The following is a 40,495-nucleotide window of genomic DNA, read 5'->3' as shown; positions in this document are numbered from 1 at the left end:
GTGGTTCGATCTTCTCCCACTGCTCATCAGTGAAGACTCGGTGTCGTTGCTGTGTAGTCACGTCTCCACCGTGCCAGTCCTGGAATGGTCAATAAAGGAGACACGCCCTAGTCGAGCAGTCTTGCAGGAGTCTCTACAGTGCGTCTCACAACCTACCCGCCTCAAAAGTCATGGCATGGGAGACTCCTTGCGGCTAGAACTCGAACACGTAGGCAATGAGGTTAGCACCGCCACTGAGTGTTGTCAGAAGACCGCCATTTACTGCTGAAGCTCACACGCAAAATTTGCCACGGCCAAACCGATCGGCAGTCTTACTAAACTATAGATTTCCGAGACACCCTGAGCCGCGGTGTGTCTCTCAGGCTGTGGTACTGGACCTTAAGTAAGTCGTGTGCGGAGGATGCGGAGGAACTCGTCGGCACGCTCTATCTGCCGGGCGAGTTTGTTTCGCTTGGTGGTGGCATCGTCGATTAGCGCGAGCAATTGTAGGCGTGCTTGGCTTCGCTGGTCCTCGGCTGCGTCGCTGTCGACAGTATCGAGGAGAGTGAGCATTTCGCCCATCTCGACGGTCGAGTAATTCAAGGCCTTCATTTGCCGGACTGTCATCAGGCGTCGCAAATCGTCGTCGGTATAGACCCGAAATCCGCCCTCGGTTCTAACGGTCGGTGGGAGCAGGCCCATGTCTTCGTAGCGTCGCAGGGTTTGTGAGGATAGCCCTGACTTCTCTGCCATCTCACCGATGTGCACGTTAGCCTCCGTCTCTGTGCTCGCGATTTGCATCAACCCTACCGTGACGTCATTGTTGGTAGTGTATTTGGCCATGCCGAAGGTGCTCTGCGCGTTGCCCCTCGCTTCTTTAGAGCCCCATGTGGCTACAACCGCGACTCCCGCCGGCGAGAGGACTTCATGCCCGGAAACACCCCGCCCCCGCGAGCACTATGGATCGATGGCCTGAGGGGGGTCGCCATCCTCCTCGTCATGGTCTGGCATGCCCTAGTCATCGGCGACGATCAGCGCGTGCAACACGGACCGATCTGGGAGACTTCCGTCGCCTTGCAAGGCCTGCGCATGCCGACACTCTTCTTCCTCTCTGGCCTGCTCCTTCCCCGCGCCCTGGAAAAGCCGGTCGGGTCCTACATCTGGGGCAAGTGGACGAATCTCGTTTGGCCATATCTCGTGTGGCAGCTCATCGCCCTAGTGCAAGCCCCCGACCTTAGCGTGCTCAGACTCACTGACTGGGGACCGCACAACTATCTGTGGTTCATGTTCTACCTCATGGTGTACTTCGCAGTGGCCCTAGTACTGCGATGGATGCCTCCGATAGCGATGCTCGCTGTTGCCCTGGTGGCATTCATCGTCCTCGGAATCGTCGCCGAGGAGGGCAGTCAGCCAATGCGACTGGGCATCTACGCCGTATGGTTCTTCGCCGGCGCCGCCACCGGCCGAGCCTTTGCCGAGGAGAAGCCGGGATTTTCGTGGGACCGCGCTATTGTCCTCTTCTGCTTCCTGGCAGCGGGATGGGTCAACCGGAACATCGCTGGCTTGTCCACGAACCCGGAGGCCAATCCGTTCGTCTTCGTCTATGTCTCCGTCCCGACGGTCGGTGCGGCCGTGGCCGCAGCGCTTATGTTCGCCGGCCACCGGGTCTTCCTGCCGGTGCAGTGGGTCGGCCGCCATAGCGTGATCTTCTACACGGCACACTTCGCCGTCCAGGTCTTCGTCATCGTGGCCTTGGTCGATACGCAACTTGGCGGGCCCGATGCGGCGGTGCTCGGCTTCCTGGCATCGGTCGCAGTTTGCTCGCTCCTCGCTGCCTTGCGCGGTGTCATGGTCGTCAGCGTTCTCTTCAGCTTCCCGGCGCGGTTAATGCCACGAGCCGTGCGGCCCGTCTCCAATATGACGTCACTATCTGCGCCCTAGGGTGGGCGTGGGTCATAACTCTGGGTTCACAGATGGTGACGTCTACGGTCGAGTCTCTTAGCTCCCGGGGCACGCAAGATGAGACCATTCGGGTGCCACGACAGCTGCCAGATCGGACTATTTCGTGAGGGCCGCTTCTTCAGCAGCAACCCGTCCAGCACTTCCACGCTCAGCAAGTTTGCCGATCACGCTAGCCCGCAAGCGAGCTTGCTAACGTTCGGCGTCTGGCATCGTTAAATGCCCCGTCGACGAAATTCTTCCGAGCTTCTCACCATCCTTGCCTTTCCTTTCAGGATCAGTTCTAGGTGCATCAATGATGCATTGAATGCAATACTGGTGACGTGAGTTCTGGACATGGCGGCGTGACCGCTCTGCGGCTGCTTGGGAACGTGCGCCCGCTGGATGAGAAGCAGTTTGTCTACGATGCGATGCTGGCGGGCTGGAGTGATCAGCAGTCCAGTCGAGGGCTCGCCGGCTCGACGATTTACAGCAGAGTGCTCGTGATCCGCCGATTCGAAGCATTCACAGGGCGCTATCCGTGGGAGTGGTCGGCTGGTGATGTTGAGGACTATACGACGAATGCGAAGTCGGGAACGCGCCCTGCGGCGCGGTCGACCATTCGTGCGTTCCAGGCAATCATTCGTCTCTTCTGCGACTATCTGTGTGATGGACGTTACGAGTGGACGTCCGAGTGCGAGCGTCGGTTCAGTCAGGCGCCTCAGCAGATCTGCTACGAGTGGAATACCGCCGCGCATCTGGTCGACTATGAAGGGCGTGCGCAACGTCGAGCGCTCACTTACAACGAGCTCGAACAGTTCTTCGACGCCGCGGACGCCCGAGTCGAGACCATCCTCACGCAGGGGCGCAAGGGTGCGCTTGCTGCACTGCGGGACGCTCAGATTTTCAAGACCATCTACGCCTACGGGCTGCGCCGTGCCGAGGCCGCCGGGCTCGATGTCGCGGACCTGCGCCCCAATGGTGCAACTCCTCGGTTCGGCCGATTCGGTGCCGTCGAAGTTCGTTGGGGCAAGGGCTCGCGTGGCTCAGGGCCGCGCCGGCGATCGGTCCTGACCGTCCCGGAGCTAGGCTGGGTGACCGAGGGGCTCGCGCAATGGGTCGATCACGCACGGCCCCGGTTCTCCGACGAACCAGGCATGCTCTGGCCGACGGAGCGCAGAAGCCGAGTCAGTGTCCGCTATATCAACTCGAGGTTCGCTGACCTCCGCGACCAGCTGGGCCTTCCACCGGAGCTTAGCGTGCATGTGTCAACGGTCAGTAGGAACTGCCCATAGACGGCCACGAGAATTGCCCACTGGTGGCCAATAAAACTGCCCGATGGTGGCCACGATTTCTGCCCATCGACTCGTTGTGTCCAGTCGTGACCACCCGGGGCGTCGATATCAGCTCAAAGCAACCACCCCTGCCCCAGAAACGGCCTGGCTGAGTCGAATCGATTCCCCACTGGTCTGGACCAAATGAGCATGATGAAGGAGCCGATCAACCGTCGCCGTAGCCACGGTCTTGGGCATCAACTGGTCGAAAGCAGAAGGATGGAGATTCGACGAAATCGCGACGGATCTCTTCTCATAAGCAGCATCGACAAGCCGATACAGACCTTCGGCAGCATCATCACTGACGGGCAGCAGCCCGATGTCGTCAACGATCACGAGATCGGCTCGCAACAGCCGCTGAACAGTCTTCGTCACCTGGTTATCAGGACGATGAGCACGAATGAGTCCGCCCAGATCTTCCAGCTTCAGCCAGGACACGCGTCCACCGCCGTCGATGACTTTCTGTCCCAGCGCTTCCAGGAAGAACGATTTGCCGGTTCCCGCGGGCCCACAGATGGCCAGGTTCTCCTTCCGCCCCACCCACTCCAGCGTCGACAGCGCCTGCTGCGTGGGTACAGGAATCGATGACACTTCCTCATCCCAGGACTCGAACGTCTTGCCCGTGGGAAACCCGGCCTGCTTCCGCCGGGTCGCTAACATCGCCGCCGATCGGCCACGAGATTCCTCGACTAACAGTGCCCGCACGACCTCGACCGGCTCCCACCGTTGCGCTTTCGCCGTGGCCAACAACTCGGGGGCAAGACTGCGCGCATACGGCATCTTCAACCGTCGCATCAGCGCCTCGACCTCGGTATCAAGGACTGGCGCCTGGGCAGAGACAACCATCACAGCTCACCCCCGTCGGTGGTCATCGACGGTGTGCTCATCGCCTGCCATCCCGCAGTCCCCTGTGCCAGGGACGCATCCTCACCCGCACTGCGACTGCCTTGATCAGCAACCCGGTGGGCCAGCAGCGATGCCACATCACCAGTGCCGAAGCGACCATAGGCAGCCGCCGTACCCAGGACCTCATCGACACGTTCTCGACCATGCAACCGCGACAGCGCCACGGCCTGGCCCATCTTCTGTCGCATCCTCGACGTCCCTGCCGCGGCCGCCTCACGTAACCACTCGTGAGCACCATGCCCAATCGTCAGGAACGCTTCCTCATCAGGACTGTTCGCTGTGACCGCATACACTCCGGGCACCTTCTGTGTGGCATCAGTCGGGAAATGCTCGTCATCGATCTTCGGCGATCCGGGCCGGGCTCGACCGTGTCGGGCGACTTCCCGAACCCCATCACGACCGGCAGCTACGATGATGATCTGTTCTGCCTCGGCGACACCGTGGACGCGGACGAAGACCTCGGACCCCAGGAGTGCATGCGGTACCGAATACTGCCCGGACTCGAAGGCGACCATCGGCGTATTGACCGGAACCTTCCTCGACAGGCCGAACGCGATCGTATGCGCCCGATCCGGGACCGGATGCATCCTCTCCTGCTCCTGACCGATCAAGTCGATCGGACGTCGTTTCGTCACCCGATGCTCTTTCTCGTTGATCTCGGACATAAAGGCTTGGCACGCGGCCTCGAGGTCAGCAAACGAAGCGTACTCATTGCGCAGGTTCGTGGCTGTGGGCACCAGATCAGCCTTCGCGATCTGGACGGACCGCTCCACCCCGCCCTTCGACGCCGGATCGGCCGGCTGACACGTCAGGACCGTCGTTCCGTAGTACTTCGCGAATGAGACTGTGTCGCGATTGCGTACCGGAACCCCGGCGATATGCATCGTCGTGACGGTCTTCTCGTTATCAGTCAACACATAGGTCGGGATGCCGCCGATGAGTCGAAACGTGCGGTCTAAGACCATGAACACCGACGCCAGCGTCTTATCCCGAAGCGGAATGACGATGCGAAACCGCGAGAACGCTAACCACGCGATGAACAACACCGTCTTCACGCCACCGACGACGGGCCCGTCACCGTAGTCGTATTGAAGCCACAGTCCCGGCTCTGCCACCCAGGGACGATGCACACGACGACCTGCTCTTTCATGGATCGCTTTGGCGTGGGCGACGGCACGGCGAGTTGATCTCTCCGAACCTTCATAGCCGAGTCCAAGAAGGCGTTCGTGGACCTTATCGGCACGGATCCTGCCCCCTGAACGGGCTACCAGCTCCGTGATTTTGTCCATGAACTCGTCCGTGACCCGATCACGGCGGATGGGGGCGCCCACCGGGCGGCCTTGAGCGCGGGCGGTGACGTGGGCCTTGACTGTGTGGTGTGAACACCCTGCCAACTCGGCTGCGGCTCGGTAGGACCCTGTGGAGTCATACGCTTCTAGAATTTCCATGATTTCTCCGTCAGACTTCATACGCGGCCCCGAACCCTCTCGTGGTGGATGTTGATCGATTAGACACCGTCATCATCTCCCGGAAGTGGTTCGGGGTCGTCTCTCAATGAGAGGTTCTACATGCTCGGATGGGCAGAAATCGTGGCCGCCGCTGGGCAGTTCTTGTGGCCAGGAACGGGCATTTCTACTGTCCGCCTATGGGCAGTTTTCCATGGCCGCCAACATGCATGCGCTTCGTCATACCTACGTTACCAACCTGATCGAGTGGGGATACTCGGAGAAGTTCGTCCAAGATCAGGTAGGCCACGCCTACGCGTCCACCACCGCGATCTACACCTCGCTCGGTGATGACTACAAGACCCGCATGGTGACCCGAGCACTGGCCCGAATCTACGGAGGAAATGATGCCGACAACCGCTGATCAAAATCCGATCGCCTGGCAGCTGCGGCAGGTGATGGCCGCCGCTGGGATGTTCCAGACGACCGACCTCATTGAACCGCTTCGCGAGCAGGGCGTGCAGCTGTCTCGCGAGCAGATCTACCGTCTCGTTTCGAAGACGCCGGAGCGCCTCAACATCGAAGTCCTCGCCGCGCTGTGCCGCATTCTCGATTGCACACCCAACGACCTCATCGAGGTCGCACCGGTTGCTACAGCTCATGTGCCTCGAGCCGTAGGTGAGCCGCGCAGCTCTGGGCCTTCCATTGGCACGCTGCGGCCGATCCCTGCGAAACTCCGCCGCCCCCCAGAGTGAGCGAGGTGCCGGCATGAGCCCTGGATCGAAGCGTAGATGCGACTCGTGTGGCCGCGACGTCAAGGCCAGGTACGAGATCCTCGAACAGCGCATCTGCAACGCCTGCTACTCCCGCTTGCGCCGGAACGCAGCACCTTGCCCGATGTGCGCCCAGATGAAGGTTCTGGCCTTCCGCTCAGGTGACAGCCAGATTGTGTGTGCCGCGTGCGCGGGTGTTCCGTCGCGTTTCGGATGCGACCGCTGCGGGAGCGAGGAACACCTGGCCGGGTCGCACTGCGGGCGCTGTCGCCTCGAGGACCGGCTCGACGACGTCCTCGCTGACGCCAACGGCCGTGTGCATCCGCTACTCGTGCCATTGCGCACTCACCTTCTCAGCGCCAGGGACCCACGTACGGCAGTCCGGTGGCTCCGCCACGAACCGATTGATCGCACGCTTCGAGCCATGGCGAGGGGCGCGAAATCCATTAGCCACGACACTCTCAACGAGCTAGGGCAGTCGACTCGTATCCGCTACTTCCGTCGAACGCTGATCGCTGCCGGTTCCTTGCCTGCGATCGACGTCCGACTCAACGATCTGGAGCTACGAAGTAGGGCGCTCATCGAAGCTCTCCCGGCTGAACACGTCGTCATCATCACCAGGTTCTTTAACTGGGAGACACTGCGGAAGCTGCGCCGCAGGCCGCTCGATCGCCCCATCAGCGTGGGAGTGGCCAACGCCCGAACCACCGAGCTTCGCAAGATTGCCGCCTTCCTTGCTTGGCTCGGTGAGAACAACTTGAAACTCTCCACGCTCAACCAGGTGGCCGTCGATCGTTATCTCGCTCACCACGACCCGAATCTGATCATCGGAAGATTTCTTGCCTGGGTGGTCCGACACCGGATTACGCAACACCTTGACGTGCCTCGTGCCCAGTCGACAGCATCGTCGGCGACCATCGCCGAGGACGCCATCTGGGAGAAGGTCGATGTTCTCCTCCAAGCTGAGTCCACCCCGATGTCGAGTCGGATCATCGGGCTGTTCTTACTGGTGTTCGCCCAGCCGATCAGGGATTCCGTGCGGCTGAGACGCGACGATGTCCAGTTCACCGGAGAGAACGTCAAGGTCCAGTTCGGCAGCACCCCGGTCGTGTTGCCTCCGCCGGTTGCCGAGCTCCTTGTGCGCTACCTCGACGACACGTCCGACTGCCTGCCTTATGCCGGGTCACCACCTGGCTGGCTGTTCGAGGGCGTTATGCCCCAACAGCACCTAAGCGATGCCAGCGTCAGGTTCAATCTGGCCAAGCACGGGCTTCACGCTCGAGAGATCAAACGCGCCCGACTCGATCACCTCGTACAGGTGCTGCCAGCGAGCATCGTCGCGGACATCACCGGAGTCACTGTCAACACTGCGCTACGTCACTCATCGAACACGCGAGCCGACTGGGGAATATACCCGGAGTTGAGAACCCGGGAGTGCAAGGAACTCGACCTAAGCGAATAATGCCGACTACCGGCACCTCAGCCGAGCTTGGAAAGATGCTCGAAGGCGATATGACGGTGGAATGGACCCCGTCGTGGAACATCAAGCCGACTCAACGAGTGCCGGTCTTTCGCGAAACAGTATCGGACGACGGTGAGGTCCTGCGCGTCGGTGATCTCGCGCGCTGGTCGCTTCTTCCTCCCTGGGCGACTGAACCAAAGCTGAAATTTCCCACGTTCAACGCCCGCAGCGAAGGATTGGCCGCGAAAGCGACATGGCGCGGCCCTATCAAACGATCAAGGGCGATTCTCCCCGCAAGCGGATACTACGAGTGGAAAACGGACGGGAAGGTCAAGACGCCGCACTACATTCACCTCCCCGAGGGAGAGCCCCTGCTCTTCGCCGGCTTGTACTCATGGTGGAGGCCGAAGGGCTCGGATGACGAGTGGATGCTCACGGCTACGATCATCACTCGCCCTTCGGCCGGCGCGGCTGCGCAGTTGCATGATCGTGCTCCGGTCGTGCTTCCCGCGGACTTCGTCGACGAATGGCTCGATCCCGCGACAGAAGGCGATCAGAGCCTCGTCGATGCGGCAGTATCGGCGAGTTCGCCACAGATCGAATCCCTCCAGTTCCATGAGGTGGGCAAGATCAGTGGGGACATACCAGAACTCACGAATCCGGTAGCCACCTCCTGACTACCGGTCTTCCGCCGGTGGTGCAACGACGCGATCAACAACCTGGGCGCCGAAGTAGAGTCCGATCCCCATGAGGACGACGAGGCCGCGCTCCAGGGTCAGGTGTTCAACGCCGAGTCCGTCGGGGCGCAGCACCGGGGTGCCGACGATGCTTGCCGTGACCACGGCGGAGACGAGTCCGCCGACGAGCGTGGCGAAGAGCTGCACGAGAAATGAGAGCAGATGCCGGCTCACCTGGCCGAAGCTCTTTCGGAATGCCCACACCAGGGCAGCGAAGATCAGCGCAATGGCGAGGAACCACCAGTCGAGGGACTTCTCTGCCAGAAGCACACCGGCCAAGATGCCGATGATGAGGACCACGGTGCTCGACGTAGGTCCCTTCCAGTTGACGTGTGTCATGGTCTTCCTCCTCAAGGGTTCTTGTCACCATACCGAGCTTCTCACCGTGGCACTGAAAGGGTTGCGCTCCGCGCCTTATGCATTTAGACTCTAAATACACAAATCATCGAATGAAGGAGTCGAAATGAGTACCGCAGCAGAGGTGATCCGTTCGCAGGTCAATCCCATGGTTCTGATGAGCCTCGGTGCGAGTGAGTTCGTGGCCACTGAGGCGAATGAGGGCAGGCCGGCGCTGGCCTTCTGGGCACGGATCCTGCCATTCAACGCGAAAGGCAAGCGGCTGAGCCGCCCAGCGAAAATGAGAGTCTGCATCGAACTGACACCCGCGGATCTCTATGACATCACAGTGGTGCACTCGAAGGCCGGCGAGTACGGGGTTCACTTCGAGATGGAAGGTGTGGGTGCCGAGGACCTCAATCGAGTTTTGCTCTCGCTCGACTCGGATGGAGATCGGGAGTAAGGGCGAAGCGAAGCGGCACCCTGGGGAGGGTGCCGCTTCTACACAAATCATCGCTATGAGGGCGATGTTGCTGGGTATCACTCCAGCAGAACCAGACTACCGAATGACCTGGCTGAAGGGGAACGTCATGGCAAGAGTTCAGGCCTCGGAGGAAATGCTCTCCCGGCGTGTGAGGAAAGGTATTCGAGTGGATCTCGAAGCAATGGATCTGGCCAAGGGTGCCTGGCTATGGGCTTACGAGAACAGGGTCACCGATGCTCCCTCGTTCGGCGACTGGGTGAACGAGGCGATCGCGAAGCATCACGACGCCGATCCGGTCGAAGGGAAGAGCTCGAGCGAATGGATGAGCGCGCGCATGTATTGGATCGACAAGGACAAGCTCGATCTCCTCGGGGATAACGCCGGTCGAGTATTCCGTGGTGCCGTCGCCGCGGCCGCCGAGGAGATCGTCACCGAGGCGCGGACTCGGGGTGTGGAGATCCAGCCGCTCGAGGGACGGCTGCCATCGAAGGTGTGGCGGAAATCGTGATGAGTGCGCGATGAGGGGTTGCACTCCACGCGCTATGCATTTAGACTCTAAATACACAAATCATTGAATGCAGGAGGGACATACCATGACCGGACGCAAGGCACCTGAAGACATGACCCTGGCCGAGCTCGAAGCAGAGCTGGCTGGCCCGATCGAGCGTGACCGAGAAGAAGCGGTCTCGGCCTCCTACTATGCGCGGATGGATGACCTGCGGGCGCTGACAGTTCGTGCTGTTACAGAGTTCCTGGAGGGCTTGTCGCAGGATGACTTCGACACGATCGTCCGCCCGGTCCTCGACGAGGATGAGTACGGCACTGAAGACCGCGCAGTGATGCGGGAATACGCCTCACAGGCCACTGTGACAGTCCTCGATGCCGACGAACTCCTTGCCGAGCGCAAGCGCCAGGAGCGCGATCGGGTTTTCGCAGAAGAGCGTCGCGCGCGGGCGGAACGTGATCGTGAGATCATGCGCAAGGTGGACGAGCTTCGCGCTGAGCATGCCAGGCGGGAGGGTGAGTCGCGCCACGGGCAGGGCGAGTGAGGTTTCGAAATATCTCTGGTGGCCCGGGTGAAGCTACGGCTTTGCCTGGGCCACAAACCATTTATCGGCCCTCTTGGACGCATGGTGAGATCTCGTTTGCACCCAATCGGCCATGGCTCCGGCTCCCTCGCGTCCTTCAGAGATGCCCCGCAGATCGCCGAGGTCCGCAGCGTGCGTAATGAGCCCGTGTGAAGCCCCGGCAAGAAGCTTTCCGGTATAGCCGATAATCAGGCAGCCAGGCGGTGCTGCGTGCTCCCAGCGGCCAGCTTCTTGCCAGCATGAACCGACGACGAGGATCTCAAGAGCAGATTCCCTCAGCCCCAGGTCGATCGGATCGAGGAGAGTTTCAGTTGATCCGAGGCAGAGACTCCCTCGTGAGCCATGGGCGTCGATCAAGGCCGCAGAGCACTTCTTAATCGCAGATAAGGCAGGAGCGAGTTGATCGAGGGAGTCGATATCGAATGATGCGAGTTCGGTGCCGAGCCTCTTTGCATGCTGCTGTGCTGCGCAGTGGATGTGGTTGCCGGGCGCTTCGAGATCGTAAGTCGACGATTCCCTGTCTTCGCTGAAAGGCAGAGAGAGCAGTCCATGGGTGCACATGGTGGGAGGCTACCTCAGGGGGCCACCGGCTGCGTATCAGCAGGGCTGGGATGGGGACATACCAGGCCGGTCGCAGGGCCCGTCGAGGCCGGGGTGCCATCCGCCTGCAATCTGATCAGGGGTCGGCACAGTGGGAATCATGGATACCAAACCACTGACACAGGACCAGTTCACCTGGCTCGGCTTCATCATCGTGGCACTCACGCCAGCGTTCCCCGCTGAAGTGCAGCCGGCGATTGGCAGCGTGGGGCAATTCTTTGCGGCAGTTTCGATCATCAGGCTCCACCTCGGAGACGAGGCGGCGGCCAGGGTGGGGCACGATTACATTAAAGGTTGTCAGCGACAATAATTAACGGTAGAGTGGGGATCAAAGTTCATAGAGGAAGGGGGTGATCCCCATCGATAAGCGAGTGAAATCGCTCATCAAAGCCCTGGAAGGACAAGGGTGGCGGTGCAAGGAATCCCGCAAAGGCTTCATGTGCTATCCACCCGATGTGAATCAGACACCAGTCGCGATCCACAAGACACCTTCCGACTCCCGCTGGTACAAGAACACCTTGAGCCAGCTGAGACGCAGGGGCTTCACGGAGTGAATCCGGCGGGGTGTTGGTCCGAGAATCAGGCCGGCGCCCCGGCCGGTGACCTCTCGCATATCGATCGGAATTGCCCATGACACAAGGAAGGAGCAGCAATGACTAGATGGCATGCAGCAGTCACGTTCACCACGGCCGGAGGATTCGGTGAGGACGAGGCGCTCGAGGCCCTCGACGCGCTCGTCGAACACGGTGCTGCGGTTTCGCCGGCAGCTGATGCTCGAGGCGGAGAAATCGCATTGAGCATCACGGCCGAGTCGGCGGGCGCCGCCGCCGTGGAGGCCGAGCGGGTCGTGACCGGCGCGGTAGGTCCCCTGGCGGGCGCGGTTGAAGTGGTGGCGATAGAGGCCTCCACAGAGGAGGCCATGGACCAGCGGCTGGCAGAGCCGATCTTTCCCGATGTGGTTGGCTTCGCGGAGATCGCGGACATGGCAGGGGTCACCCGGCAGCGCGCTCGCGCATTCACGAAGATCGACGGGTTCCCTGCCCCGGTGATCACCACGGCGCAGGGAGCCCTCATGACTCGGGCGGCGGTTGCCAGATGGTTGGAAACGCGGTCGACGAGGCCCGGGCGGCCTCGGAAAGCAGCGGCCGGGAGCGGGGATGCCTCGCCGTCAGAATGAGAGTAGAATTGCATATACGCAAACGTTAGGAGGTGGCTGATATGGAAGCAGCAGCGATCATCAAGAAGATCCGCGCCATGAGCGGGATCACCAGGAAAGAACTGGCGCAGCTCGCTGATGTGTCGCCATCGACGATCAGCCGCATCGAACGCGGCGAGATGGATCCCACCTGGTCCACGATGCAGAAGATCTTCTCCGCCACGGGATACCAGCTCAACGGGACCTCCGTGGTCTCCAGCGGGGACACCTCGGCGATCCAGGCCGCGAACATCTACCTCGAGCCACTCCTCAGGCAGGCTCTCGCACCGATGGCTGAAACCGTCCGGGCAGCGGCAGCATCCTCGGGGAACGTTCTGACTGAGGCGGCTCGCACGGCAATAGGATCCGCCGCGGGGAAAGCAAGCACTGCCGCAGCGGCAGCGGTTGCAGAGGCCGCGAGGGAACCCATGCGGGCAGCAACGGCGCCGGCGGTCCAGGAGCTCCTGTCGAATGTGAAGATCCCTACCGGTGAGTGGGCTGATCGGTGGAAGAGAACCGGTTGGCTGAAAGACTCGGCTGGAGTCGATGACCTGGTGGCGATCGCTGTGACTGCCGGCAACGCTGGGAAGGTTGCCAGGCGCCGCGGTGCCAGGGTCCCCGTCGAGATCCCGAAAGGATGGCGTGACCTCGTCGACCGGTTAGAGGAAGCGGGCGTGGACTATGCCGTGTCCGGGATCGTCGCCACATGGGAGGACCGATCTGATGCTCAGGCAGGTGCCCCGCTGATCTATGTGAGCGATCCCCGCGGCGTGGCTGAGCAGCTCGGATTGGAACGGGCCCGCCCGGGGCGGGGAGTCCTGCTCCTGGAGGCCATGAGCGGTGAACTCGACGATGTCGAGAGCGAAGGCGGAATCCGGTTCGTCCCACGGTCGAGGGCCCTGCTCGATGCCTTCTCCGGCCCCGGACGGGACCCGGACAAGGCAGAGGACATGCTCCGAACGATCTGGCAGGACGCATCATGAGCGGCGATTTCGACCTGATCGATCCGGGTACAGTGCTCTCCCGACGAGCGCTCATCGATGTCATTGTCGGTTTGTCTGAGCACCTGGAGGCACTGACAGTATTGGGTGGTCACGCGGTGATTGAAATGACCTGGCACCTTGATGCTCTGCCGGTGCCGGACACGACCCAGGACGGGGACCTCGGTGTGGCTCCGCAGCTCCTCGCCGACAGTCCCCTGCTGTTTGAGAAGATGACTGAGCTCGGTTTCGAAGCTGCCCGACCCGATCGTCCGGGGATCTGGTCTCCGATCGAGCAGAGGGACCTACCACCGCATGAGCGGGCGAGTGTGGACCTCATCGCCCCGCGGGCTGTGGCGGCAGAGAACATCAAGCGGCCGATTCGAGCGGCCAGGGTTGGTGCCCACGGTAAGCATTCGGTGTCGGCCACTGAGGGGACCGAGCTCAGTCTCCTCGATCGCAGTTCGAGGGTGCTGCGTTCCTTCGATACGGGCCCGAGCGTGGAGGCCTATGTAGCAGGGCCCACGGCACTGCTGTGTGCGAAGGCGTACAAGCTCCACGACCGAATGGAGCCCAGCGAGTTGCGCCGGAACCGTGAGCGACTGCGCCCCAAGGACTTCGCGGATGTCTACCGGCTGTTACATGCCATATCCGGCGAGGAAGCAGCGAGAGTGTTCGAACTGGGGGCGGCTGACGAGCGCATCGGAACGGCAGTGGACCTTGGCCGCGACCACCTCATTGAATTGCTGCGGGATCCTTCAGCTGTGGCAGGGCCCGTCGCTGAGTCGTGGGCTGCGCCCGAACTCGAGGACGAAATGACCGACCGCATTCGCTTCTGGCTGGAGCGTTTCCTGGGGTAGTTGGCTGCTCCCTGGTCAGGAAGCGTGCTCGCCCTTGGCCAGAGCCTCGCGGGTGCGCTTGATCCTCACGGAGATCACGCCCTGCTTGGTGTCAAGAACGTCAGCGATCTCCGTCTGCAGATGCTCCTTCTCGTACTTGAGGATCTTCAGATCGTGCTGCCACTTGGCCTCCTTGATCTGGGCGTCGAGCTCCTCTATACGTGCCTTCGAAGACTTCAGGTCTTCCACCCAGTCTTCGGCGTCGACTGCGGTCATGCGGCCTCCTTCCTGACGAGCAAGTATATCGGCATATATATCTCATCGTAGCCCTTGCTGCACTGCGACGCACACGATTCAGGGACATACCATTTTCCTGCCATGAATGGCACAGGCGGTCAGGGTCCACTGGCCGCCTGTGCGTGGTAGGTCCCCGGCTCGAGAGTCGCTGCAGTCGCTGGGCCCGAGGAGGGGACTTACCATCAATTGACGACGACGGTCTGTGCCTCGGTCACGTGCATCGTCTCCGGATCCGAGGTCAGAGGCAGCGTGATCGTGCCTCGCATTCCCCCGCCTTCCCATTCGACCTTCCAGGTCGTTGTTGCGGTGACCTCGTACTTGCCCGACTTCATGTAGTTGTATCCGCAGCCGGACGGTGAGTCACCGGTCATGCCCTTCTTCCATGGGGTTCCCTTGCCGTTACAGCGCACTGCTTTCCCATCGCCCATGGACCACTTGTAGGACCCGACTTTGGCCTTCAGCCGTACGGTGATGCCCTGGTCGGAGGCGCTGGCCTCGGCGGGGCCTGTGGTGTTGTCGGCAGGGTTGGATGCCCAGAGCCAGATCGGCATTCCGACGATTCCCTGGTCCTCAGGGACGTCACTGGTCTTGGGGGCGATGCCAACGTCGATCGGGGAGAGCTTGAGCTTTGCCAGGGCCTCACGTGCGAGGTCTTCTGGGTTCACCGGAGGGTACGAGGAATTGATGACTTCGTCAGGATCCTCGTTGAACGTAGTGGTTCCTCCACCGGGCTTAGTGCAGCTGTACTCTTTCAATCCGTTGTTCTTCGCCTGCCACTTGGCCTTCTCTTCGGGGGTCATGTCATCCCAGTTATCGGGCTTGGCAATATCCCCGGTTTCCTTCACGTAGCACTGGCGCTTGTAGGACCAGCGGCCATCTCCGTTAGCGCAGGGAATGTCTTTGCCGTTGTAGACGCAGGTCGACGAGCTGGAGCCGCCGGCATTGCCGTCGTCGTCACCTCCTCCGCCGCCCCCGCCGTCACCATCGCCGACAGAGCAGTTTCCATAACCATCACATTTGCCGGGGTCGGCTGAAGCGGGAGTCGGGCCGTAGGCCACTCCAATGGTGAGGAGCAGGACGGTGAGAGCAAGGAGCGCCGTGAGTTTGCGTGTCAGCATGGCTCATCCCCTGCGCTGTCGTATTTGACGACCATCCACTTGTCCTTGACCTGGTCGAATTCGACGGTGTAAGTCTTGACCGCCTTCAGCGGGATCTGCGGCTTCAATTTCACCTCGGAGCCGTCAGAATTGTGCAGCTTCCTCTGAGTGGTGTCGACACAGACCTTGGCGTCGACGCTCTTCTCCGTCACGTCGACATCCGTGGCCTTGTAGTCGCTGAGAACCGTCTCCCCCGTCCCAAATTGGCCCTTCTCCTTGTACTGAGTGCCGAACTCCTTCTCAGCGTCAGCGACATCACCCTTGGCATAGTCATCGAGCGGGCCGAGATCCTTCCAGCCATCCTTCGCGACATCATCGAAGGACTTGTGCATGCCCTGGATCGCCTCAAAAGCCTCGTCCTGGGCCTCCTGGGCCGGATCGGCTGTCGGAGTAGGCGTAGAGGCTTCTGTCGGCTTCTCGGTGCTGTCTCCGCCGTTGCAGCCGGATAGGACGAGCGCGGCCGCGACGGTGATGCCTGCGAAAATTCGTGTAGGGGTGCGCATATTTCTCTCCTTCAGCCGGCTTTCCGGATCTGGTCGATGAGTTCCTCGGTCTCGTCGGTGAGGTCGACGTCGACGTCGGAGTCTTCGTTGGTCAATGACTTGATGATCTCAGCCACCTTTTCACGGTTGCCCGCTGCGTGTTCAATCAGCAAGGTGTCTCGCCACAAGAACTCGTGTTCAGGTCCGACCATGCGTGCGGTCGCGAGGGCAACACGAGCGGTGGCGTAGTCCTTGGTCCGCAGACATCTGGCAGCGATTTCATGGGCAACGTCGGTGAGGGTCTGGATGATCTCTTCGCGTAGAGGTTCCGCCCAGGCCCATGATGAGCCGAACTTCCGTGCAGGGGGTAGTCCACTGATGGGTGGTCCTTCGACGAGGCGCAGGGCCTGTGACAGGCGTGCTGTCGGTGTGTCTGCGATCGATTCTCCGATGAGGCCCTGGACGACCTGCCAGTCGGTCTGTACGTCCGGGTGGAGCCGGTACATATCGGTGGGGTTGTAGCGGGGGAAGTTCGGGGTTGCGTCGTCGGCCTCGGCGAGCCACTTCCGCAGTTTTGAGGATGGGTCGTTGAAGCGGGCGTATTTGCCGTCCTGGGGGTCGGCTTTCGGCCACAGGGCGGTGTGGATGTTCTCCCGTGACGCTCCTGGATGGGTGGCGAGGTAAGCGGCCATCGCGGTGCAGATGCCGATGCGCGAAGTGCCCGCGGAGACCGGCTCCGGGCCCTTTGCGCCGATGATGCGGACTTGGCCGAGAATCCTGACGACAGGCATTTTGGGATGGACCCGGATGATATCGGCTGCGAGGGAGTCTTCGGGCACCTCCTCGGTGATCTCCTCCGGTGGGGCCGGCATCTCCACAACGGTGATGTCCCCGCTATCTCCGGTGTCACTGGTAGCTGATATGGGCTGTGCAGTGGAGTCCGCTGGGGCGACTTCAGTAGGAGCTTCGGGAAAGGCGATGGGGGCGAAGATATCCGGGGTCACGGACATCGTTGTGGTCCAAGTCGGTCCGGGCTCTTCGGTGAAATCGTCGGCGGTGATGTAGAGGTCCCGGAGAGCGTCGTACTGGTCGGGGCTGATCCTCTGCGGATTGACGCTGATCCCGGCTGGGTCGAGGCTGGCGGTCTCTTCTGTGACAGTCAGAGTCCATCCCACGCCGAGAGGCGTTGTCGACGCGATCGCGAGTCCTGTCCGCGGCAGCTGGCCGACGAGGCCGGCAAGCTGCTCGGTCTGAGCTGACGATAGCTCGGCGGCGATGAAGACAATCTCTGGAGACCAGGTGTCGGGGGCCACTCCGCGAGTACGGGCATCGGCAACGTCGGTGGCCTCGTCCTCGGCCAGTGCAGCTTCGGCATCGGCTTTGCGGTTGGTGAGGATCTTGATGAGCTGGTCGACGTCGGAGAGGGTCCGGCACTTGTCGGGTCCGATGATCTGGGGGAGGTCGGCGTCCATGCCGACGAGGGTGATCTGGAGGTCATCAGCCCAGGGGCTAACCCCGAGCTCGAGGCACAGTGCCAGGAGCACGTTGGAAGCGTCCGGGCCGACGATGTTGAGAGCTCCGGTGGATTCGAGGTCGACGAGGACCTGGCCGCCTGCTTCGTCGATGCCGATGGTGGACATGGTTGGCCAGGGAGCAGGGATCTCGGCGTCCTCGGCGAGGGTCGGGGTGTCGTCGGTGGAGACCACCCACGCTGTGCCGTCCTCGGCGGTCTTGCGCATCGGTGAGGGGAAGTCCGCGGGATCGGTGAGGTAGAGCTCAACACCATCGGTGGACAGACGGCCAGCGAAGGGCGCCGGCATTGTCTTCCCTGCCGACCGGCAGTAGTCGGCCAGCCAGCGCAGGGTGGTGTCGATGTGGGCAATGGTGGCGGGATCTTCGACTTCCCGCAGTTCACGTTCCACGGTTGATGCTTCCAGCGCCGGCTGCGCGACGCGCGTGCCGGGAGTCCTCTTCGCCCGCTGTCTGCGGCGCTTGGCGGCGAGCACGCCGATGAGGCCCGCGGCGAGGAGAGTCCCCACACCGGCGGTGGTGACAAGCGACGGTGACAGTGGGGCATCATCGGCCGCGGTGGCCTCCTCGGCTTCTTCGGCCGCCGGAGCTTCCTCAGCGGCATCGTCGACCGTTGACGGATGCGGGATGGCATCTGCTCCTGGCTGCGCATCAGGGGTAGAGTCCGGTGCCGGTGCCTCGGTGACAGGTGCCTCGACTTCGACGTCGGGCACGGTGAGGATCTCCCCGGTGTGGATGATGTCCGGGTCGGCGAGATCGTTCGCCTCCGCAATCTCGGGGTACCGGTCAGGATCCCCATATTTGCTGTCGGCGATCTTCCACAAGGAATCACCGTGCTCGATCGTGTACTTCTGGTCCTTCATGACCTTCTCTGTCTGAGATCCGGTATCGGAGTCGGTATGAGCGGTTGCGGTCACTGAAACCGGTGCGACGTCGACCGGGGCCGGCTCGGCGGCCATGGCTGCTCCCCCACCGAAGAGCGCAGTGATGCCGATGGTGATGGCGCTGAGAAGAGACGCAGCAGCCTTTCGCTGCACCTGCAGACCCGGGATGGTGGGGATCTTGATCTTGGTGAATGCTGAGGGGATCTCGATGAGGATGGCCAGCGCGAAGGTTGCCCAGGCGATCCACCCGATGGCGGGCAGAATCGTATGGATGAGCAGCCCGCCGGTGTAGTCCGGATGGATGATCGCGGAAACAAGACCCCCGGCCGGAACGATGTTCGAGGAGAAGAAGGCCAGGAGGATCGGCGCTCCGATGAGGATGAGGAGCGTGGTGATCAGCGCGGCAAGGCCGCGGGCGATGAGTCCGAGGCGTTTCATCAGTCTTCTCCTGGTGCGACGAGGCGGGCAGTGGCGTGACCATCGACGGGTAGTGCTTTGATGCCGATGGCAGTGAGGAATACGGGTTTGTAGGTGCCGGTGGTGGTGACGGTGACCTCACGGCCGGTGACGGTGACTTCGCCTTGATAGCCGGCCACCGAGATGTATTTTTCGGCGGCGTTCTGGGCGCGGGCGAAACCGAGATGGATGTCTCCGATTTTGGATGGGGAGTAGTCGAGCGCATTCGCTCCGGCCCGGGCGGCTTCTCCCGCCACGGCCTCGGCACGGTTGGCGGCTTGGAGCTTCCCTCCCGTGTCGACGCTGACGCCGACGAAGAGGAACGCCGCCATGACGATCATGAGGAACCAGGGTGTTGCACTCCCCCGGTCCGTCTCCTGCTTCCGAAGTCGATGTGCTCCGCTCATCGTCGTTGCCTCCACGGATCAATCGGGCTCAGCCCTGTGCGGGTGAGGGTGTGTGATCCGGGCAGCGCCGGGATGCCTGTGAGATCGGCGAGCTTCACACTGCACGAGACTGTGGCTTCGACGGATCCTGTGGCGCCCAGGGTTGTGGTGAACCCTTCAACGTCGACGGATACTGACATGGACTCGCAGACCAAGGAGGTGTTGTTGAGGGCGATACGGGCTTCGTTCTCAGCGGCGATCTTCGCTTGTTGCGGGGTCCGTTCGAGGGAGGCGGTACGTGCGGCGGCATCGGCGATGTCCGTGACCGAATTCCCGGCTTGAGCGTTTCGTGCCGCGAAGAACAGGATCCCGATCACCGCGATGATCACAGGTGCGAGAATGACGAGCTCGAGGGATACCGAACCACGGTCAGCTGGCTGTCTTCTCACGGTGCCGTCGTCCTCTCCTTCGGGCCGCGGACTTCGCTGGTCACCGTCGACATCTTTCCTGGGACGAACGAGGTCGACCTGCCGGTGATGCGCACTGTCACAGTTTCACCGGTGACGTTGACGGAGACGTTTGAGTCTTTGAGCATCGTGGAGTTGTCCTGCAGGATCTTCTGGGCTGCCGCGGTGCCTGAAGCTTCGGACCCTTCAAGTCTGCGGGCATCGGTGAGTGCAGCCGATGATGCTGCGTGGGCGATGGATGATGCCTGGCTCCATACGGCGATGTGGAAGATGATGAGCAGGCACAGCATGATCAGAGGTGCAATGATCGCCATCTCCATGGTGATCGACCCCTTGTCTCTGGTCTGCCTGCTCGTCACGGTCTGAATCACTTCGGGATCTTGGCGACCCATCCGTCGATGATCGCTTTGACCAGAGCGATGACCGCGATTGCGATGACGGCGATACCGCCAATCCACATGATCGCTTCGAGAGTGGTGAACCCTCCCTGGGGAGCAGCCTTCATCCTCTGACGAGCGAGAGCTGTTCGCTTGACCACTCGGTCGAGTGCGTTTCGGACCATGCCGGTGGGGTCGGCGATGAGGGCCAGGAGGAAGGTGCCGAATGGGCTCCTGGTGTGCTTCTTCACGGGATTCTCCTTGTGTGTGGTGACAATCACGGCTGTCTTAGTGTCTCATCTAGTGGGCCTACAGGGCTGTCTATGTATATAAGCGAAGGGAGGGCGGGGGATCTGACATCGTTACCCAGATTCTTTCTGCTCAGGTGGTCAGGAGGTTCATGAGCGATGGTCCGACGAGGATGAGAACGAAGACGATTCCGAGGAGTGTCATGGGGATCGTCATTCGCTCGGTGGCTTCGTTCGCAGTGATCGATTCGCGGTTGAGGATCCCGAGGCGTTGTGTTCGCCCCTTGGCTCGAAGCGACTCGTAGACGACTGACCCTTGCTCGGCGCCGACTCGCATGATGTCGGCGAGCTCGGTCAGCTCGGGAACGTCAGAGTCCTTGGCGAGGCGGGTGAGCCCCACCCATGGCTGTTCCGATGCGAAGCGTGAGCGGAAGTTCGCGTTCTGAAGGCGCTCGAAGACCCAGGAGTTGCCGCTTTCGGCTGCAACTTCAAGGGCCTGTGAGGGGCTGAGCCCTGCCTTGGCTGCCATTCCGGTGAGCTCGATGTAGGTCGCGACGGTGAGGTGGAACTCTTCTCGAGCATTGGCCGCTTGCTTGGTGAGGTCGAAGTCGGGGAGAAACCATCCGAGGAGTGCCAGTGGCAGGGACAGCAAGGTGATCTGAGGAATGGGTACCCCGATGACCCAGAGTGCCGCACTGACGAAGACTGGGGCGATCAGAAGGGCACCGGCAACGGTGACCTTCTTGGTCAGGTGAGCAGCGTAGCTGGTGCCGACGATGTCGAGATTGCGGGTGGGCATGTGGGCCAGCAGAAACGATGGAACGTGAGTGTAGAGCCACGACTCGATCTGGGCCTGCTGGCCGGTGGCCTTGGTGTCGGAGTGACGGCGGTCGGTGCCGCTGAAGTTCTTCATTGCTGCGCCGAGATCGGGAGTCGTCGGCAGCAGTCGCCAGAGGAGGACTACGACCCCCAGAGCAATGCAGGCGCCTGAGGCGAGGATGAGTGGTGTGCTCATGATGCTGGTCCTTCCAAAATTCTGGGGGCCGGCTTGTCCTTGGCGATGTTCTTCATCCAGAGGAGCAGGAGGATGAAGCAGCCGATGAGGACAGCGAGGATGGCCTGTCCGGAGGCTGTTTCGGCGTAGGGGGCGAGGTATCCGGTGAGAGTGAAGCCGGCGAGCCCGGTTGCAACGATGATGGTGACCCAGCGAGCAGTGGACCGTGGTTTGGCCCTGTCGGCTTCGATCGTGCGGCGTGCCTGCGCCTCTTGCGCGACAATGCTGGCAAGGTCCTCAAGAGCGTCTGCCAGGCCGGGGCCGCGCATCGTAGTCGACATAGTCAGTACAGCCACGATGAAGTCGGCGGTGGGGTCGTCGAGTTCTTCCGCGAAGGCGGTCAGTGCCTGTGGAGTCGACCATCCCGCATCCATTCGTTGAATGAGGTGTTGCAGCTCGCTCTTGATCTCGTTCGGCGCGGTGGAATAGCTGGCGGATAGTGCTTGCTCGATGGTCGCACCAGTGATGGTCAGGCCGGTGAGGGTGCGGGTCCAGGCCTCGAGGGCTTCCAAGCGCTGGATCCGGTACTTTCCATTTCCCCCACCGAGGAGATAGGGCACGCCCACAAAGGCCAGTGGAGTGATGATGACAGCGAGGACGAGGCCGGTGATCATGGCGATGATAATCCCGATGATGAGCCCAGCCCCGATCAGGACCAGCGTCTTCTTGCGCGCACCCGGAAGCGTGGATCGGACTGTCTTCTTCCGGAGTGGGGAGACTCGGGTCGAGAGGACTGCCAGCAAGATTCCCGTGAGAATTGCCGCAGTGGACAGGGAGGCGATGAGGGCTGTCATCATGCGCTCCTGGTGAAGAAGTTCTCGGGTAGGCCAGCCCAGCCCAACTCCTGCTTGACGGAGTCTGAGGGTGGGTGTGTGAGCTCTGCCGTGTAGGTGCGGCCGATGGTTTCGAAGATCGGATTGATCGTGGCACGGACCGGATCCGCGGAGGTCGGTACGACTTCGACGATGTCGGACAGCCACCTGTGGAGGACGTTCTTGTCGTCGATGACTTTGCGGACGTAGACGATGAAGTCGATGTGTGCTGCGATCTCGGAGTGCACCCATTCAGGGTTCACGTTGCCGGATTTGAGGGCCAGCCCTGCCATACGAGAGATGGCATCCCCGGCGCTGCGAGAGTGGATAGTGGACAGGGAGCCGGCGCCGGCCTGCATGACCTGGAACATGGCGTTAATCTCGCTTCCCAGGACTTCACCGACGATGACGCGCTGCGCACCAAGACGCATGGAGTCTTCGACGAGATCGTCGGCAACGATCTCACCGGTACGTCGGCCTGTGACGTCGACCAGACCCGCTCCAGGTTGGGCTTCGAGGCTCGTGGCGATCTGGTGGTGTCCGGTGAGGTCGAGGTGCAACTCCCTCTCCCCCTCGATGGTGACGAGGGGCTCGGCAGGGTCGAGGGCGTTGGCCAGCGCGCGCAGGAGCGTGGTTTTGCCGACGCCTCGGTCGCCGGCGACAACGATGTTCTTGTGAGCTCGAATGGCTGCACGGAGGAAGTCAGCGGCGCTGTGGGTGAGCATCCCCGTGCTGGCGAGAGACTCGAGGGTGGCGCCGACCGTGCGGTGCATTCTCAGTTTGACGCTGACTCTGCGTGCAATGGGTGGGTGTTCAGCGGTGAGGCGAACATGGGTACCCAGAGCCAGGCGGAGCCGGGGGTTGGCGCGGTCAAAAGCTCGCCCCTCTTTCGTGGCGAAGTATTGGACGAGGGCGATGAGGTCGGTGTCGGATTCGGCCAGGGGCTCGAGCCACCGTTCGGGAGTGCCGTCCCCGCGGATGATCCACACGTTGTCGATCCCGTCGATATGGACATCGGTGATCGTCTCGTCATCGACGAACCGCTGGAACTGGGCGAGGCCGAAGATCGCATCGAACACGGCCTGGTGCAATCTGAAGGTGAATCCGTCTGACCAGTTCTCGCCGCGGCTGATGGTGTCTCGGCGGCGGCTTTGGACGGCGTCCTTGATGATGTCTTTTGCCGCGTGCTCGAGCTCGGCCCGGTTGGTCTCTGCGAAGACTTCCCCGAGGCTGGCATTGGTATGTCCGAAGCGGGCGGCGAGGGTTTCAGAAGCGCTGATGCGCAGCTCGGTGACGAGTTTCCAGTCGATGGGTGTGGAGTCGGTGTAAGCCGATTCCGATTCGCGAGTAGCGACGACCGGGACTGCACGGGCCGGCGCTGCGGGCGGGCGTGCGGCTGCAGCAAAGTGAGGGTTCGGTACAGTCGCCGACGCAGGCGCCCGGCGGGTGGTGAAATCGGGGATGCTGTCGAGAGTCGGTGCAGCGGGATCTTCGTTGCGGGGAGTCACAGGGCATCGGCTCCTTCCGGTGTGACGATCTGGGCATCGCGTTCGTCGCGGGCCTTGATCGATGCGTGCAGGGACTGAGCCGACCGCAGGAGCGGTGATTTGCGGATGGCCTTGCGCCGGTCTGCTCGGCTCTCGGCGAGGTCGCGGGTGTGATGGGAGAACGCCATCGCTGTCTTCAGATCGTGCTTGACCCTCCCCCACACGGGCACCCCGATGCGGTGAGCAATCTCCCGGTCGGAGTAGTTCACGATTCCCGGTTGCTCTACGAGGATCAATCCCAGCCGGCTGTCGATCATGTCGGGGGGAAGGAGTTCGTCTAGGAAGGCGAGGGCTCCTTGGAGCGCGAGAACGTTGGGTAAGGTCGCCTGGCAGACGATCGCGAGATGAGAGACAGAGGTCAGGAGCCCCTGCCTGCGGTCCTGAGGGGAGAGTCGACCGAAGTCAATGATCGGAGTGACTCCCCCAGACATGGACCGTGTCCAATCACCGAGAGTGGACCACACGGTGTGGTCGATTCCTTTCGCCGCGGTGGGGTCGTAGAGGCCGGGCATCAGGTACTGGCGACCATCGGAATCGATCTGCAGGACCTCTTCCCACAGGTCCTTGGGTTCGAGGCGATGAGTGCTTGATTTCATTGCGAGCTCGAGGATCCCGCGGTCGGGGGCGACTGTGCCTTGGAAGTAGCCCGAGAGGATCGCTGAGGACCGCGACGTGTCTGCTTCGACGATCAGAGTGCTGGTCGTTGCGGTGTATGACATCGCGAGTGCGAGTGTGGTGACACCGGGGGCGCCTGCGATGCTGCTGAGTCCGATACTAGGCATCGTCAGAGCCTCCGCTCTCTTCACCGGGCGCATCGAGGATCAGCGCAATCGTTTCGGTTGACGCTCGGGCCGCCAGTTGGGGTGCGTCATCTGTGGAGACGAGCACGTCGACAAGCACCTTGCCGGACTGGTCGATGGTGCCGGTGGAGAGCACCTGCGCTGTCGTGGCCAGGGGCTTTCCTTCTGGCAGATCTCCTTGGGCGCCCGGGGTATCGACGATGCGAACAGCGTCACCGGCTGTGAGATCAGTGCTGGGGAGCTGTCCAGGTGCCAAGGACAAACCGACGACGGTATATCCCTTGGGAGGCGTGACGTTCGCACCGATTGACTCTGGGGTGATCAGTGAGCCCTTGGGTATGTCGACGACTGCCTTCTGGCCGACGAGGTCCTGGATGGATTCAGCGGAGACGAATCCTCCGGCTTGGTCTTCGGGGATGTCGAATGCTGTGACGTCTCCGCCTTCGATGGTGTCTCCACGCTTGAGGGTGTCGGTGACTGCGACGACCTGCGTGGCGTTCGTGAATTGATTGGTCACGAAGTACACGCCGAGAGCACCGAGGATGATGAGCACCACGGCGCCGGCGACGTAGGTGAGATTCACTCTCTTCTTCGCCTTCCGAGCTGGGACCTCGGGGTTGGGGTTGGGTGCCTCGGTAGGACGGGGAGGCGCTTCGGTGGTCATGCAGGGTCCTTACTCTTCATCGGTGATTGGGTAGTTGAGGTAGTGGCGTATTGCGGTGGTGATGAGCACGTTGCGTGATGGTGCGTTGAACTCTTCGACCAGACCGTCGAGGATGGCTGCGTTCGTCTTGGTGATTCGGAACTGGAGGTCGCCGTAGTCCTTCTTGTGGGTGGTGCGGGCGCGAGCCTGCGTCCCTGCGCGTTGGAACAGTGAAACCGTGGGGGTTTCCACGGGACGGGAGACGATCTGCCCCAGGATTTCGTCGAGGACGGGGTAGGCGACTTCGACCGCGGTGAAGGCCAGGCCCGGGTGGGTGGCACCTTCGGCCTTGGCGCGGCGTTTGAACTCGGCACGCAGATCGAGCGGCATGTAGAGAGTCACCAGCTCGGTGACGCGCTCTTTGCTATCCGACTGCGGCACCTCGGTCTCGTCATGAGTGGGCGTGGGCTCAGGCGGCTCCACTCCCCCGGTGTTTTCGGCCTTGCGAGGTCGGCTTTCTGTTGCTCTCTTCGTTTTCGCCTTCGTCGGTGTCTTCGGTTTGTTCTTGGGCGTGGTTTCCTCACCTGCAGATTCGGGTTTCGGCGCAGGAGTGGCTGCCGGGGCGGGCTGTTCGTCTTGTGCCGTTTTCTTCAGCATGGCGAAGGCGTTGGTCTGGTGTGTAGCTGGTGACCGATCTCGGCCGAGTCCCTCGGTGCTCATGCCTGGACTCCTTCAGCTCGAGCAGCTTCTTCTTCTGCGTTGGCCAGGGCCCGCACGATCTCCTCGGCGAGCCGCTTGTAGTCGTCTGCGAGCCCGATGACGCTCTTGGTGAGGTCAGAGGCGTCATGCTTTTCGATCAGAGCTTGTGCGAGTTCGGCAACGAGCTGTCCGCGTTCGCGGCTGGCTCGGGCTGGCGACTCTGCGTATCGAATGAAGGTGTCGAAGACCGGGGCGACGTCGCCGAGGACTCCTTCGAGGTCCTTCCTCGCGTTGCCGACAATGCCGGATGCTGTCGATCGTCCGGAAGTGCCGAAGATGAGTGCTCCGAGCACGGTGAGGTTGGGGTTGTGCTCAGCGATCCGACCGATTCGTTGTGCGAGTCGCGTGAGACCGTCGATGGATTCGGAATCTGTGCGGGTTGGAATGAGGAGCCAGCGGGCGGCGAGAAGAGCCTGGTCCATGAGGACTGGTGAGTTCGGTGGCGTGTCGATGAGGACCACATCGTACCGAGGGGCCAGGGGGGCGAGAGTCTCGGCGAGCTGAGTGCCTACAGAATTACGATTCCGGGACTGGAAGAAGTCCGCAAGGTCTCCAGTGTGGTCTCCGGCGGGGATGACATCCAGGTTCGGTCGAACGTTCTTCAATGGCTGCAGTTCTTCACCGAACGAAACTGCCTTGTAGAGGGTTGCGCCGTTATCGCCGAGTCCGGCTGATTTGAAGCCAAGGTCAGCTCCGACGCTGCCCTGGGAGTCGAGATCGATGAGGCAGACCTTGAAGCCGTTCGAGGCAAGAGCGCCGGCGGTATTCGTCGATGTGGAGGTCTTACCCACTCCCCCCTTCTGATTCATGATCGTGACGACGCGCCTGAGTGCGTTGGTCTGTGCCGCGGTGAGCATTGGTGTCCTCCCAGGATCTAAGGCTGTTTTGCGGTGATGTGGGTGTATATCACCACATATATTAATACATGTTGGTGATGATTGAAAGCATCACCAGAAACATGGCGTGTAAGCCAAACCAAGGGCTATGCATGCAGACGTATGGGGGCCTTGCCAGAGAACTGAGGGACATACCAGACGTCTGGCAGGACAACCATGTAACGGCCGACGTGACCATGCATAGCCAGATATATTGCGAGATCGCCAGGGTAAGCAAGATATAACAAGATATCGCTCGGCGCGGCCGGAGGTGGCCAGTGCAAGCAAGAGGTCGGTGGGCATAGCCAGAGACCGCCAGAGTACGCAGGAGGCGGCCACATGCGGGCAGGTGTCAGGAGATGTTGTCCTGCTTGATGTGGTTGGCGAGGGCGGACTGGAGGCGGGAGAGCAGCCGGTGAACCCGCTGGTACAGGGCATCACGACTGATTCCGAGGCGAGCCGCGAGTTCGATGCGAGCTTCATGGCCAGTGTGGGTGAGGTAGTAGGCCCGGACAAGCTCAATGTTCGCTGGGGTGAGGACGTCCTTCTCCTCAGCCCAGGCGAGGATGACGTCGACCTGTGAGGCAGCGGAGCGCGAATCGGCGTGCGGGGAGTCCTCAAAGGCTCTGTAGGTGTGGATTTCGTCGGGGGAGAGGCAGCACGTTTCGTGCCTGGCGACCTTGCCGACGGTGTAGGGGACCGCGTGCTTGAGCATTCCCATCGCGAAGTTCGCGACGACCTTGGTGGAGAGGGCGAGATTGTAAGTGCCGATCGTCTCCCAGGTGGCTGCGATGACATGCGCGTACATGTCGTTGCGATCGGTGTACTGGGCCTTCACCGAGGGGTGGTCGACCAGGCGGATGATGCGCGGGGCGAAGGCGGTCAGGATGCAACGGCCGGCAAGGGAATGCCCCGCCTGGGCGAGTGAGATGAGGCTGTGGAGGATGGCGTCGGCTTCGTTGCGGGGGAGTGTCGAGATCCGGAAGGGGATCTCTGCGAGCTCGAAGCCCCGCAGCGCCGGGTACTGAGCGGTCCATTCGTCGAAACGGTGTCGAGCTGCGTCGGAGTAGCGCCGTTCATTCCACTCTTCAGTGAGTTGGCGCAGAGAGTGCGGGGTGGTGGAGATCGTGCGTGACATGGGTGGCTCCTTGTACGTGATGTGGTGCCACCCACGCTCCTCAGCCGCTCTCGGCTGGATTCTCGATTGTCGCGAAGTGTTCAAGGGACATACCGCGCGGCCCGCTCTCGCTTACCGGCATCGTTCCTGGTCAGAGGGGCTGCAATCTGAGGAAAAAATTCTGGAGAAAGTTCTGCCACTGGTGTCAGATCTGGCCAATTCTGAGGGCTTATATCGGTAAAGGCCCGCCAGAGGAGGACTGATGACATCCGCGAATATCCCGGATATGGCGCTCACCGTGACCGCAGAGCAGAGGCTCAAGGAACTCGCTCAGGCGGTTGTGGAGCGCCCCTGGTCCTTCGCGTGTCAGGACGCTCTGTCGAACTTTCTGCAAGAGGATCTCCCGTGCGCTCGAGAAGCGGCTCATCGCATTCTGGCCGCGGAAGGGATCCCAGCAGTGACCAAGACCAGCAGGATCGACGAGGTCTCCTGCACAAGACCAGCCAGTGGAGGCGGGACTCAAGGTGATGTGGCTCCTTCCGGGCCCGCCTCCACTGTGCTGCACAACGAGGAGGGAACATCATGCTCGGACTGCTGACTAAGACGAAAACGACCGGGGACACGGTCGATGATGCTGATGGTGTTGAGGCCGGGGAGGAACAGCGTCGACCGCGGCGCTCCCGAAAGCAGCCGTTGCAGTTCCCGCGGTTCTTCGCGAAGAAGGCCGCTGAGAGCGATGAAGAGGAATCACCGGCTGGCCGGGTGATGGTCTCCACCCAACACAATGCGTGGATCCGCAAAGCAGTTGGGTACACAGTCATTGCAGCCATCGCTTGCGGGCCAGTCGCCCTCGTTCAGGTTCTTCAAGACGAGCCGGCCCCGCCTCCTCCGGCGGTAGAAGCGGGAACTGATGCCGCTGCACTGACTGAGCACGACCGCGCTGGCGCCTTCGGTGTCATGGTGGTCTCCAAGTGGCTGACCGCCACCCGCGCAGACTCCGACTCACTTGGACAGTACTTCGCGGATGCCTCGACTCGAGGTTTTGAGACCAAGGCGATGGAAATTGCTCGTCCGTCTGTCGTCAGCGCCACGAAAAGCGACTCCGGTCTGTGGTCGGTCGTCGTCGCCGTCGACACAAAGTCCACCGAGAAGGCCAAGGGCCAAGACGACAAAGTCACATGGACCACACGCCACTTCGAAATTCCCGTCCGCGTCGAGTCCAGTGGTGAGGCGATTGCGCAACGGGCGCCGTCGATGGTGTCCCTTCCATCCCCAGCACCCGGCACAGCACTTGCCTACGGTGAGGACCTCAACGCCACGGGCGCCATCGCAGTGATGAGCGGGGAATTCCTCAACGCACTCTTGGCCGGCAACGGAGACGTGTCCCGACTGACAACCCCAGGCAGTGACATCGCTCCGGTCGACCCAGCCGCGTTCACCTCGGTGACCGTCTCCAAGGTGCAAGCCACTGCCGTGGAGGTCGACGAACCGACCGCAGGTGATGCCAACGACATCCTGGTCACCGCCGTGGGCAAGACCGCTGCCGGGGAAAGCATCCCGCTGCAGTACTCGATGAGCATCCTCAGCCGAGACGGCCGCTGGGAAGTCAAAGCACTGACTCAGCCGCCCGCTACGGAATCACCCGATGAGGCTGACGCCTCACCCTCAGAGCCCCCGTCGACCCAGACAGGGTCGCCGGAACCCACCCCCACCAATTGAAAGGGATGAACCACTATGTACACCGATATCGCGAACCTCGCATATACGGCACCAACCGTTGTAGCAAGCGGTGGAGTCACTGGCTGGATCAATGATCAAACGTCACAGTTCACAGAAGCCTTCAACGGGGTCCTGCTGCTCATTGCTTCGATCATTGCAGTGGTCATTGCGTTCTCAGGCCGCACCGTGCTCAGTGCCCTGACAGGCTTCGTCGTGGGCGTGTTGATCTACTGGGGCGGCACCAACATCGACTTCGGCAAGGACAAGGTCGAGGAACAGGTCATGGGCACCCCCTCGGAAGCGGTGCTGACGATCGATGCCGCTGGGGATCTGCCAACGGTGGTTGATGTGGGATGAGCACCACGGACCGCCAGCAGACACCCGAGGTTGCGAAGTTCTTCAGTCAAGCTCGTCGAATTCCGATGCTCATCGGAAAGATGCCCGACGGGTCGAAGATCTGGGGCGGACCCTATACCGTCTACCAGCTCATCGCGCTCCTCGTCACCGGCGCCGGGCTGTATCTCTTCCACGGTATGTGGTCGACGGGAGCGATCCTTGCCGATCTGGTGGTTGCAGCAGTCATAGCAATGTCTGCGGCACTGCTGGCCGGCCAAATCCCTCTCGACGCACGCAATCCGACCGCCTTGGTGTCGAGCTTCGTTAACGCTCTGCAGTCACCGCGGACGGGGACATACCACGGGAAAGCGCCGCGGCTACGTCGACCTCACCGAGCGAACGTTGCGATCTCCGCGCAGCCTCTCTTCCTCGAGGCCGAAGCACTAGCTGAGAAGGACCCCATCACCGAAGCCCCTGCGGAGGTAGACGCAGCAGTCGAACCAGACCCGGAACCCACAACACAGGACGAGCCTGTATCACCTGAACCGCAGTCCGTGACAGAGCTCCCACGGACGGGTCTCGAGAGGCTTATCGCCCAATCACAGAAAGTGAGCTGACATGTTTACCGGCACCTCAACCCTCTACGACACCTACGCTCATCTCCAAGGAAATCTGCTCTGGACTCACAACGGCTCTGTCTGGGCCATGTGGCGCATGCGGGGCGTTGCCTACGGCCTGAGGAGCAAACGCGACCGAAAGACCGTCAGGGATCTGCACAAAGTCATGATGCAGCAGCTGCGCGGTGAAGTTCTGCTCCTCGGGCTGACTACAGCAGAAGGGCCCGCGGGGGTTGTGCGCCGGATGATTGAAGGCATCGATCTGAACGAAGCTCCGGAATGGGCAGCGGAGGTCGAGGCCACCTGGGATGTGCTCGAGGACGTCCCAATGGGATCACGAGCCTTCTGGATGGCCGTGCCCCTGTCCAACCCCGGGTTGAAGATGATCACCGAACCGCTCAAGGCGGGAGTGAGGCAAGCTACGCGAGCCGCAGATCTCGGTTCTGGCCTGCCGCCGCAGGAGGACATCGCATTCCGCATGGGGCAGATGCGGGAAATCGAGGACTTCCTCCCGAAAGCATTCCATCCCCGCCGTGCCACGGTCTCGGACTATGTCTGGATCGCCCACCACTCTCAGTCCCGGGGTCTGTCGGTTGACTTCGCGGTACCCGGGTCGCGGATGGGGATCAACGAGAGAACGGACGAGGAGACCATCCTCCACGCACAGCAGGGGTCGGTGATTCCGACTCCTGTGATCGATGAAGGAGCTCAGTCAGACGAGACCGCTCGGACGGTGCACATTGCGAAGACCCGGCCAGTACTGAAAGTTACCCAACCCGGTTCAGACGAGTCCTCCTACCAGACGCTGCTGGCCTTGTCAGGGGTTCCCGCTGGAGGCGTCGAATTTCCTGGATCTGAGTATCTGAACAGGCTGGATGAAACGGGCCTCGAGGTCGATTTCGTCGACCGCTGGAAGATCTCAAGCAAGGAGAACGCGGCACGGAAGAACCGTTCGGCATCGAAGAAGGTCTTCGAGCAGGCCGACCAGCGGGAAGGCGACCAGGCAGCTCTCGGCCGGACCGACCTCGATCGCTCGATGGCCGAGCAACGAGCATATGTGGCTGAGCTCGACTCGACTGAAAACGAAGTCGAGGTCGAGGTGACCTCAATCTTCGCTGTATCTGGTCCCGACGTCGCCAGCAGCAAAGCCAACGCCAAGGCCTTGTCGCAGTGGTTCAAGAATGTCTTCGAGTACAAGCTACATATGCCCATCGGCGGCCAAGAAGAGCTGTGGGACGCGATGCAGCCAGGCTCCGTCAGATCTCGGCTCGTCCGTGACTACGCACAGCTGACGACCTCCCGAAATGCTGCCAGCAGCGTCCCGATGGCCATGAACGCGCTCGGAGACGATATTGGGATGTGCTTCGCCCTCAACCGCAGCGGCGGGCGCAACAACATCGTCATCCTCGACCTGGAGGGTGCTTCGACCACTCTCGAAGTGTCAGCCTCGATCGGTATCGCTGGCGAGCTCGGCGCCGGCAAATCATTCTGCATGAAGAAGATCGTGGGAGGCGTCGTCGACCGCGGCGGCTCGGCCTTCATGATCGACCACTCAGACTCGGCGGAATGGGCGATCTATCTCAAGTCGGTAGTCGGGTCCGAAATCGTCGACTTCAAGGAACCGGAACGATCGATCGACCCGTTGCGGATCCTGGGTCAAGAAGAAGGGGGAGAGGCGCTCCAGTCCTTCCTCGCGCCCCTGCTGAGCCTGGACCTACGATCGACGGACGGCACAGCCTTGTCCGAACTCCTCGACCCGGAATACCTTACCGAGTTCGGGATCGACTCCACGACGACGCTTCTCGAGCACATGCTCAGCGATGCGTGCGAAGTCGAGAACGCGAAGGCCATCGGCAGGAAGCTGCGCAACTTCGCTCAGAAGAAGTTCGCCCGGGCCATGTTTGATGACTCGCTCCCACCGTTGGACATCAGAGCGCGTGCCGTCGTCGCGGCCACCCGCGGCGTGAACTTGCCGACCAAGGACGAGCTCCAGAGCCCGCACCTGTTCAAACAGATGCGGCTGGACAAGATCTTCGGCCGCGCGGTCTACGCCCTGCTGGCTGCGCTGGGACGGCAGTACTGCTTCGCCGATCGCAGCAGACTGGCAATCTTTGGAGTCGACGAGACACATCACGTGACAGGCTCGCCTGAGGGTGAGGCCGAGATCATGACGTTCATCCGTGAGGGGCGCAAGGCTCTCGCGAGCGTTCTTCTCGGTTCACATGATCCTGAGGCCGACTTCGGCTCCGACACCCTGCGTGGGCTGATACCCACACGGATTGTGATGCGCCATCGCGACGACAATCTGGCGAGGAAATCCCTCAAGTGGTTGGGCTTCAACGAAACGGACGACACCTTCGAGGACTTCGTCAAAGAGCTGACAGAGGATACCTCGCCAGTCACCGTGCTGGAAAACGGTGAAGACGGAGTCGACGAAAACCGCCGTGGTGAAGGATTCATGCGCGATTCTCGAGGCCGTCCCGGTCGAATCCAAGTGCTCCCACCAGCCCGAAAAATCCGGCACATCGCGGCAAAAGCCTCCCCTGGCGAAGCCGCTCTGCGGGAGCAGCAAGAGATGCTCGCGGAGGTGTGATCATGAATGCAATCAGCTACAAGCTGCGCCAGCTCCGAAAAGTCCGCAGCACGCTCTCAAGATTCAGCAGGTGGCTGCGGACCACGCGGAAGGGCAGAATCCTCCTCGGCATCGGTCTGCTTCAGATACTCCTCTGGACGGCCGGCCCAGCCGTGGCAGATGGGCTCGTCGACTCCCGTTCTCCCGCAGCGTTCCTTCCCGGCTTCAACATGGAAGACTCCCACGGAGTGAAGATGGGCTGGTTCCTCGACCTCGACATCGACGAGGGAGGGATGACCAACTGGACCGGGTTCTTAGCCTTCACCATCACCAACCTGCTCTGGGTCTGCTACTGCTACATCATCAGCCTGCTGCTCTACTTCGCCAAGACGATCTTCAACATGGAGTGGCTGGACTGGATCACACCACCGATTCAAGACGTGGCTGACGCTCTGGAGAAGTTCATCGGCTCGATCGGTTGGGTCGGTCTGTTCGGTGTGATCGCCGGACTGATCGCCGGCGTCATGGCGCTGAAAGGTGCTTCCGTCCGCGCCCTGGGCCAGATCTTCATCGCGATGATCGTCGCAGGTCTGGCCACAGGAGTCCTCTCCAACCCGGTCTCGTTGTTGACAGGCGATGACGGGGCTCTGATGAATGCCCAGAAGTACGGATCCGAGGCCGCTGTGGTCCTGGTCGACCCGGAGGCAGCCACCGGCGACAGTGACCTCAACGTCGACAACGCCATCATCGCCCCGCTGATCGACATCTTCGTTCGCCAACCACACCAGGTGCTCTCATTCGGTCAGATCGTCGACGGGACGGACTGCGAGGAGACCTACACCGAAGCAGTCCAGGGGGATAAAGCGAAGATGGGCATCAAGGACGGTGCTGATCCTCGTGGAGCAATGGGCGACTGCCACAAGCCGCTGAAGGAATGGGCCGATAACACGTCGATGCTGTCCGCCGGCCTCGCTGTGATGGTGCTGCTGAGCAACAGTGTGCTCAACTTCTTCCTTGGGGGACTCCTGGCACTGCTCGTTTGGTCGGCGATCATGGCGATGTGGGAAGCCATCAAATTCATGTTCACAGCTCCCGGCGGAGTGATCTCAGGCGGGATCCGCGGCCTCGCATGGCGCAACATCTCGCACGCAGGCCTCGAATGCCTCTACGTGGTGCTCTTCCTCGTCTTCATCGCCGTCTACATCAATCTGACCCGAGACTTCCTCGAAACGATCCCGACCCAGGTCTACGTGATCAGGCAGATCATGGTGAACGTTTTGCTCATCTTCGGGTTGATCATCGCGTTCGTGATGCGCAGGAAGTTGAAGAAGCAAGGAAATCGTCTCGGCGATGCGCTCAACCAGATGACAGGCGGAGGTGCGATGCCGGCACCGGTCCAGGCCAGCCCGTTCAAGGCCATGGCCGCGGTCGAGGCGGTCAAAGGTGCAGCGAGCCTGATGGCCAAGTTCAAGGGCTCCGGTTCGGGATCGTCGGCACCAACCACCGCGCCCCGTCCGGTTTCGGCACCTGCCGGCAAGACCCCGGTCGCTCCCAGTGGAGGGCGGTCAGGGCCCAGCGCACCTCCCGCGCCGACGCCTTCTGTGCCCAGTAATCCGTCCAACTCCCCGGTGACGCCAACAGCGGGAGCTGCGGAAAAGCAGGTGATTCCGTCTCCACAGCCGACCGAGCTCACGTCGACACCGCAGCCCAGCTCTCAGCCCAAGGTCGAGGAGAAGCCGAAGACCAAGGCAGGAGCGAAGGTCGCTCGCGGTGTTCTCAAGGGTGCGGAGGTTGCCGGCCAGGTCATGACCTACATTCCACCGACTGCGGCAGTGGGCAAGGCCGTCACCATCGGCACCACGACGATTGGCGCCGCAGATCGTGTGAACCAGCGCCTGAAGCAGTCCAAGGGAGACTCCTGGCCCCACGGATCCTCGAGCAGGAGGGCCGGCCCATCAGTGGTCAACCCCCGCAACCACAATTTGCCCGGCGGCAAGCCGAAGCAGATGGATGCGATGGACAAGGAGCTGCAGAAGATGATCGCGGATGCAGCGAACGCGAAGAAGTCCACACCTCCAGTGAGCCCGAGCGCCAGCAAGGGCAAGGCTATGGCTTCGGTGTAAGCGATGGCCAAGTTGCTGTGGACCATTGCCGGGTCAATCTTCGCCATCGTCGTCATCGTCGGAACTGGCGGTCTGATCATGTTTGTGCCGCTGATGGCTGGCTCCGGCGAAGACTCGGGTGGCGGTGATTGCTCCGCGGTGGTCGAGGGCGATGACGTAGTCAAAGACGTCACCGCGCCGATGCGCAAGAACGCCGAAGCGATCATCGTGGTTGCCGAGGAGGAGAAGATGCCCGAGGAGGCCGCGGTCGTGGCAATCATGGTGGCGATGCAGGAATCTCAGCTGGGCGCGGCTCCGGGGATTGACCAGCCCAACGGGGACGGCGATGCAGGGGTCTTCCAACAGCGTCAGAAGCCAGGCTGGTACGGCACACTCGAACAGGTCACCGACATCGACTACGCAGCGAAGATCTTCTACAAAGGTGTCGACATCACTCTGGAGGGGTTGAGCGAAGCTGAGAAGTCCGCGGCCGCCGGACCCGAGGGCTATCACATCCCAGGCCTGACCAACATCGATGGGTGGGAAGAGATGAAGCCAGGCACTGCTGCCCAGAAGGTGCAGCGATCTGCGTTCCCCGATGCCTATGACAAACACGAAAGCGTAGCTCGTGCCTTGGTCGGAGGCACCACGGTGGAGTGCGACGACGGTGGCGGTGGAGGGTCCGGTGACTGGGACGACCGCGACGGGAAGACCAAACCCGGCAAATGGGGAGGCTATGACAACGGCACAATCCCGCTCGAGGAACTCGACGAGATCCCATGGGCGAAAGGCGAGTATCTACGACCCGATGCGGCCGCTGACTTCAACAAACTCAATGCTGCGTTCAAAGCCAAGTTCGGATACAACATCGGCGTCACCGACTCCTATCGGACCTACGCCGAACAGGTGGAGCTGAAGAAGCGCAAAGGGAAGTGGGCAGCGACTCCAGGCACCTCAAATCACGGGTGGGCAATGGCCGTGGACTTGGGCACCGGCATCAACAATTTTGGTTCGAAGGAATACAACTGGATGAAAGACAACGCCACGAAATATGGATGGAAGCATCCGGATTGGGCCGAGCCGGGCGGGTCCCTGCCTGAGCCCTGGCACTGGGAGTACTGGGGCTACCCGAAGTGAGCAGCCAGACACTCATGGCCAGCGATAGGAAGTGATGACAGTGAAACCATGGTCCTGGAAACAGTGGACAGCATTGGGAGTCTTCGTCGTGCTCGTCGGGGTTCTCATCTTCAACGGGATACGCAATCGAGACGAGACTCGAGCCGCTCAGGAAGTAGAAGAGGCTCCTTCGGCGACTGCGACTCCGTCCGAGGAGCCCGAGCTTGATCCGGATGAGATTGACCGGCTGACAGAGGAGCAGGGTGAGAGCGGAGAACCGGAATCGGGCCCGGGCGACCTTCCCGTCGACGAGCCATGGTTCAAGACCTGGAAGCAGGCAGCCGAGCAGCTGGCGATTGCGTTCGTCGACACGAGCGGGGGACAAGAAGAGTGGACCGACACCATGAGCGAGATGATGACCGATCGTCTCGCTGAATCATATGAGTCGGTCGACATCCGCAACGTTCCACAGGGGACATACCAAAGCGTGGAGCTCGACGAACAGGCCTCCACTGCAGACGCCGTGTGGGTGACCATCACCTATGACACCTTCACGATGAAGGTGCGATTGCGGCACCACAATGAGCGGTGGTTGGCCGAGGAGATCGAACCCGTGTAGCAGTCCATCTGGCAGACGCACAGAGAGGGCCGGCACCCAGTCATCGGAGGTGCCGGCCCTCTCTGTGCTCTCGTGCGAAAGTGCTTTGAATCGTCATGCTTCGCCAGGGAGAAGCCTGGTGATGTCTGGGGATGAAGGGGAGGGAAATACTTACACATCTGGTAGATCTAATTTTGGCCTCTGCCCCCCGGAGCAAGCTCCGTTTGACCGAGTCAAAATCGAGTCTAGCAGGTGGTGTCAAGTGTGCGGCCGGATATCGTCCTGACATCACAAGAGTTCACCAGACGTCACCATGCAAGGGGACATACCAAAAAATCGTGTTGGCAGATGTCAGATCCGGTTCCTCGAAGTGGCCTATATCGGTAAAGAGCAACTCGAGGAGATGGCATGAAACAGAACCCATTCGAGCCATGGAAGAGACGCGGATTGGAGGATCTCGGATTCAGCGAAGGATCTTCGGTCGGTCTGACGCCGCGAACGGTGATGTGGCCATACGGTATGGTCCTCGCCGGGGGAGCGGCAGTCGCTTGCGCGATCGCCGCCATGATCCGAGGGTGGCCGCTCTGGAGTTTGGTAGCCATCCTGATTCTGGGGTTTGTGGCTGCCGGACTCGTGTCGATCTTCGGGTGGCGCAAGCAACGCAGAGACGAGCTCGCAGATCGCATCATCGAATCACTGGCCGTGCTGATCTCCGACACTAAGAGGCCATCACGACGGGACTACCAATTCCGTTCTTGGGTACCCGGAGACTTCAAACGACCGCTCGATCGATTCATCGGGGCGCCCGCCGACATCCGGATTCGGTTCGAAGCTCGCTTGGACGAAGAGAGCATCGACTGGCGTATGGCGGTGGCAGACAAGGTGTCTCAACGCTCCGGAATGGACTACGACATCACCCGGTATGACTCTCGAGCATGCGTGCTCGCTCTCGGGTTCGCGGCCCCGGTTGAGGAACCCGAACCAGACCCGGTCTTCAAAACCAAAACCACTGCATTGGCCAAACAGGTCTTCGGAGATTCGGCAGCAGTATCGGTGGCCCTCAACGGGGATGACGAGCCGTTGCCGACACAGCTCTCTGTCGAATATGACACCGACCGAAAGTGGGCAAAGGCTTCAGTACGTCGTGATATCGAAATGACAGTGAACGCTCTCCTGCCGGGACGGTGGCGCCCGGATTGGAACCTCACCGATGACACCGTCCAGTTCGAGCTCCGCCCGACAATGCCGCTGTCGATCCCGCACCCTCGCCCAGACACATTTGGCCAGGTTGAAGATACGATCCTGCCCTACGCCGAAGACGAAGACGGCCGCATCGTGGCGTGGGATCTCAAAGCAGCCGGACCGCACATGATCGTGGTCGGCCGGACGGGCACAGGCAAGACCGTGCTCATCATCGGGATCCTCATCGAAGCGGCAGCGCGCGGTTGGAAGATCTGGGTCTCTGACCCTAAGAGAGTCGAGTTCCTGGGTCTGCGCGGCTGGCCCAATATTCAGATCGTGGCCACGCAAGTTTCGGAGCAGGTCGCGATGATCTATAAGGCGTGGGAACTGATGGAGTATCGCTACTCCCTCATCGAAGCCGGCGAAGCTGACGAGGACGACTTCGAACCTCTCATCGTGTGCCTCGACGAGTACCGTGACTTCGTCGCCATGGTGACCGGCTGGTACCAGTCAGTCAAGGAAAAGGGGATGCCGACCAAATGCCCCGTGTTCGAGTGGATCGGCAGCCTTGCCCGTAAGGGACGCACCGCGCGCATTCATCTACTCATGGGCACCCAGCGCCCCGATGCTGACTTCCTCGGCGGCGAGATGCGAGACAACTTCCCGGCCAGAGCAGCATTGGGCAGCCTCTCGCCACAAGGTGCACAGATGATGTGGAACTCTCCATCGACAGGGATCGCGCTGCCGAAGGGAGTCAAGGGCCGAGCCACCGCGGTGACCGTCGACGGTGCACCGGGGGAGGTCCAAGTGTATTGGACCCCGGACCCTCGGAGAGCTAAGAAATCGGGCAACGAGGCCGATATGGCAATCCTGGAGAGTCTGCGACCGCCGGAGGCTGTGCACCCGCCATTGAGGATCGACATCGCCGACGAGCCATTCGATGGAGATGACTACAGCGAATGGCAGGAAGTTCTGGCTGCAGAGCTCGTCGAGATCTCCGTGGAAGAAGCGATGAAGCCTCGCGCGGTGTCGACCAAGACGGTCGTCAACGCTGTGATCGAGGACAAGCGAGTCGCGGATTCCGAGGACGGATATATGCCAACAGAGGACCTCCAGGCTTGTGAAGTCGAAGCCGGTGATCTTGTCAGGGTGGACGGACAGTGGGTTGCTGTCGAGGGCTCGATCGAAGATCCAGGAGAAGAGGATCTGTGGTGCATCGACTACCGCACCGACGATGACGAATCCGAGATGCTCGCAATCGACGCGAGCGAAGTGCTGCCCGTGAGGAAACCAGACAACTCCGAAACTGAGGCTACTGGCCTCCTGGACGAACAGTGAGGACCGTCTGATGAGCACAGGGGGACATACCATCAGCGCTGAGTTGGAGCGGGTCATCGATGCCTGGCTTCTCATGGAGCTCAGGCACGAAGGCCAGGTCGACGTCGACGACACGATATCGATTGAGATCTCCGAGTCCTGCGCTGCCGAGATAGCCCAACACCCATTGGCGTACTACCTGGAATCCCTCCCGCGGTTTGGGCCGGAGGTCGGGATCGAAGTCTCTGTCAACACAGGAAAGGACCAATCATGAACTGGAGCAAAGAAGAAGAGCAGATCATCACCATTCTGTTGCTCGCCTGCGGTGGCATCGGGTCCATCGTGCTTGGCGTCGCCGTGCCGGCGTTTCGTCAGGCACTCGTCGACTTCCACATTCTCGCGGCAGAGGGCGTCGTTGTGCCCTTGTTCGGAGACGATATCGGCCTTGACTGGGCACGAATCATCATCGGAGGGGCAGTTGTTCTCCTCGTCGTCGGGTTGCTCATTCTCAATGCGGTGGTGAGGCTGCGCCGCCGGCGCCGGCTGATGCGTATCACGGATGCCTTGTGAGCGGGCAGCCCACCGAATCCGAATCAGCAATCAAACAAAGGGGACATACCATGACAAGTCATCCAACCGTGTACACCAGCGATGAATGCAACAAGTGCACTCGAACTAAAGGCGAGTTCGAGCGCCGAGGAGTGGCCATCACCGAGATCAATGTCAAGGAGACACCAGGTGCCGTGCCAGCGTTGAAAGCGATTGGGTTTGGAGAACTGCCGGTTGTCGTCACAGACGATGACCGCTGGTCCGGGCACCGGCTCGACAAGATTCTCTGGGGTGTGACACTTCTCGTAGACAGTCGTTACCAGGAAGGCACGACAGGGAATCATGTCTACGAATCGCAGGACGTTCACGCCGGAGTTCAAAGCCGACGCGGTCCAGTTGG

General features: G+C 61.3%; 45 protein-coding genes. 24 read left to right on the top strand and 21 right to left on the bottom strand.

Going from position 1 to position 40,495, the window contains the following annotated elements:
• Positions 1–378: 378 nt before the first annotated feature.
• Positions 379–822: a MerR family DNA-binding transcriptional regulator gene (locus FFS20_RS11685; protein ID WP_249356821.1), complete on the bottom strand. Its 444-nt coding sequence runs from the start codon at positions 820–822 to the stop codon at positions 379–381.
• A gap of 84 nt (positions 823–906) precedes the next feature.
• Between FFS20_RS11685 and FFS20_RS11680 the strand changes: the two genes are divergently transcribed.
• Entirely contained in the window at positions 907–1,920 is a 1,014-nt protein-coding gene (locus tag FFS20_RS11680) for an acyltransferase (RefSeq protein WP_137826018.1), read from the top strand.
• Between the two features lie 341 nt (positions 1,921–2,261).
• Positions 2,262–3,212: a site-specific integrase gene (locus FFS20_RS11675; RefSeq protein WP_212743333.1), complete on the top strand. Its 951-nt coding sequence runs from the start codon at positions 2,262–2,264 to the stop codon at positions 3,210–3,212.
• 108 nt (positions 3,213–3,320) lie between these two features.
• On the opposite strand, the gene istB is transcribed toward FFS20_RS11675, so the two are convergent.
• Together istB and istA are read right to left on the bottom strand one after the other, a co-directional pair.
• The gene (istB, locus tag FFS20_RS11670) at positions 3,321–4,097 is read right to left on the bottom strand and encodes an IS21-like element helper ATPase IstB (protein ID WP_137826017.1); all 777 of its coding nucleotides are present in this window, start codon (positions 4,095–4,097) and stop codon (positions 3,321–3,323) included.
• On the bottom strand, positions 4,097–5,626 hold the full coding sequence (gene istA, locus FFS20_RS11665; RefSeq protein ID WP_137826016.1) for an IS21 family transposase: 1,530 nt from the start codon (positions 5,624–5,626) through the stop codon (positions 4,097–4,099). The genes istB and istA overlap by 1 nt, the downstream gene beginning before the upstream one ends.
• A gap of 190 nt (positions 5,627–5,816) precedes the next feature.
• Here istA and FFS20_RS11660 point away from each other — a divergent pair, with 190 nt between their 5' ends.
• From FFS20_RS11660 to FFS20_RS11645, 4 genes are all read left to right on the top strand, one after another.
• Positions 5,817–6,026, top strand: coding sequence for a tyrosine-type recombinase/integrase (locus FFS20_RS11660; RefSeq protein ID WP_249356820.1), 210 nt, complete (start codon positions 5,817–5,819; stop codon positions 6,024–6,026).
• Positions 6,007–6,357, top strand: coding sequence for a helix-turn-helix transcriptional regulator (locus FFS20_RS11655; RefSeq protein ID WP_249356819.1), 351 nt, complete (start codon positions 6,007–6,009; stop codon positions 6,355–6,357). Before FFS20_RS11660 ends, FFS20_RS11655 begins: the two co-directional genes overlap by 20 nt.
• 442 nt (positions 6,358–6,799) lie before the next feature.
• Positions 6,800–7,837, top strand: a complete 1,038-nt coding sequence (locus FFS20_RS11650; RefSeq protein WP_137826015.1) for a hypothetical protein — start codon at positions 6,800–6,802, stop codon at positions 7,835–7,837.
• A 35-nt stretch (positions 7,838–7,872) separates the two neighbouring features.
• A complete protein-coding gene (locus tag FFS20_RS11645; protein WP_171007069.1) occupies positions 7,873–8,514 on the top strand; it encodes an SOS response-associated peptidase in 642 nt (213 codons plus the stop codon).
• Here FFS20_RS11645 and FFS20_RS11640 read toward each other — a convergent pair whose 3' ends face one another.
• On the bottom strand, positions 8,515–8,913 hold the full coding sequence (locus FFS20_RS11640; protein WP_137826013.1) for a hypothetical protein: 399 nt from the start codon (positions 8,911–8,913) through the stop codon (positions 8,515–8,517).
• A 124-nt stretch (positions 8,914–9,037) separates the two neighbouring features.
• On the opposite strand from FFS20_RS11640, the gene FFS20_RS11635 reads away from it, so the two are divergent.
• The 3 genes from FFS20_RS11635 (at position 9,038) to FFS20_RS11625 (ending at position 10,443) form a co-directional block, all read left to right on the top strand.
• Positions 9,038–9,373, top strand: coding sequence for a hypothetical protein (locus FFS20_RS11635; protein ID WP_137826012.1), 336 nt, complete (start codon positions 9,038–9,040; stop codon positions 9,371–9,373).
• 103 nt (positions 9,374–9,476) lie between these two features.
• On the top strand, positions 9,477–9,902 hold the full coding sequence (locus FFS20_RS11630; protein WP_137826011.1) for a hypothetical protein: 426 nt from the start codon (positions 9,477–9,479) through the stop codon (positions 9,900–9,902).
• A gap of 85 nt (positions 9,903–9,987) precedes the next feature.
• Complete coding sequence (locus tag FFS20_RS11625; protein ID WP_137826010.1) at positions 9,988–10,443, top strand: hypothetical protein; 456 nt, start codon at positions 9,988–9,990, stop codon at positions 10,441–10,443.
• A gap of 33 nt (positions 10,444–10,476) precedes the next feature.
• On the opposite strand, the gene FFS20_RS11620 is transcribed toward FFS20_RS11625, so the two are convergent.
• Positions 10,477–11,043, bottom strand: a complete 567-nt coding sequence (locus FFS20_RS11620; protein WP_137826009.1) for a hypothetical protein — start codon at positions 11,041–11,043, stop codon at positions 10,477–10,479.
• 139 nt (positions 11,044–11,182) lie between these two features.
• Between FFS20_RS11620 and FFS20_RS11615 the strand changes: the two genes are divergently transcribed.
• The 4 genes from FFS20_RS11615 to FFS20_RS11595 all read left to right on the top strand — a co-directional run bounded on the left by FFS20_RS11615 (position 11,183) and on the right by FFS20_RS11595 (position 14,117).
• On the top strand, positions 11,183–11,392 hold the full coding sequence (locus FFS20_RS11615) for a hypothetical protein (RefSeq protein ID WP_137826008.1): 210 nt from the start codon (positions 11,183–11,185) through the stop codon (positions 11,390–11,392).
• 342 nt (positions 11,393–11,734) lie between these two features.
• Complete coding sequence (locus tag FFS20_RS11605) at positions 11,735–12,259, top strand: hypothetical protein (RefSeq protein ID WP_137826007.1); 525 nt, start codon at positions 11,735–11,737, stop codon at positions 12,257–12,259.
• 41 nt (positions 12,260–12,300) lie between these two features.
• Positions 12,301–13,260, top strand: a complete 960-nt coding sequence (locus tag FFS20_RS11600; RefSeq protein ID WP_137826006.1) for a helix-turn-helix domain-containing protein — start codon at positions 12,301–12,303, stop codon at positions 13,258–13,260.
• Entirely contained in the window at positions 13,257–14,117 is an 861-nt protein-coding gene (locus FFS20_RS11595; protein ID WP_137826005.1) for a hypothetical protein, read from the top strand. Before FFS20_RS11600 ends, FFS20_RS11595 begins: the two co-directional genes overlap by 4 nt.
• Positions 14,118–14,132: 15 nt before the next feature.
• Here the strand turns inward: FFS20_RS11595 and FFS20_RS11590 are convergent, their stop codons facing one another.
• The 16 genes from FFS20_RS11590 to FFS20_RS11520 form a co-directional block, all read right to left on the bottom strand.
• On the bottom strand, positions 14,133–14,372 hold the full coding sequence (locus FFS20_RS11590) for a hypothetical protein (protein WP_023164800.1): 240 nt from the start codon (positions 14,370–14,372) through the stop codon (positions 14,133–14,135).
• Positions 14,373–14,575: 203 nt separating this feature from the next.
• Positions 14,576–15,511, bottom strand: a complete 936-nt coding sequence (locus FFS20_RS11585) for a hypothetical protein (protein WP_137826004.1) — start codon at positions 15,509–15,511, stop codon at positions 14,576–14,578.
• Positions 15,505–16,053, bottom strand: a complete 549-nt coding sequence (locus FFS20_RS11580; protein ID WP_137826003.1) for a hypothetical protein — start codon at positions 16,051–16,053, stop codon at positions 15,505–15,507. The genes FFS20_RS11585 and FFS20_RS11580 overlap by 7 nt, the downstream gene beginning before the upstream one ends.
• An 11-nt stretch (positions 16,054–16,064) precedes the next feature.
• The gene (locus FFS20_RS11575; RefSeq protein WP_137826002.1) at positions 16,065–18,884 is read right to left on the bottom strand and encodes a LysM peptidoglycan-binding domain-containing protein; all 2,820 of its coding nucleotides are present in this window, start codon (positions 18,882–18,884) and stop codon (positions 16,065–16,067) included.
• Entirely contained in the window at positions 18,884–19,309 is a 426-nt protein-coding gene (locus FFS20_RS11570) for a pilus assembly protein TadG-related protein (RefSeq protein WP_137826001.1), read from the bottom strand. Before FFS20_RS11570 ends, FFS20_RS11575 begins: the two co-directional genes overlap by 1 nt.
• A complete protein-coding gene (locus FFS20_RS11565; protein WP_283202130.1) occupies positions 19,306–19,737 on the bottom strand; it encodes a TadE/TadG family type IV pilus assembly protein in 432 nt (143 codons plus the stop codon). Before FFS20_RS11565 ends, FFS20_RS11570 begins: the two co-directional genes overlap by 4 nt.
• Positions 19,734–20,126 carry a TadE family protein gene (locus FFS20_RS11560; protein ID WP_171007067.1) on the bottom strand — a complete coding sequence of 131 codons (393 nt, stop codon included), beginning with the start codon at positions 20,124–20,126 and terminating at the stop codon, positions 19,734–19,736. The genes FFS20_RS11565 and FFS20_RS11560 overlap by 4 nt, the downstream gene beginning before the upstream one ends.
• On the bottom strand, positions 20,123–20,383 hold the full coding sequence (locus tag FFS20_RS11555; protein WP_137825998.1) for a hypothetical protein: 261 nt from the start codon (positions 20,381–20,383) through the stop codon (positions 20,123–20,125). The genes FFS20_RS11560 and FFS20_RS11555 overlap by 4 nt, the downstream gene beginning before the upstream one ends.
• Before the next feature lie 130 nt (positions 20,384–20,513).
• Positions 20,514–21,293, bottom strand: coding sequence for a type II secretion system F family protein (locus tag FFS20_RS11550; RefSeq protein ID WP_171007066.1), 780 nt, complete (start codon positions 21,291–21,293; stop codon positions 20,514–20,516).
• 98 nt (positions 21,294–21,391) lie between these two features.
• On the bottom strand, positions 21,392–22,231 hold the full coding sequence (locus tag FFS20_RS11545; protein WP_171007065.1) for a type II secretion system F family protein: 840 nt from the start codon (positions 22,229–22,231) through the stop codon (positions 21,392–21,394).
• Entirely contained in the window at positions 22,228–23,754 is a 1,527-nt protein-coding gene (locus tag FFS20_RS11540; RefSeq protein WP_171007064.1) for an ATPase, T2SS/T4P/T4SS family, read from the bottom strand. Before FFS20_RS11540 ends, FFS20_RS11545 begins: the two co-directional genes overlap by 4 nt.
• Positions 23,751–24,512, bottom strand: coding sequence for a hypothetical protein (locus FFS20_RS17960; RefSeq protein WP_137210799.1), 762 nt, complete (start codon positions 24,510–24,512; stop codon positions 23,751–23,753). Before FFS20_RS17960 ends, FFS20_RS11540 begins: the two co-directional genes overlap by 4 nt.
• A 55-nt stretch (positions 24,513–24,567) precedes the next feature.
• Complete coding sequence (locus FFS20_RS11535) at positions 24,568–25,257, bottom strand: SAF domain-containing protein (protein WP_137825994.1); 690 nt, start codon at positions 25,255–25,257, stop codon at positions 24,568–24,570.
• Positions 25,258–25,266: 9 nt separating this feature from the next.
• Complete coding sequence (locus tag FFS20_RS11530) at positions 25,267–25,956, bottom strand: hypothetical protein (RefSeq protein WP_137825993.1); 690 nt, start codon at positions 25,954–25,956, stop codon at positions 25,267–25,269.
• A complete protein-coding gene (locus FFS20_RS11525; protein ID WP_137825992.1) occupies positions 25,953–26,852 on the bottom strand; it encodes a ParA family protein in 900 nt (299 codons plus the stop codon). Before FFS20_RS11525 ends, FFS20_RS11530 begins: the two co-directional genes overlap by 4 nt.
• A 370-nt stretch (positions 26,853–27,222) precedes the next feature.
• Positions 27,223–28,008, bottom strand: coding sequence for a hypothetical protein (locus FFS20_RS11520; protein WP_137825991.1), 786 nt, complete (start codon positions 28,006–28,008; stop codon positions 27,223–27,225).
• A 561-nt stretch (positions 28,009–28,569) separates the two neighbouring features.
• On the opposite strand from FFS20_RS11520, the gene FFS20_RS11515 reads away from it, so the two are divergent.
• The 11 genes from FFS20_RS11515 to FFS20_RS11465 all read left to right on the top strand — a co-directional run.
• Positions 28,570–29,706 carry a conjugal transfer protein gene (locus FFS20_RS11515; protein ID WP_137825990.1) on the top strand — a complete coding sequence of 379 codons (1,137 nt, stop codon included), beginning with the start codon at positions 28,570–28,572 and terminating at the stop codon, positions 29,704–29,706.
• A 15-nt stretch (positions 29,707–29,721) separates the two neighbouring features.
• Positions 29,722–30,063 (top strand): hypothetical protein, encoded by a 342-nt coding sequence (locus FFS20_RS11510; RefSeq protein WP_137825989.1) that lies wholly within the window; start codon positions 29,722–29,724, stop codon positions 30,061–30,063.
• Positions 30,060–30,659 carry a hypothetical protein gene (locus tag FFS20_RS11505; RefSeq protein WP_023164820.1) on the top strand — a complete coding sequence of 200 codons (600 nt, stop codon included), beginning with the start codon at positions 30,060–30,062 and terminating at the stop codon, positions 30,657–30,659. The genes FFS20_RS11510 and FFS20_RS11505 overlap by 4 nt, the downstream gene beginning before the upstream one ends.
• 1 nt (position 30,660) lies before the next feature.
• Positions 30,661–33,252: an ATP-binding protein gene (locus FFS20_RS11500; RefSeq protein WP_137825988.1), complete on the top strand. Its 2,592-nt coding sequence runs from the start codon at positions 30,661–30,663 to the stop codon at positions 33,250–33,252.
• A 2-nt stretch (positions 33,253–33,254) separates the two neighbouring features.
• Positions 33,255–35,354, top strand: coding sequence for a hypothetical protein (locus tag FFS20_RS11495; protein ID WP_137825987.1), 2,100 nt, complete (start codon positions 33,255–33,257; stop codon positions 35,352–35,354).
• Between the two features lie 3 nt (positions 35,355–35,357).
• Positions 35,358–36,470 carry a M15 family metallopeptidase gene (locus FFS20_RS11490; RefSeq protein ID WP_249356818.1) on the top strand — a complete coding sequence of 371 codons (1,113 nt, stop codon included), beginning with the start codon at positions 35,358–35,360 and terminating at the stop codon, positions 36,468–36,470.
• Between the two features lie 34 nt (positions 36,471–36,504).
• On the top strand, positions 36,505–37,068 hold the full coding sequence (locus tag FFS20_RS11485; RefSeq protein WP_137825986.1) for a hypothetical protein: 564 nt from the start codon (positions 36,505–36,507) through the stop codon (positions 37,066–37,068).
• Between the two features lie 387 nt (positions 37,069–37,455).
• On the top strand, positions 37,456–39,567 hold the full coding sequence (locus FFS20_RS11480) for an FtsK/SpoIIIE domain-containing protein (RefSeq protein WP_137825985.1): 2,112 nt from the start codon (positions 37,456–37,458) through the stop codon (positions 39,565–39,567).
• 10 nt (positions 39,568–39,577) lie between these two features.
• Positions 39,578–39,820 (top strand): hypothetical protein, encoded by a 243-nt coding sequence (locus FFS20_RS11475; RefSeq protein WP_137825984.1) that lies wholly within the window; start codon positions 39,578–39,580, stop codon positions 39,818–39,820.
• Complete coding sequence (locus FFS20_RS11470; RefSeq protein WP_023164827.1) at positions 39,817–40,116, top strand: hypothetical protein; 300 nt, start codon at positions 39,817–39,819, stop codon at positions 40,114–40,116. Before FFS20_RS11475 ends, FFS20_RS11470 begins: the two co-directional genes overlap by 4 nt.
• Positions 40,117–40,166: 50 nt before the next feature.
• Positions 40,167–40,495, top strand: a 329-nt coding sequence (locus FFS20_RS11465; RefSeq protein ID WP_137825983.1) for a glutaredoxin domain-containing protein, incomplete at its 3' end; no start/stop codon positions are given.

Source organism: Brevibacterium sp. 2SA (assembly GCF_005502845.1).
In the GTDB taxonomy this organism is placed as follows: Bacteria; Actinomycetota; Actinomycetes; order Actinomycetales; family Brevibacteriaceae; genus Brevibacterium.
Note: the sequence above shows the minus strand (reverse complement) of the source record. Positions and strands in the feature narration are given on the sequence as shown.

Excerpts from the sequence above, each read along its gene's own strand:
- FFS20_RS11685 (WP_249356821.1), bottom strand. The coding sequence starts at position 822 with ATGGCCAAATACACTACCAACAATGACGTCACGGTAGGGTTGATGCAA.
- FFS20_RS11680 (WP_137826018.1), top strand. The coding sequence starts at position 907 with ATGCCCGGAAACACCCCGCCCCCGCGAGCACTATGGATCGATGGCCTG.
- istB (WP_137826017.1), bottom strand. The coding sequence starts at position 4,097 with ATGGTTGTCTCTGCCCAGGCGCCAGTCCTTGATACCGAGGTCGAGGCG.
- istA (WP_137826016.1), bottom strand. The coding sequence starts at position 5,626 with ATGAAGTCTGACGGAGAAATCATGGAAATTCTAGAAGCGTATGACTCC.
- FFS20_RS11660 (WP_249356820.1), top strand. The coding sequence starts at position 5,817 with ATGGCCGCCAACATGCATGCGCTTCGTCATACCTACGTTACCAACCTG.
- FFS20_RS11655 (WP_249356819.1), top strand. The coding sequence starts at position 6,007 with ATGATGCCGACAACCGCTGATCAAAATCCGATCGCCTGGCAGCTGCGG.
- FFS20_RS11650 (WP_137826015.1), top strand. The coding sequence starts at position 6,800 with ATGGCGAGGGGCGCGAAATCCATTAGCCACGACACTCTCAACGAGCTA.
- FFS20_RS11645 (WP_171007069.1), top strand. The coding sequence starts at position 7,873 with ATGCTCGAAGGCGATATGACGGTGGAATGGACCCCGTCGTGGAACATC.
- FFS20_RS11640 (WP_137826013.1), bottom strand. The coding sequence starts at position 8,913 with ATGACACACGTCAACTGGAAGGGACCTACGTCGAGCACCGTGGTCCTC.
- FFS20_RS11635 (WP_137826012.1), top strand. The coding sequence starts at position 9,038 with ATGAGTACCGCAGCAGAGGTGATCCGTTCGCAGGTCAATCCCATGGTT.
- FFS20_RS11630 (WP_137826011.1), top strand. The coding sequence starts at position 9,477 with ATGACCTGGCTGAAGGGGAACGTCATGGCAAGAGTTCAGGCCTCGGAG.
- FFS20_RS11625 (WP_137826010.1), top strand. The coding sequence starts at position 9,988 with ATGACCGGACGCAAGGCACCTGAAGACATGACCCTGGCCGAGCTCGAA.
- FFS20_RS11620 (WP_137826009.1), bottom strand. The coding sequence starts at position 11,043 with ATGTGCACCCATGGACTGCTCTCTCTGCCTTTCAGCGAAGACAGGGAA.
- FFS20_RS11615 (WP_137826008.1), top strand. The coding sequence starts at position 11,183 with ATGGATACCAAACCACTGACACAGGACCAGTTCACCTGGCTCGGCTTC.
- FFS20_RS11605 (WP_137826007.1), top strand. The coding sequence starts at position 11,735 with ATGACTAGATGGCATGCAGCAGTCACGTTCACCACGGCCGGAGGATTC.
- FFS20_RS11600 (WP_137826006.1), top strand. The coding sequence starts at position 12,301 with ATGGAAGCAGCAGCGATCATCAAGAAGATCCGCGCCATGAGCGGGATC.
- FFS20_RS11595 (WP_137826005.1), top strand. The coding sequence starts at position 13,257 with ATGAGCGGCGATTTCGACCTGATCGATCCGGGTACAGTGCTCTCCCGA.
- FFS20_RS11590 (WP_023164800.1), bottom strand. The coding sequence starts at position 14,372 with ATGACCGCAGTCGACGCCGAAGACTGGGTGGAAGACCTGAAGTCTTCG.
- FFS20_RS11585 (WP_137826004.1), bottom strand. The coding sequence starts at position 15,511 with ATGCTGACACGCAAACTCACGGCGCTCCTTGCTCTCACCGTCCTGCTC.
- FFS20_RS11580 (WP_137826003.1), bottom strand. The coding sequence starts at position 16,053 with ATGCGCACCCCTACACGAATTTTCGCAGGCATCACCGTCGCGGCCGCG.
- FFS20_RS11575 (WP_137826002.1), bottom strand. The coding sequence starts at position 18,884 with ATGAAACGCCTCGGACTCATCGCCCGCGGCCTTGCCGCGCTGATCACC.
- FFS20_RS11570 (WP_137826001.1), bottom strand. The coding sequence starts at position 19,309 with ATGAGCGGAGCACATCGACTTCGGAAGCAGGAGACGGACCGGGGGAGT.
- FFS20_RS11550 (WP_171007066.1), bottom strand. The coding sequence starts at position 21,293 with ATGAAGAACTTCAGCGGCACCGACCGCCGTCACTCCGACACCAAGGCC.
- FFS20_RS11545 (WP_171007065.1), bottom strand. The coding sequence starts at position 22,231 with ATGATGACAGCCCTCATCGCCTCCCTGTCCACTGCGGCAATTCTCACG.
- FFS20_RS17960 (WP_137210799.1), bottom strand. The coding sequence starts at position 24,512 with ATGTCATACACCGCAACGACCAGCACTCTGATCGTCGAAGCAGACACG.
- FFS20_RS11535 (WP_137825994.1), bottom strand. The coding sequence starts at position 25,257 with ATGACCACCGAAGCGCCTCCCCGTCCTACCGAGGCACCCAACCCCAAC.
- FFS20_RS11530 (WP_137825993.1), bottom strand. The coding sequence starts at position 25,956 with ATGAGCACCGAGGGACTCGGCCGAGATCGGTCACCAGCTACACACCAG.
- FFS20_RS11525 (WP_137825992.1), bottom strand. The coding sequence starts at position 26,852 with ATGCTCACCGCGGCACAGACCAACGCACTCAGGCGCGTCGTCACGATC.
- FFS20_RS11520 (WP_137825991.1), bottom strand. The coding sequence starts at position 28,008 with ATGTCACGCACGATCTCCACCACCCCGCACTCTCTGCGCCAACTCACT.
- FFS20_RS11515 (WP_137825990.1), top strand. The coding sequence starts at position 28,570 with ATGCTCGGACTGCTGACTAAGACGAAAACGACCGGGGACACGGTCGAT.
- FFS20_RS11510 (WP_137825989.1), top strand. The coding sequence starts at position 29,722 with ATGTACACCGATATCGCGAACCTCGCATATACGGCACCAACCGTTGTA.
- FFS20_RS11505 (WP_023164820.1), top strand. The coding sequence starts at position 30,060 with ATGAGCACCACGGACCGCCAGCAGACACCCGAGGTTGCGAAGTTCTTC.
- FFS20_RS11500 (WP_137825988.1), top strand. The coding sequence starts at position 30,661 with ATGTTTACCGGCACCTCAACCCTCTACGACACCTACGCTCATCTCCAA.
- FFS20_RS11495 (WP_137825987.1), top strand. The coding sequence starts at position 33,255 with ATGAATGCAATCAGCTACAAGCTGCGCCAGCTCCGAAAAGTCCGCAGC.
- FFS20_RS11490 (WP_249356818.1), top strand. The coding sequence starts at position 35,358 with ATGGCCAAGTTGCTGTGGACCATTGCCGGGTCAATCTTCGCCATCGTC.
- FFS20_RS11485 (WP_137825986.1), top strand. The coding sequence starts at position 36,505 with ATGACAGTGAAACCATGGTCCTGGAAACAGTGGACAGCATTGGGAGTC.
- FFS20_RS11480 (WP_137825985.1), top strand. The coding sequence starts at position 37,456 with ATGAAACAGAACCCATTCGAGCCATGGAAGAGACGCGGATTGGAGGAT.
- FFS20_RS11475 (WP_137825984.1), top strand. The coding sequence starts at position 39,578 with ATGAGCACAGGGGGACATACCATCAGCGCTGAGTTGGAGCGGGTCATC.
- FFS20_RS11470 (WP_023164827.1), top strand. The coding sequence starts at position 39,817 with ATGAACTGGAGCAAAGAAGAAGAGCAGATCATCACCATTCTGTTGCTC.